This is a genomic window from Amycolatopsis sp. NPDC004747 (assembly GCF_053601335.1).
Map to the genome: position 1 here is coordinate 115,344 of NZ_JBSGBQ010000009.1, position 53,835 is coordinate 169,178.

The 53,835-nt window shown below is 72.3% G+C and carries 59 protein-coding genes (2 of these 59 running past the window's edge); 32 read left to right on the forward strand and 27 right to left on the reverse strand.

The window, feature by feature from the left end:
- A protein-coding gene (locus ACWEGE_RS16430) for a GMC oxidoreductase (protein ID WP_449661278.1) crosses the window boundary here: on the forward strand, positions 1-1,040 show its 3' portion. It extends 523 nt beyond the left edge of the window; only the last 1,040 of its 1,563 coding nucleotides appear in the window; the start codon falls outside the window, past its left edge; the stop codon is at positions 1,038-1,040.
- Positions 1,041-1,066: 26 nt separating this feature from the next.
- A complete protein-coding gene (locus tag ACWEGE_RS16435; RefSeq protein WP_449661279.1) occupies positions 1,067-2,236 on the forward strand; it encodes a lipase family protein in 1,170 nt (389 codons plus the stop codon).
- 107 nt (positions 2,237-2,343) lie between these two features.
- On the opposite strand, the gene ACWEGE_RS16440 is transcribed toward ACWEGE_RS16435, so the two are convergent.
- The 5 genes from ACWEGE_RS16440 to ACWEGE_RS16460 all read right to left on the reverse strand — a co-directional run bounded on the left by ACWEGE_RS16440 (position 2,344) and on the right by ACWEGE_RS16460 (position 7,426).
- A complete protein-coding gene (locus ACWEGE_RS16440) occupies positions 2,344-3,018 on the reverse strand; it encodes a response regulator (protein WP_449661280.1) in 675 nt (224 codons plus the stop codon).
- Positions 3,015-4,175 (reverse strand): sensor histidine kinase, encoded by a 1,161-nt coding sequence (locus tag ACWEGE_RS16445; RefSeq protein ID WP_449661281.1) that lies wholly within the window; start codon positions 4,173-4,175, stop codon positions 3,015-3,017. Before ACWEGE_RS16445 ends, ACWEGE_RS16440 begins: the two co-directional genes overlap by 4 nt.
- Before the next feature lie 118 nt (positions 4,176-4,293).
- Positions 4,294-5,850, reverse strand: a complete 1,557-nt coding sequence (locus tag ACWEGE_RS16450) for an alpha/beta fold hydrolase (RefSeq protein ID WP_449661282.1) — start codon at positions 5,848-5,850, stop codon at positions 4,294-4,296.
- A gap of 259 nt (positions 5,851-6,109) precedes the next feature.
- Entirely contained in the window at positions 6,110-6,595 is a 486-nt protein-coding gene (locus ACWEGE_RS16455; RefSeq protein WP_449661283.1) for a MarR family winged helix-turn-helix transcriptional regulator, read from the reverse strand.
- A 78-nt stretch (positions 6,596-6,673) separates the two neighbouring features.
- The gene (locus tag ACWEGE_RS16460) at positions 6,674-7,426 is read right to left on the reverse strand and encodes an alpha/beta hydrolase fold domain-containing protein (RefSeq protein ID WP_449661284.1); all 753 of its coding nucleotides are present in this window, start codon (positions 7,424-7,426) and stop codon (positions 6,674-6,676) included.
- Between the two features lie 11 nt (positions 7,427-7,437).
- Between ACWEGE_RS16460 and ACWEGE_RS16465 the strand changes: the two genes are divergently transcribed.
- The gene (locus ACWEGE_RS16465; protein ID WP_449661285.1) at positions 7,438-7,734 is read left to right on the forward strand and encodes a hypothetical protein; all 297 of its coding nucleotides are present in this window, start codon (positions 7,438-7,440) and stop codon (positions 7,732-7,734) included.
- Positions 7,735-7,810: 76 nt separating this feature from the next.
- On the opposite strand, the gene ACWEGE_RS16470 is transcribed toward ACWEGE_RS16465, so the two are convergent.
- Positions 7,811-9,784 carry an NPCBM/NEW2 domain-containing protein gene (locus ACWEGE_RS16470; RefSeq protein WP_449661286.1) on the reverse strand — a complete coding sequence of 658 codons (1,974 nt, stop codon included), beginning with the start codon at positions 9,782-9,784 and terminating at the stop codon, positions 7,811-7,813.
- Between the two features lie 270 nt (positions 9,785-10,054).
- Here ACWEGE_RS16470 and ACWEGE_RS16475 point away from each other — a divergent pair, with 270 nt between their 5' ends.
- The 3 genes from ACWEGE_RS16475 (at position 10,055) to ACWEGE_RS16485 (ending at position 12,787) form a co-directional block, all read left to right on the forward strand.
- Positions 10,055-10,957: an endo-beta-N-acetylglucosaminidase H gene (locus ACWEGE_RS16475; RefSeq protein WP_449661287.1), complete on the forward strand. Its 903-nt coding sequence runs from the start codon at positions 10,055-10,057 to the stop codon at positions 10,955-10,957.
- A gap of 151 nt (positions 10,958-11,108) precedes the next feature.
- Positions 11,109-11,702, forward strand: a complete 594-nt coding sequence (locus ACWEGE_RS16480) for a DUF4190 domain-containing protein (protein ID WP_449661288.1) — start codon at positions 11,109-11,111, stop codon at positions 11,700-11,702.
- Between the two features lie 110 nt (positions 11,703-11,812).
- Positions 11,813-12,787 carry a DUF4034 domain-containing protein gene (locus ACWEGE_RS16485; RefSeq protein ID WP_449661289.1) on the forward strand — a complete coding sequence of 325 codons (975 nt, stop codon included), beginning with the start codon at positions 11,813-11,815 and terminating at the stop codon, positions 12,785-12,787.
- 16 nt (positions 12,788-12,803) lie between these two features.
- Here ACWEGE_RS16485 and ACWEGE_RS16490 read toward each other — a convergent pair whose 3' ends face one another.
- Positions 12,804-13,640: a helix-turn-helix transcriptional regulator gene (locus tag ACWEGE_RS16490; RefSeq protein WP_449661290.1), complete on the reverse strand. Its 837-nt coding sequence runs from the start codon at positions 13,638-13,640 to the stop codon at positions 12,804-12,806.
- Between the two features lie 101 nt (positions 13,641-13,741).
- Here ACWEGE_RS16490 and ACWEGE_RS16495 point away from each other — a divergent pair, with 101 nt between their 5' ends.
- Entirely contained in the window at positions 13,742-14,596 is an 855-nt protein-coding gene (locus ACWEGE_RS16495; RefSeq protein ID WP_449661291.1) for an SDR family oxidoreductase, read from the forward strand.
- A gap of 11 nt (positions 14,597-14,607) precedes the next feature.
- Here ACWEGE_RS16495 and ACWEGE_RS16500 read toward each other — a convergent pair whose 3' ends face one another.
- From ACWEGE_RS16500 to ACWEGE_RS16515, 4 genes are all read right to left on the reverse strand, one after another.
- Positions 14,608-15,261 (reverse strand): hypothetical protein, encoded by a 654-nt coding sequence (locus ACWEGE_RS16500; protein WP_449661292.1) that lies wholly within the window; start codon positions 15,259-15,261, stop codon positions 14,608-14,610.
- 41 nt (positions 15,262-15,302) lie between these two features.
- Entirely contained in the window at positions 15,303-16,289 is a 987-nt protein-coding gene (locus ACWEGE_RS16505) for an MBL fold metallo-hydrolase (protein WP_449661293.1), read from the reverse strand.
- Between the two features lie 74 nt (positions 16,290-16,363).
- The gene (locus tag ACWEGE_RS16510; protein WP_449661294.1) at positions 16,364-17,218 is read right to left on the reverse strand and encodes an SDR family NAD(P)-dependent oxidoreductase; all 855 of its coding nucleotides are present in this window, start codon (positions 17,216-17,218) and stop codon (positions 16,364-16,366) included.
- A 64-nt stretch (positions 17,219-17,282) separates the two neighbouring features.
- Positions 17,283-17,723, reverse strand: coding sequence for a MarR family winged helix-turn-helix transcriptional regulator (locus ACWEGE_RS16515; RefSeq protein WP_449661295.1), 441 nt, complete (start codon positions 17,721-17,723; stop codon positions 17,283-17,285).
- A gap of 96 nt (positions 17,724-17,819) precedes the next feature.
- On the opposite strand from ACWEGE_RS16515, the gene ACWEGE_RS16520 reads away from it, so the two are divergent.
- The gene (locus tag ACWEGE_RS16520; protein WP_449661296.1) at positions 17,820-17,978 is read left to right on the forward strand and encodes a ferritin-like domain-containing protein; all 159 of its coding nucleotides are present in this window, start codon (positions 17,820-17,822) and stop codon (positions 17,976-17,978) included.
- A gap of 144 nt (positions 17,979-18,122) precedes the next feature.
- On the opposite strand, the gene ACWEGE_RS16525 is transcribed toward ACWEGE_RS16520, so the two are convergent.
- Positions 18,123-18,683, reverse strand: coding sequence for an MOSC domain-containing protein (locus ACWEGE_RS16525; protein ID WP_449661297.1), 561 nt, complete (start codon positions 18,681-18,683; stop codon positions 18,123-18,125).
- A gap of 54 nt (positions 18,684-18,737) precedes the next feature.
- On the reverse strand, positions 18,738-19,199 hold the full coding sequence (gene msrB / locus ACWEGE_RS16530) for a peptide-methionine (R)-S-oxide reductase MsrB (RefSeq protein ID WP_449661298.1): 462 nt from the start codon (positions 19,197-19,199) through the stop codon (positions 18,738-18,740).
- 543 nt (positions 19,200-19,742) lie between these two features.
- Between msrB and ACWEGE_RS16535 the strand changes: the two genes are divergently transcribed.
- Genes ACWEGE_RS16535 through ACWEGE_RS16550 form a run of 4 tightly spaced genes read left to right on the forward strand, consistent with a single transcriptional unit; the run spans position 19,743 to position 23,257 of the window.
- The gene (locus ACWEGE_RS16535; protein WP_449661299.1) at positions 19,743-21,188 is read left to right on the forward strand and encodes a phenylacetate--CoA ligase family protein; all 1,446 of its coding nucleotides are present in this window, start codon (positions 19,743-19,745) and stop codon (positions 21,186-21,188) included.
- Positions 21,185-21,673, forward strand: a complete 489-nt coding sequence (locus tag ACWEGE_RS16540) for a hypothetical protein (RefSeq protein WP_449661300.1) — start codon at positions 21,185-21,187, stop codon at positions 21,671-21,673. Before ACWEGE_RS16535 ends, ACWEGE_RS16540 begins: the two co-directional genes overlap by 4 nt.
- Positions 21,670-22,881 carry a cytochrome P450 gene (locus ACWEGE_RS16545; protein ID WP_449661301.1) on the forward strand — a complete coding sequence of 404 codons (1,212 nt, stop codon included), beginning with the start codon at positions 21,670-21,672 and terminating at the stop codon, positions 22,879-22,881. The genes ACWEGE_RS16540 and ACWEGE_RS16545 overlap by 4 nt, the downstream gene beginning before the upstream one ends.
- A gap of 25 nt (positions 22,882-22,906) precedes the next feature.
- A complete protein-coding gene (locus tag ACWEGE_RS16550) occupies positions 22,907-23,257 on the forward strand; it encodes a VOC family protein (protein WP_449661302.1) in 351 nt (116 codons plus the stop codon).
- A gap of 21 nt (positions 23,258-23,278) precedes the next feature.
- Here the strand turns inward: ACWEGE_RS16550 and ACWEGE_RS16555 are convergent, their stop codons facing one another.
- Together ACWEGE_RS16555 and ACWEGE_RS16560 are read right to left on the reverse strand one after the other, a co-directional pair.
- Positions 23,279-23,602 carry a hypothetical protein gene (locus ACWEGE_RS16555; protein ID WP_449661303.1) on the reverse strand — a complete coding sequence of 108 codons (324 nt, stop codon included), beginning with the start codon at positions 23,600-23,602 and terminating at the stop codon, positions 23,279-23,281.
- 30 nt (positions 23,603-23,632) lie between these two features.
- Positions 23,633-23,857 (reverse strand): hypothetical protein, encoded by a 225-nt coding sequence (locus ACWEGE_RS16560; RefSeq protein ID WP_449661304.1) that lies wholly within the window; start codon positions 23,855-23,857, stop codon positions 23,633-23,635.
- A gap of 294 nt (positions 23,858-24,151) precedes the next feature.
- On the opposite strand from ACWEGE_RS16560, the gene ACWEGE_RS16565 reads away from it, so the two are divergent.
- The 6 genes from ACWEGE_RS16565 to ACWEGE_RS16590 are packed head-to-tail and all read left to right on the forward strand — an operon-like array spanning position 24,152 to position 28,805.
- Positions 24,152-24,322, forward strand: coding sequence for a hypothetical protein (locus ACWEGE_RS16565; RefSeq protein ID WP_449661305.1), 171 nt, complete (start codon positions 24,152-24,154; stop codon positions 24,320-24,322).
- Positions 24,323-24,381: 59 nt separating this feature from the next.
- Entirely contained in the window at positions 24,382-25,491 is a 1,110-nt protein-coding gene (locus ACWEGE_RS16570) for a 4Fe-4S dicluster domain-containing protein (RefSeq protein ID WP_449661306.1), read from the forward strand.
- Positions 25,488-26,300, forward strand: coding sequence for an FAD/NAD(P)-binding protein (locus ACWEGE_RS16575; RefSeq protein WP_449661307.1), 813 nt, complete (start codon positions 25,488-25,490; stop codon positions 26,298-26,300). The genes ACWEGE_RS16570 and ACWEGE_RS16575 overlap by 4 nt, the downstream gene beginning before the upstream one ends.
- Positions 26,300-27,058, forward strand: coding sequence for an NADH-quinone oxidoreductase subunit B family protein (locus ACWEGE_RS16580; RefSeq protein ID WP_449661308.1), 759 nt, complete (start codon positions 26,300-26,302; stop codon positions 27,056-27,058). The genes ACWEGE_RS16575 and ACWEGE_RS16580 overlap by 1 nt, the downstream gene beginning before the upstream one ends.
- Positions 27,055-28,347 carry a Ni/Fe hydrogenase subunit alpha gene (locus ACWEGE_RS16585; RefSeq protein ID WP_449661309.1) on the forward strand — a complete coding sequence of 431 codons (1,293 nt, stop codon included), beginning with the start codon at positions 27,055-27,057 and terminating at the stop codon, positions 28,345-28,347. Before ACWEGE_RS16580 ends, ACWEGE_RS16585 begins: the two co-directional genes overlap by 4 nt.
- Positions 28,344-28,805 carry a hydrogenase maturation protease gene (locus ACWEGE_RS16590; protein ID WP_449661310.1) on the forward strand — a complete coding sequence of 154 codons (462 nt, stop codon included), beginning with the start codon at positions 28,344-28,346 and terminating at the stop codon, positions 28,803-28,805. Before ACWEGE_RS16585 ends, ACWEGE_RS16590 begins: the two co-directional genes overlap by 4 nt.
- Here ACWEGE_RS16590 and ACWEGE_RS16595 read toward each other — a convergent pair.
- From ACWEGE_RS16595 to ACWEGE_RS16625, 7 genes are all read right to left on the reverse strand, one after another.
- Positions 28,795-29,274, reverse strand: coding sequence for a hypothetical protein (locus ACWEGE_RS16595; protein ID WP_449661311.1), 480 nt, complete (start codon positions 29,272-29,274; stop codon positions 28,795-28,797). The genes ACWEGE_RS16590 and ACWEGE_RS16595 overlap by 11 nt on opposite strands.
- Before the next feature lie 109 nt (positions 29,275-29,383).
- On the reverse strand, positions 29,384-29,890 hold the full coding sequence (locus tag ACWEGE_RS16600; protein WP_449661312.1) for a DUF2231 domain-containing protein: 507 nt from the start codon (positions 29,888-29,890) through the stop codon (positions 29,384-29,386).
- A gap of 86 nt (positions 29,891-29,976) precedes the next feature.
- Positions 29,977-30,399, reverse strand: coding sequence for an FMN-binding protein (locus ACWEGE_RS16605; RefSeq protein WP_449661313.1), 423 nt, complete (start codon positions 30,397-30,399; stop codon positions 29,977-29,979).
- 14 nt (positions 30,400-30,413) lie between these two features.
- Positions 30,414-31,799 (reverse strand): ferredoxin reductase family protein, encoded by a 1,386-nt coding sequence (locus ACWEGE_RS16610; RefSeq protein ID WP_449661314.1) that lies wholly within the window; start codon positions 31,797-31,799, stop codon positions 30,414-30,416.
- A 44-nt stretch (positions 31,800-31,843) separates the two neighbouring features.
- Complete coding sequence (locus ACWEGE_RS16615; RefSeq protein ID WP_449661315.1) at positions 31,844-33,223, reverse strand: ATP-binding protein; 1,380 nt, start codon at positions 33,221-33,223, stop codon at positions 31,844-31,846.
- Entirely contained in the window at positions 33,220-33,912 is a 693-nt protein-coding gene (locus tag ACWEGE_RS16620; protein WP_449661470.1) for a response regulator transcription factor, read from the reverse strand. The genes ACWEGE_RS16615 and ACWEGE_RS16620 overlap by 4 nt, the downstream gene beginning before the upstream one ends.
- A 25-nt stretch (positions 33,913-33,937) precedes the next feature.
- Positions 33,938-34,297: a spore germination protein GerW family protein gene (locus ACWEGE_RS16625; protein WP_449661316.1), complete on the reverse strand. Its 360-nt coding sequence runs from the start codon at positions 34,295-34,297 to the stop codon at positions 33,938-33,940.
- A gap of 159 nt (positions 34,298-34,456) precedes the next feature.
- Here ACWEGE_RS16625 and ACWEGE_RS16630 point away from each other — a divergent pair, with 159 nt between their 5' ends.
- The 7 genes from ACWEGE_RS16630 (at position 34,457) to ACWEGE_RS16660 (ending at position 41,866) form a co-directional block, all read left to right on the forward strand.
- Complete coding sequence (locus ACWEGE_RS16630) at positions 34,457-35,350, forward strand: class I fructose-bisphosphate aldolase (RefSeq protein ID WP_449661317.1); 894 nt, start codon at positions 34,457-34,459, stop codon at positions 35,348-35,350.
- Positions 35,347-35,943: a 2-oxoacid:acceptor oxidoreductase family protein gene (locus tag ACWEGE_RS16635; protein ID WP_449661318.1), complete on the forward strand. Its 597-nt coding sequence runs from the start codon at positions 35,347-35,349 to the stop codon at positions 35,941-35,943. The genes ACWEGE_RS16630 and ACWEGE_RS16635 overlap by 4 nt, the downstream gene beginning before the upstream one ends.
- Positions 35,927-37,168: a transketolase C-terminal domain-containing protein gene (locus ACWEGE_RS16640; protein ID WP_449661319.1), complete on the forward strand. Its 1,242-nt coding sequence runs from the start codon at positions 35,927-35,929 to the stop codon at positions 37,166-37,168. Before ACWEGE_RS16635 ends, ACWEGE_RS16640 begins: the two co-directional genes overlap by 17 nt.
- 112 nt (positions 37,169-37,280) lie before the next feature.
- Positions 37,281-38,270, forward strand: a complete 990-nt coding sequence (locus ACWEGE_RS16645) for a thiamine pyrophosphate-dependent enzyme (RefSeq protein ID WP_449661320.1) — start codon at positions 37,281-37,283, stop codon at positions 38,268-38,270.
- 1 nt (position 38,271) lies between these two features.
- Positions 38,272-39,894, forward strand: coding sequence for an NAD(P)-binding protein (locus tag ACWEGE_RS16650; RefSeq protein ID WP_449661321.1), 1,623 nt, complete (start codon positions 38,272-38,274; stop codon positions 39,892-39,894).
- A gap of 9 nt (positions 39,895-39,903) precedes the next feature.
- Positions 39,904-40,491, forward strand: coding sequence for a flavodoxin family protein (locus tag ACWEGE_RS16655; protein ID WP_449661322.1), 588 nt, complete (start codon positions 39,904-39,906; stop codon positions 40,489-40,491).
- A gap of 4 nt (positions 40,492-40,495) precedes the next feature.
- A complete protein-coding gene (locus ACWEGE_RS16660; protein ID WP_449661323.1) occupies positions 40,496-41,866 on the forward strand; it encodes a YbdK family carboxylate-amine ligase in 1,371 nt (456 codons plus the stop codon).
- Between the two features lie 320 nt (positions 41,867-42,186).
- Here ACWEGE_RS16660 and ACWEGE_RS16665 read toward each other — a convergent pair whose 3' ends face one another.
- From ACWEGE_RS16665 to ACWEGE_RS16675, 3 genes are all read right to left on the reverse strand, one after another.
- Positions 42,187-43,125, reverse strand: coding sequence for a magnesium transporter CorA family protein (locus ACWEGE_RS16665; RefSeq protein WP_449661471.1), 939 nt, complete (start codon positions 43,123-43,125; stop codon positions 42,187-42,189).
- A 185-nt stretch (positions 43,126-43,310) separates the two neighbouring features.
- Entirely contained in the window at positions 43,311-44,210 is a 900-nt protein-coding gene (locus tag ACWEGE_RS16670; protein WP_449661324.1) for a universal stress protein, read from the reverse strand.
- 240 nt (positions 44,211-44,450) lie between these two features.
- Positions 44,451-45,467, reverse strand: coding sequence for an Acg family FMN-binding oxidoreductase (locus tag ACWEGE_RS16675; RefSeq protein WP_449661325.1), 1,017 nt, complete (start codon positions 45,465-45,467; stop codon positions 44,451-44,453).
- Positions 45,468-46,001: 534 nt separating this feature from the next.
- On the opposite strand from ACWEGE_RS16675, the gene ppk2 reads away from it, so the two are divergent.
- The 5 genes from ppk2 to ACWEGE_RS16700 all read left to right on the forward strand — a co-directional run bounded on the left by ppk2 (position 46,002) and on the right by ACWEGE_RS16700 (position 50,677).
- Entirely contained in the window at positions 46,002-46,808 is an 807-nt protein-coding gene (gene ppk2, locus ACWEGE_RS16680) for a polyphosphate kinase 2 (RefSeq protein WP_449661326.1), read from the forward strand.
- A 16-nt stretch (positions 46,809-46,824) separates the two neighbouring features.
- A complete protein-coding gene (locus ACWEGE_RS16685) occupies positions 46,825-47,013 on the forward strand; it encodes a hypothetical protein (protein ID WP_449661327.1) in 189 nt (62 codons plus the stop codon).
- 291 nt (positions 47,014-47,304) lie between these two features.
- Positions 47,305-47,886 (forward strand): CBS domain-containing protein, encoded by a 582-nt coding sequence (locus tag ACWEGE_RS16690; RefSeq protein ID WP_449661328.1) that lies wholly within the window; start codon positions 47,305-47,307, stop codon positions 47,884-47,886.
- On the forward strand, positions 47,883-48,065 hold the full coding sequence (locus ACWEGE_RS16695; protein WP_449661329.1) for a hypothetical protein: 183 nt from the start codon (positions 47,883-47,885) through the stop codon (positions 48,063-48,065). The genes ACWEGE_RS16690 and ACWEGE_RS16695 overlap by 4 nt, the downstream gene beginning before the upstream one ends.
- The gene (locus tag ACWEGE_RS16700) at positions 48,062-50,677 is read left to right on the forward strand and encodes a cation-translocating P-type ATPase (RefSeq protein WP_449661330.1); all 2,616 of its coding nucleotides are present in this window, start codon (positions 48,062-48,064) and stop codon (positions 50,675-50,677) included. Before ACWEGE_RS16695 ends, ACWEGE_RS16700 begins: the two co-directional genes overlap by 4 nt.
- A gap of 4 nt (positions 50,678-50,681) precedes the next feature.
- On the opposite strand, the gene ACWEGE_RS16705 is transcribed toward ACWEGE_RS16700, so the two are convergent.
- A complete protein-coding gene (locus tag ACWEGE_RS16705; protein ID WP_449661331.1) occupies positions 50,682-52,292 on the reverse strand; it encodes a glycoside hydrolase family 27 protein in 1,611 nt (536 codons plus the stop codon).
- Positions 52,293-52,500: 208 nt separating this feature from the next.
- Positions 52,501-52,950 carry a universal stress protein gene (locus ACWEGE_RS16710; protein WP_449661332.1) on the reverse strand — a complete coding sequence of 150 codons (450 nt, stop codon included), beginning with the start codon at positions 52,948-52,950 and terminating at the stop codon, positions 52,501-52,503.
- 240 nt (positions 52,951-53,190) lie between these two features.
- Here ACWEGE_RS16710 and ACWEGE_RS16715 point away from each other — a divergent pair, with 240 nt between their 5' ends.
- Positions 53,191-53,469 (forward strand): hypothetical protein, encoded by a 279-nt coding sequence (locus ACWEGE_RS16715; RefSeq protein ID WP_449661333.1) that lies wholly within the window; start codon positions 53,191-53,193, stop codon positions 53,467-53,469.
- A gap of 9 nt (positions 53,470-53,478) precedes the next feature.
- Positions 53,479-53,835 carry the 5' end (the start) of an MBL fold metallo-hydrolase gene (locus tag ACWEGE_RS16720; protein WP_449661334.1) on the forward strand. It continues 666 nt past the right edge of the window, so the window shows 357 of its 1,023 coding nt (coding positions 1-357); it begins with the start codon at positions 53,479-53,481; the stop codon falls past the right edge of the window.

Sequence of the window (53,835 nt, forward strand, 5' to 3'; positions counted from 1 at the left end):
TCGCGACCGCGCCGGACGCCGTCATCGCGAGCAAGCCGTACCAGGCGTCCCGGATCTTCGCCCGCAACGCGCGCAACGCCGGCTACGCGGTCGAGAAGATCCCGATGCCGATCGACTGGGACTATGCCCTGCGCGAACTGAACGGCGAGATGAAACCCTCCTACACCAACGGCGACTGCGCGCTCGGCGTCAACAACGGCGGCAAGCACTCGGTCGACGTCACCTACCTCGCCGCCGCCGAAGCCACCGGCCGCTGCACTGTCGCGACCCTGCACAACGTCACCGACGTCGCGCTCGCGAAGGACGGCCGCTGGGAGATCCGCGTCGATCGCATCGACACCTCCGGGACCGTGCTCGAGAAGAAGGTCCTCACGGCGAAGGCACTGGTCATGGCGGCCGGTACCGCGAACACGACGCGGCTGCTGATGCGGGCGGGCGCGAAGGGCGACCTCCCCGACCTGCCCGACGCGCTCGGCAGCGGCTGGGGCTCCAACGGCGATCGCATCTACACGTGGACGAACCTCGCCGACGACTTCGGCGTGCCGCAGGGCGGTCCGGTCGTCTACGGCAGCAAGGAGTGGGCCGACCCCGCGACGGCCAACACCGTCATCCAGGCGTCGCTGCCGCCGCTGCCGGACCTGCGGACCACGATGCTCGTCGGGTACGGGATCAGCGCGGGGCGCGGCCGGTTCGTCTACGACGCGGCGAAGGACGACGCCGTGCTGCACTGGCCGTCCGGCGCCGACGCGAAGCTGAGCGCCCGCATCCACGAGCGCATCTCCCGCGTCGCCGGTCCGCTCGGCGTGCTGCTCGACACCACCGCCGTCGTGCCCAGCACCTGGCACCCGCTCGGCGGCGCCGCGATGGGCGCGGTCTGCGACCTCGAAGGCCGCGTGCTCGGGCACCGCGGCCTCTACGTCCTCGACGGTGCGCTGATGCCCGGGACGACCGCCGCCTGCAATCCGTCGATGACCATCGCCGCGCTCGCCGAACGAGCCCTGGACCACCTGATCGCCGAAGACGTCGACCGCGTCTTCTGAACCGCCGAACTCAACGAGGAGTTCTCATGCGTCGCTTGTGGACGGTCCTGTCGGCCGTCGTCCTGCTGGTCACCACGGCCGGGCCGGTGAGCGCGGCCGCCGATCCGCCGCGCGGCCCCGACGGCGACGCTTTCTACACGCCGCCGAGCCCGCTGCCACCGGGTGCGGACGGCGACGTCGTCCGGTGGCGGCCGCTCCCGGACTCCGGCGGCGCCAGGGGGTATCTGGTGCTGTACCGGTCGCGGTCCGCGACGGACACCCCGATCGCGGTGTCGGGCCGGGTCCTGGTGCCGGCGGCGCCGTGGACCGGCGCCGGCCCCCGCCCGATCGTCTCGGTGGCCGGCGGCACCCGCGGCCTCGGCGACCGCTGCGCGCCGTCGAAGTTCCAGCCGGACTACGAGAAACCGCTGTTCGTCGACGCGATGCTGAGCCGCGGCTGGGCCGTCGCGATCACCGACTACGAGGGGCTCGGCACGCCGGGCACGCACACCTACGTGGTCGGCCGCTCGGAGGGCCACGCCGTCATCGACGCGGCCCGCGCGGCCACCCGGCTCCCGGTCGCGGGCCTGACCGCGGGCGGGCCGGTCGCGTTCTCCGGCTACTCCCAAGGCGGCGGCGGAGCGGCGTGGGCGGGTGAGCTGGCGCCGTCGTACGCGCCGGAACTCGACGTCGCGGGCATCACGGCCGGCGGGACGCCGGCGGACCTGAACGTCGTGGCGAAGAACCTCGACGGCAGTGCCGGGTTCGGCTTCCTGCTGTTCGCGGCGCTGGGCCTGGACGCGGCGTACCCCGAGCTGGACCTGCCCGCCTACCTCAACGACCGTGGCCGCACGCTGTACGAGACGCAGCGGGACGCGTGCGTCGACGCGGTCTTCGGGTACGCCTTCGGGCACATCGCCGACTACACGACGTCGAACCCGCTCACGACGGCGAAGTGGCAGGCCCGGCTGGCGGAGAACGAGCTGGGTGCCCGCCCGCCGCGCGCGCCGGTCTTCCTGTTCCACGGCAGCCTCGACGAGATCATCCCGCTGTCGCAGGCACAGACGCTGCGGCGCGAGTACTGCGCGGCCGGCGTGGACGTCACGTGGGGCACCTACGTCGGCGAGCACGTGACGACGCTGGCGTTCTCCGCGGGCGACGTCGTGAACTACCTCGGTGACCGGTTCGCGGGCAGGCCCGCACGGTCCGGCTGTTGAGCGATTTCGTCGACGCGAGGTTCGCCGATGCCGGGCGCAAGCCGACCGAGGCCGGGACCCTCGCCGAGGGGCTGCCGGTGGCTGCGGATCGGCCTGCCCTGGACCTCTCACCCCGCGGCGCTGACGAGCCCGCTCCGGTACGCCAGCACCACGGCTTGGACCCGGTCCCGCAGGTCGAGCTTGGTGAGAATCCGCGAGACGTAGGTCTTCACCGTCTCCACACCCAGCACCAGCTCGGCCGCGATCTCGGCGTTGGACAGGCCGCCGGCGATCAGTTTCAGCACCTCCAGCTCCCGGGGTGCGAGCCGGTCCAGGGGACCGCCGGCGGGCGCGACCGGCTGGATGCGGTCGGCGTAGCGGCCGATCAGCGTCCGGGTCACGGCGGGGGAGAGCAGCGACTCGCCGCGTGCGACCGTGCGCACGCCCGCGGCGAGCTCGTCCAGCGGCGCGTCTTTGAGCAGGAATCCGCTCGCCCCGGCTCGCAGTGCGTCGTAGACGTACTGATCGACGTTGAACGTCGTGACGATGAGGACCTTCGCCGGCGTCGGCGCGCCGACGCCGGCGACGCGGCGGGTCACCTCGATCCCGTCCAGCAGCGGCATCTGGATGTCCATCACGACGACGTCCGGGCGCAGCCTGCCGATTTCGGTGAGTGCCTCGTGGCCGTTCGCGGCCTGGCCCACCACTTCCAGGTCCGGCTGGGCGCCGAGCACGGCCACGTACCCGGCGCGGATGAGCTGCTGGTCTTCGCAGATCAGCACCCGGATCGGGGCGTCGGTCATCGGGCGCTCCCCGGTCGGACCGCCGCGGCGGGAATTCCTGCGGTGGGGAACTCGGCGCGGACGCGGAACCCGTCCGCCGACGGCCCGGCGGTGAACCGGCCGCCGAGCGCGTCCACCCGGTCGCGCAGCCCGGTCAGCCCGCGTCCGCCGGAGCCGAGTGCCCCGGGAGCGGTCGCCGGCCCCTGGGTGCTCACCTCGATTTCGAGGAGGTCCGCGCGATAGCCGACGTGCACCGTCGCGGGGTGGCCGGCGGCGTACTTGGCCGCATTGGTCAGCGCTTCCTGCACGACCCGGTACGCGGTGAGTTCGGTTTCGGGTGGCAACGCCGGGCGTTCGCCTTCCTCGACCAGTTCGACGGTCCGGCCCGGCTGCTCGACGAGGCCGCGCAGCGCGCTCAGCCCCGGTGTGCGCGCGCCGGTCGCTTCGAGGACGCCGAGCAGGAACCGCAGTTCGGTGAGGGCATTGCGGCCCGAGCCGGTGATGGCCTTGAGCACCTCGGGAAATCCGGCGGGTGGGAGGTACTGGGCGGCGTCGGCCTGGACCACCATGGCCGTCACGTGGTGGGTGACGACGTCGTGCAGCTCGCGAGCCAGCCGTGCCCGCTCGTCCGCCGCCGCGGCCAGCGCGGTGAGCCGCCGCCGCTCGGCCTCTTGGCGCCGTCGTTGCCGCACCAGGGCACCCAGCAGCCAGAACGGGACCAGAACTCCGTAGTAGACGAGGAAAACCAGCGGACTCGACGGGGATCCGCGCAAGACGGCCAGTACCGCGAAGGCCACATACTCCGCCGACAACACCGCGGGCAGCGCCCGGCGGAACCGTTCTTCGCGCGCTCCGGCCGAATAGAGCGCGAAGTACAGCGCGAGACTGCCGATCGTGGGGGCATACGCGAGGACTTCGTGTGCGGCGAAGCAGGTTGCGATGATCAGGAGGGTCGCCGCCGGCCACCGGCTGCGCACCGCGAGCGGGAGCGTCAGCCCGAGCACCAGCGCGACCGCGAGCACCCCGCCGTCGTGCCTCGGCAGGTCGCCGAACTGGGCGCCGATCATGTCGAGGCCCGGTACGAACGCGGCAACCGTGACGGCCGCTGCGAGTGCCGCGTCCCGGACCCGCGGGGTGACGTCCGCCCAGCGGTCCCGCAGACGTCGCAGCTTCGGCATGGCGGGGAGCCTAGCGAGGCCGGGCCGGCCCCGGGCGCCGCGGCGGGAACAAGAAGGCGGGCGGCCTGCCGAGTGGGAGGGCCGCCCGCACCGATCCGTTCAGCCGGACCGGTTCCGATCAGTTCTTTGTGACATCGGTGCAGTCGATGTCCTTTTCCGGCAACCGGCCGGATTCCAGGAAACCGACGGTTGCGTTGTCGGCGCACGCCGAGCCTTCGTGGAAGACGTAGTGACCGCCGTTGTCGACGCCGACGAAGGCGGCGCGGTTGCCCAGGACACGGCGCAGACCGAGGCCGGCGTCCCACGGGGTGGCGTTGTCGCGGCGGTTCTGCAGGATCAGCGTGGTGCGCGCGCCCTGATCCCTCACGGCGACGGGCTTTTCGATCGGCTGTGGCCAGAAGGCGCACGGCCAGATGTTCGCCGGCATGCCGGCGGTCAGGGGCCACGCCTTGCGGTCGGCGGCGCTCCGGCGGGCGTAGTCGTCGGTGTTGCGGGACCACTCCGCGTCACCGCAGGTGAGGGCCAGGAACATGGTCGCCTGGTTGTCCGCGGGCACGCCCGGGGTGCCCGGCGTGTCGGCGAACACCTGCTGCAGCACCTTGCCGTCGGCTTCGGTGACGTGCCCGTCGGCCAGGTCGGCCGCGGCCTTCCACACCTGCGCGAGCACCGGCAGCGTGTTGTTGTGGAGGAGCAGCGCGTAGGTGACGCTGCGCAGCAGTGCCCCGCTCAATGCCTGCGGGGAGCCCGGGACCGGCGCCGGCCGGTGGTCGAGCCGGTCGGCGAGCGCGAGGAAAGTGCGGGTGACCGCGTCGGGCGTGGCGCCGAGTCCGAGGGTGGCGTTCTGCCCGGCGGCGACGGCGGCCGCGTCGGGGAAGCGTTCGGCCATGCCCTTGCCCCAGCGCTCGGCTTCCCCGGCCCAGACGTGCGCGGGGTCGACGTTGCCTTCGAGGATCATGCGGTCGGTCCGCTCGGGGTACAGCGAGCTGTAGACGGTGCCGAGGTAGGTGCCGTAGGACTGACCCCAGTAGGAGACCTTCGCCTCGCCGAGCGCTTCGCGGATGCGGTCGAGGTCGCGGGCGGTGTTGGCGGTGGTGAAGTACCGCAGGTTCTCCCCGGCCTTGGCGGCGCACTGCTGGGCGGTGGCGCGGGCGGCTTGGATGTTCGCGTCGATCGAGCCGTCGGCGGCGGGGAACGGGAAGAGCCCGGCCAAGCTGGGGTTTTGGAGGCCGCAGCTCTGCGGGGTGCTGGTGCCGACGCCGCGCGGGTCGAAGCCGATCAGGTCGTAGCCGTCCAGGACGGACTTCGGCAGTGACGGCGCCATCGCACTGGGCGTGTCGAGACCGGCCAGCGCCGGCCCGCCGGGGTTCAGCACCAGGACGCCGTGGCGCTTCGCGGGGTCCGTGCCGGCCAGCCGGGAGACGGCGATTTCGATCGACGTTCCGCCGGGGTGGCCGTAGTCGAGCGGCACCTTCACCTTCGTGCAGGTGAGCCGGGGATCCCGCGGTGCGCCCGGCGCCGCGGCCGGGCACGGTCCCCAGTCGAGGGCCGCGGCCGCCGGGGTGCCTTCGTCGTCCGCGCTGTCGCAGGCGGTCAGCCCGAGAACGGCCAGTGTGGTGACCGCCAGCGCCGCGGCGAACCGGTGGCCCGGTCGCCCGGACCTGCCTGTCGTGATCATCTCTGCTTCCCCTCCGATTTTCCGGCCCCGGCGGGTGTTTCCGGTCCGCCGGTCGTATCGACGGCGCCGAAGGTAGCGGGAAGGGGACGGTGGAAAAGTCACCCCGGAGTAAGCAGCTGCGGTAGCTCGCGCGAGGGACAACCGTCCGCCGGGCCGACGTCCCGATCGAGTTCCGAGCGGGCCGGCCGGTGCCGCGAGGGCGTTCCGGAGCGCATTTCGTCCCAGCCGGGCCGGCGCCGGCCCGGCTGCGGGGCAGACCTCAAGTCCGGGCGCTCGTCCCGGCCGGGGCGGGCGCTTGGGCGCGCTGGTGCTCGGTGATATCGATGAGCCTGCGCTTGAACCGCTGGTATTCGTCGTCTCCGAGGCGTTCGGCGTGGCGCTGCTGGATGGTGGCCATGATCTCGTCGGCCGTGCGCATCTGGGTGAGGCCGCGCTCGGTGGGGCGGATGAGCTTCGCTCGCCGGTCGCTCGGATCGGGGAGCCGCTCGACGTAGCCGAGTGACTCCAGCTCGTCGATGAGGATGCCGATGTTCTGCTTGTGCTGGCCGGAGAGCTTCGACAGGTCGGTCGCCCGGACACCGTCCGGGTCGAGGTAGGCCAGCACCGCGCCGTGGCGGGGCTTCAGGTCGGCGAAGCCCCGCTCGGCGAGCGTCGCGAACAGCTCCCGCTGCACGGCGAACAGCAGCCGGCCGGCGAGGACACCCAGGTCGGGATCCGTCGCGTTGCGTTCCGCCCGGGTGACCATCCGCCGCTCCTCGTTTCCGCTTGCCGCCGACAGCGTATCGATGCGAAGCGGGTGCGCCGGTGAAGAACGCGCGCCGGTTCACCCCTCCTGACCGGTGACGATCCGGTGGAGCCAGCCGGTGAGCTCCGGCCAGACCGGGTGGTCCGGGTGGACGACGGCGTCCGCAACCGCGGGCCACACATCGGGGCGGGCCGGCTCCGGCGCGTCCTTCGGCGGTTCGGCTTCCGGATCGGCCAGCACCTTCCCGAAGCCCGCCGCGTCCGCCGCGCGCAGGTCGAGCGCGCCGGCCGGCTCGGCCACGCCGACCGGCGTGACCTTCGGGTGGGCGCCGGGAGCCTCGGGCGGCAGGACACCGCGATGAGCCGCCCAGGTGGCCAGGTGCCCGCCCGCGGAGTGGCCGAGCAGCACCACGCGCCCGGTGTCGAGCGCCGGGTCCATGCCGTCCAGGGCATCGACCGCCGCGGCGACGTCGAGAAAAGTGCCCGGCCAGCCGCCGCCGGGCTCGCCGACCCGGCGGTACTCGACGTTCCACACCGCGTCGCCGCGCCCGACGAGGTCGTCGACGACGTCGGTGATCTGGCGGCGGTCCCACATGGCCGACCAGTAGCCGCTGTGGAAGACCGCCACGACGGGGAACCGGCCGTCGCCTTCCGGCAGGTACAGCTCCCCGACCTGCGACGGTTCGGGGCCGTAGGCAATGGTCGCCGGGGACGTCTCGCCGGGCATGTCGGCGATGGCGACGTAAAGACCGAGATGCCGGATCCAGTCCCGCTCCGGACCGAACACGAGCCGCCGCACCGCCGAGGACGAGGTCGAAGCTTTCCGAAGCACCGGAAGCGAACTTGACGTTCACCCGGTCGTCGCGCTCGGCGATCGAGTTCACCGGCTCGCTCAGGCGCAGGTCCACGACCTCGGGCAGCGCGTCGGCAAGGATCCCGGACAGGTCTTCGCGGGCGATCTCGATGTCGTCGGGCGAATCGCCGATGTCGGCGGCCAACCGGCCGACGGCCACGCCGTTTGCGTCGACGAAGTGCACCTGCGACTCCGGCGACCTCCGCCGCGACCTGGTCGACTTCTTGATGCTGTTGTCCGAGATCGTCGCCGTCGTCTTGGCCGGCATCCACGCCGTCACGCCGTAGAGGCCGAGCGCAAGACAACGGTCCCCGGAGTGCTCGGGGGTGGAGGCTGGGCAAGGACGGTTGCGGCTGCCCGTTCTCAGCAGGTGATCGTGGCGTTCGCCCAGTCGGCGTGGTCGTTGGTGTTGCCGTCGCCGGCGTCGGTCACCACCAGTTCCAGCACCTGGACGCCGGTCAGCTGCGCGGACAGCGCCTGTGCCTTGTCGCCGGGGTGCATGACGCCCGTCGCGGCGAGTTCCTTGCCGTCACCGAGGATGCGGAACGCCACGCTGCCGCCGGAATTCTCGTCGTCCATCCCGACCAGTGCGCCCACGGACGTGCAGGACGCGCCGACGTAGACCCGCACGCTCGATGGGGCGTGGGCGCCGATGCCGTCGTCGTAGCCGACCCCGGCGATGGTGATCCGGTGGCCGTCACCGGGCCGGCTCTCGCCGTTGCTCGTGCCGCGTTCGGCCGGGCCCCAGCCGTTGTCGGCCGACAGCCACGGGGCCTTCGACAACGCCGTCGTGCCGGACGGCGGGCGGGAGACGAGCGGTGACGTGCCCTCCGCGCCCAAGGCGCGCTTGCCCCACGCGGTGGAGTAGTCGGCTTTGGCGGCCAGCCTGACGCGCTCGCCACTGGGCGCCACCGGCTTGAACGTGACCTGCTGCTGCCACGCCGTTCCCGGGGGTACGGCCGGAACCGTGAACGTGCCGGGGCCGTCGAGCTGCCAGCCGACGGGCGTCGCGACGGTGGCCCGGAGCTGGGTGAGCGGCGTGCTGCCGTCGTTGGTGACCTGGAGGGTGGTGGTCAGCGGGCGGTCGGCGGGCACGTAGTCCGGCGCCGGCAGGGCCAGCGTCGTCATCGGCGCGGCCGACGGGTGCGTCGACGGCCAGACCCGGAAGACGGACGAGTCGTGGGACGCGACGGTGTCGCGGAGGGTGCCCGCGGTTTCGGTTTCCGTGCCGGTCCAGAGGTCGCGGACGCGGAAGGTGTGGCCGTCGAGACCGAGTTCCGCCGCCGTGGTGCCGATGGTCGTGCTCGCCGGCCCGCGGTTGAAGAGCACCACCGCGGCCGATCCATCGGACATCGGCTTCGTCCAGACTTCGGTGTCGCCGTCGTCGCGGAGCTTGTGGCCCTGGGTGCCGGCCCAGTCCTGGTCCAGTGCGATGACGTCCTTGTTCTCGAGGATCGCCTTGGTGGCGGGCGACATCGCGGGCAGGTCGTTCCCGGCCAGCAGCGGCGCGTTCAGGAGCGCCCACAGCGCGAAGTGCGACCGGTATTCGGTGTCGGTCATGCCGCCGTTGCCGACTTCGAGCATGTCCGGGTCGTTCCAGCCGCCGGGGCCCGCGAACTCTTCCAGGCCGACCTGCTGGTCGAGGATGCCGGTCATGCTGCCCCAGTTGTCGCTGATGTCGCCGGTGGTGCGCCACAGCTGCGCGCCGGCGTCCCGCCCCCAGGTCCACGGCTTGTTCTCGCCCCATTCGCAGAGGGCGTAGATCATCGGGCGGCCGGTCTTCTTGATCGCGTCGCCCATCTTCGTGTAGCGCTCGATCGCGGGACGGCCCTGGTTGTTGCAGTTGTCGTACTTGAGGTAGTCGACGCCCCAGTCGGAGAAGGACTGCGCGTCCGCTTCCTCGTGGTCGAGCGCGCCGGGCATGGTCTTCTGGCAGGTCTGTGTGCCGGCGCTGGTGTAGATGCCGAGCTTCAGGCCGAGCCCGTGGACGTAGTCGGCGAGGGTCTTGATGCCGTGGGGGAAGCGTTCGTGGCTGGGTTCGAGCTTGCCCTCGGCTGTGCGATTCTGTTCCGCCCAGCAGTCGTCGATGTTGACGTACTGGTAGCCCGCGTCCTTCATGCCGGACGACACCAGTGTGTCGGCGGCACCGCGGATGAGGTCCTCGTTGATGTCGCAGCCGAACCTGTTCCAGCTGTTCCAGCCCATCGGCGGCCGTTCGCCGACGCGCTGGGCAGCGAAGTAACCCGGTTCCGCGGCGGCGGCGGGGACGGCTTCGGCGACCGTGACCACCGAGGTGCAGGCGGCTATCGCGACGGCAATTCCAACAAGACGACGCACGAGTACCTCCAGGAGTGCGCAACTTTGCGCAGACTCACTCAACAATCAACACGACCGGGCGGGCGGGCGTCTACGTCCGTTAGTAGGTAATCCGTCCGTGCCTCCGGTGGCGGCCGGTGGCGGTTGGCGCGCCGTGTCGGCCCGAGCCCGACGAACGGCGTGGGCCGATCGAGGTACCGGGCGCGTTGCTTGATCACCTCTCTTGACAAGGTGCCGGAAAAGCACCTACATGGACAATGGTTCAAACCACTTGTCAGGAGTTGGTCTACCGTGGTCAAGCTTGGCCGGATCACCGCGTTGCTGGCAGGCGCCGCCCTCTTGGCGGCCATGACGACAGGCACGAGTGCGGCGAGCACGTCCGCCGCGCCGCGCAAGACCGGGCCGATCACCGTGGCCTACGTCGAGGTGAACAACAACAGCATGCTGAACGTGGGCAAGTACGCACTCGCCCAGGACGGCGGCAACGTGTTCGACGTCGGCGTCATCTTCGCCGCCAACATCAACTACGACACGGCGACGAAGTCGGCGTACCTGTACTTCAACCCGAACGTGCAGAGCGTCCTCGACAACGTGAGCACCCAGGTCCGCCCGTTGCAGGCCAAGGGCATCAAGGTCATGTTGTCGATCCTCGGCAACCACCAGGGTGCCGGGTTCGCCAACTTCCCGTCCCAGCAAGCGGCCGCGGCCTTCGCCAAACAGCTGTCCGACACCGTGACCAAGTACGGCCTCGACGGCATCGACTTCGACGACGAATACGCCGAGTACGGCAACAACGGCACCGGCCAGCCCAACGCCAGTTCCTTCGTCCACCTCGTCACGGCCCTGCGCGCGGCGATGCCCACCAAGCTGATCTCGCTGTACAACATCGGCCCGGCGGCATCGAGGTTGTCCTACGGCGGCACCGACATCACCTCGAAGTTCAACTACGCCTGGAACCCGTACTACGGCACCTGGGGCGTACCGAACATCGCCCTCCCCAAATCCGGGCTTTCCCCCGCGGCGGTCCAGATCGCGGCGACGTCCACCAGTACTGCCGCCAGCCTCGCTCAGCGAACCGTGAACGAGGGATATGGCGTGTACCTGACCTACAACCTCGGCGCCGGCGACTCGCATGCCTACATCTCCAGCTTCACCAAACCGCTGTACGGCAAGGACGCCGTGTACAAGCTCTAGCCTCGGTTGCCGGGCGCTGACCAACTGGTTCGCGGCCTGTGGGCCGGGTCGGTCGTCGAGGCCGCCTGCGCCGGCGGTCCACGCGTCGTGCCGCTTGCTCTGATGGGAGCTGTTGCATGCGTGGTCCGGAACGCGACGGCTGCCTCATGGCGTGGCACGTTCGATCGGTCTGATCTTCGCGTTCATCCCGATCATCGGGATCGTCGCGTGGCCGCTGACGATCCTCGGCTTGGTCTTCGGCATCGTCGGGACGTTGCGTGCCAACCGGGGCCAGGCGAGCAACAAGGGGCTCGCCATCACCGCTGTCGTGCTGTCGGCGATCGGGCTGGTGATCTGCGTGATCTGGACGGTGGCCTTCGGCAAGGTCGTCAACGACGCCGCGAACGGCCTGCCGACCGCCGCCGCGCCGCCGGCCGTCGCGGACGTCGGGTCGCAGCCCGCCGCGGCAGCGCCGACCGCGGCGGCAGCGGCCAAGCACACCGTGGTCCTGGAGGTCACGACGGCGGCGAAGTCGAACCTGCAGTGGAGCAGCGGGTTCACCACGAACTCCCAGGACGTGCTGGAGAAGGGCAAGACCTGGAGCCAGACCCTGACGATGGAGGACCTGGCGTTCACCTCGGTCAGCGCCACTCCGGTCGAGTTCAAGCTGGGCAGCAAGGACAACACCTGCAAGATCACCGTCGACGGCAAGGTCGTCGTCGAACAGCACAACAGCATCGGCGCCATCTGCACCTACCAGCCCTGAACCGCGAGCCGTCCGCCGCCGCGTCGGACCCCGTCGATCGATTATCCCGCCGACCGCTCGCACGAGGTGTTCGGGGAGAATCGGCAGTCCGTCACCGAGGGGGTTTCGTCATGCGCCTGCTGCCCGGTCCGGGGCCGGCCGCTCGGGGGATGGTTCCCGACGCCGAACTCACGGCCGACCCGGACTACGCCGATTCCGAGCTGGCCGCCGCCGTCGCTGCGGCCCTCGCCGGTGATTGGCGCCCTGCCGCCGGTCTGGTCGCGGCCCGGCACGGTGACTGGGACCGGCGTACCGCTGTTGTCGACGCCCTCGCCACCGTCGCCACCACCGAACGGCAATGGCTGCGGGATTGGCTCGCCGAGCTGGAGGGCGATCCGGATGCCACCGTCGTGCAGGCGCAGACGTTCGTCGCGCTGGCTTGGCAGCGGCGGGGCGCCGCGGGGGCCCGGTACACCAGCCGCCGGCAGCTGGGGCCGTTCTTCCAGTTTCTGGAATACGCTCAGGAGACCGCCTGGAAGGCAGCTGAACTTGCCGAAGCGGATCCGACGCCGTGGGCGACCCTGGTCACCGTCGCGATGGGGCTCGGGATTCGATACCAGCCTTTCGACGGCATCTGGTCGGGTCTGATCGTCCGCGCGCCCACCCATCGGCCGGGGCATGACCGCGCCTTGAGCTACTGGTGCCCGAAGTGGCACGGCACCGAAGAGCGGCTGCTCGACTTCGCGGCCGGGGCTGCGGCTCTTGCGCCGTCGCTGACGCCGCTGCCGCTGCGGGCGGCGTTCGAGATGGCGCTGGAGGGCAATCCGATCTGGCGGAGCCGCTATGTCCAGGACGCTCTCGACGCGGCTTTGCCCTGGCTGGACGGCGCAGGCGCCCAGCACCCCGCGACCAGGGCAGACCGCGCATACGCCATCTACGCGCTGCACCACACTGGCCGCCACGACGAAGCCGTCGCGCAGTTCCGGAAGCTCGGCGGCCACGCTGACGGGTACGTCTGGAACTTCACCACCGACGTCCGGCGCGGCGCGGACCCGGTGAAGCAGTTCGCGGCCCTGCGCGCGCTGACGTGCCGGAAAGCAAACTGAAGGTCCCCGGCACCGGTCAGCCGCGGCCGGGGGCCAGGTTCTGCGTGCCCACCGCCGCGAGGAGGTCGAGCTTGTCCCGGGCGTCGGTGCCCGGCCGGGGTGTGTAGACGACGACCCGCAGGTTCGAGCCCTGGGTGGTGAGAACGTCGGAGTCCAGTTCGACCGGGCCGACCTCCGGGTGGTCGATCACCTTGTGCCCGCTCTGGTGCTCGGCGACCGCTGCGGCCGACCACAGCTCGCGGAAGCGCGGTGCGCGCTGCAGCCGGGTGATCAACGCCTTGAGGTCCGGATCGGCCGGGTAGCGGCTGGTCGTCGCGCGCAGGTCGGCCACGATCGACTCCTCGAACGCGGCCCGTTCCGCCGGGCCGAACCGGACGGGGTTCGGCATGTCTTCGAACTGCATGAGCAGCAGGTTGCGGTGCTCCTCGCCGATCGTCGTGGGATCGCCGAAGGTCGCGGCGAACAGCGGGTTCCAGTGCAGCAGCTGCCAGGTTGCGTCGTAGACCGCGAGCGGGTGGCCGTCGAGCCGCTCCAGCAGCCGGCGGACGCTGCCGGGGATCAGCCGGGGGACGCGGTGGGGGTCGGCCGCGTGCCCGGCCAGGCGCAGGAGGTGGGACTGCTCCGGGTCGGACAGCTGGAGGGCGCGGCCGAGCGCCGCGCAGACCTGCGCGGACGGTTTCGCGGCGCGCCCCTGCTCGAGGCGCACGACGTATTCGATCGAGATTCCCGCGAGCACGGCCAGTTCCTCGCGACGCAGCCCCGGGGCACGCCGAGGCGCCCGGTGCGGGATACCCACGCTCGCGGGCTCGAGGCGATCGCGCCACGTCCGCAGGGCCCGGCCGAGTTCCTCCATGCGTCCATTGTGCGAGCAGCGCAACCGGCGCGGGTGGTACTGCCGTTACCAGGACATGCCGTGGCTGTCTGCCGCGTGGGGGAGCGGCGCACGGTGGACCCATGAATGCGACGAACCCCCGCACCCCGTCCGAGCTCGTGGTCGTCACCGGTGCAAGCACCGGCATCGGCCGGGCCACCGCACTGCGGCTGGCCGCCGACGGCTTCCATGTCCTCGCCGGGGTCCGGACCGAGACCGCCGCCGCGGAGGTGAAGGCCGAGCGCATCGAGCCGGTGTTGCTCGACATCACCGATGTGGACCAGGTGGCCGTGCTCGGCGAGCGGGTCCGCGGTGCCGGGCGGCCGTTGCGCGCCGTGGTCAACAACGCCGGGATCGCGGTGAACGCCCCGGTCGAAACCCTGCCGCCGGCCGACTGGCGCCGGCAGTTCGACGTCTCCGTGTTCGGTCAGGTGGCGGTCATCCAGGCGGTCATGCCCGCACTCCTGCGGAGCAAGGGGCGGGTCGTCAACATCGGGTCCACCGGTGGGAAGGTCGCGATGCCGGGCTTCGGCGCGTACTCGGGCGCGAAATTCGCCATGGAGGCCATCAGCGACGCGTTGCGGCGCGAGGTGGAGCCGTTCGGTGTCTCGGTCGCGGTGATCGTCCCGGGAGCGGTGCGCACGAAGCTGACCGAGCGCGGGGGAGCGACGGCGGACCGGCTGGTCGAGGCCATGACTCCGGAGCAGCGCACCCGCTACGCGGGACTCATGAAAGCCTTCCGGGCGACCACGCAGTCCTGGGACGCGGACGGCCTCGACGCGAGTGTCGTCGCCGACGCGGTTTCGAAAGCGATCCGGGTGCGCAAGCCCCGCACCCGCTACCCGGTCGGCCGGGACGCCGCGGTGATGACCCGGCTCACCCATCTCGTCTCGGATCGCTTGCTGGACCGGATGGTGCGTGGCGCGATGGGTCTGTGATCCGACCTGGGTCAGAGCCGAGGTGCCGGCAGTTCGATGCCGCTCAGTCCGGAGTAGAGGATGAACGGGAACGGGCCGGTGTCGCGATTGCGCTCGACCAACCGCTCCAGGGTTTCCTGGCGCAGCGCGGACAACGCCGGGTGGCCGGCGTGGCGCAGCAGCGCGTGGTCGACCAGGCGCAGGGCGACTGGCAGGTGGTCACGGTCGAGCAGCTCGCGGACCACCTGAGCGTGCCGGCCCGGGTCACCGGCGGCCAGCAGGTCCAGCGCCAGCGCCCATTCCTCGGGGAAGATGTGCTCCACGCCCTCGCCGTCAGGCTGCCAGTTCCCGGTGTACTGCCGGTGCGCCCGTTTGATCAGGCCCTCCCGCACGAGCAGGTAGGGCAGCACGGCGTCGGGGTGGTCGCGCAGCAGTTCGGGCAGGTGGTTGCGGCGCAGGAGCCGGCCGAGGGTGTGCCAGTCACGCAGGTCGGCGTGCACGGTGTCCAGTAGCGACTCGATTGCGGCGCGCACGTGGGGGATGGTGGCGGCGGTGAAGTTGTCGGTCAGCGGCGGGTGCCCGTGGATCACCACTTCCGGTGCGAGCCGTTCCACCGCCCGCATCCCCTCGATCAAGCCTGCCGGAGAACCTTCGCCGAAGAACGGTGCACCCAGGTAGGGCATCATGATGTCACCGGCGAACAGCACGCCCCGGGCCGGAAGGTGGATCAGCAGTGCGTCCGCGGTTTCCCGCCGGTGACCGGAATCAGCTCGACGTCCAGGTCGCCGATGCGCAACGTGGTCGGCGCGTCGATCAGCTGGTCGGGCGCACCGTCCAGGCCACGCGGAGTCTCGCCGGCGGGCAGGAATCGCGGCCAGGGCGGGCGAACGCCGTCCCGGTGCCGGATGTCGGACCGGGCCACGACCCGGGTGTCCGGTCCGCGCAACGCGGACAAGCCGCCCACGTGGTCCCAGTGCCCGTGGGTGATGAGCACGTGGGTGACGGGATCGGTGGTGACGGCGCGGTAGGCGGCGAGCGCGGCGGCGGCGCCGCCCGGAGTGCCACCCGCGTCGACGGCGATCACGCCGGTGCCGGTCTGGACGAACGCGATGTCGGAGAAGTCGTAGCCCTGGGCGACGTGCACGCCCGCGGCGACCTCGACGAGGCGTGGCGGGACGAACCGGAAGCCGGCGTCGTCGGTGACCCAGTAGTCGGCGGCCAGCAGCGCCGGGTGCCGGTCGGTGCCGACCTTGTCCCGGGCGCGCGCAGCGTCGTCGTCCCGCCCGGCCGCCGCGTACAACACGGCCAAGCCGTGGTAGGCGGAGCGGCGTAGCCCGGAGGGGAACCGGTCGGGCAGCGCGACCACCAGTTCGAGGTCGGCGATGCCGGTGGTGAGGCCGGCCTGGGCGCGGACGATACCGCGCAGGTAGTTCGGCAGGCCGATCTGCTTGGCGACGGCCGCGTCGAGCGCCGCCGGCGCCTCGTCGAGTCGTCCGTCCATCTTGGACAGCACCACCCCGAGGACGGCCTGCGGCAGGGCCTGGTCCGGGTGCTCCAGGACGAGCTTGCCGAAGAACTCGTGTGCCTCGTCGTACCGGCGGGCGGCGAGCAGCTGGTTCATCAGCACGAGCAGCACCCGTGGTGAGGGGTTCGGCCAGCCGGCGGCGATGCGCAGGCCGTCGATGTCGGTTCTGGTGGCGAAGGGTTCGGACACGGTGATCCTCCGGATTGGGTGATAACGGCAGCGCGGCCTCGGCGAAGGGGATCAGGCGCCGATCACCTGCGTCCTCATCGGCTCAGGATCGTTTCGTGGTAGGTCTTTCCCCGGCTCAGCCCGAGCGCCCGGGCGATGGGCCGCCGGGTCAGCGCGGTGGCGATCAGGTCGCCGATGCGTGGTGACACCGCCTCGCCGAGCAGCAGCATGTTGGCCGTTCGCGGCAACACGACGCGTCGTTTCCCGCGCCGGACCGCGGTGACCACGGCGCGGGCCACGTCGTCGGCCGCCAGCGGGGTCATGTGCCGGAACGGGGGAGGCATCTCGGCTTCCGCCGCGTCCCTCAGCAGGTCGGTCGCGGTGAGGGCGGGGTGGATCACCGAGACCTGGATGCCGCTGCCGGCCACCTCTTGGCGAAGGCTGTCCGAGAACGCGGAGACCGCGTGCATCACGATCGCGTACGAGCCGAAGCGGGCGAAGGCTTTGCGGCCCATCACCGACGACATGTTGACGATCGCGCCCGACCGCTGCCGCCGGAACACCGGGAGGACGCGTTGCGTCACGTCGATCGCCCCGAACAGGCTCGCGCGCAGTGTGTGCCCGACGTTGTCGGCGAAGTCCGTCGAGCCGATCGCGCCGACCTTGCCTGTGCCCGCGTTGTTCACCAGCACGTCGATCCGGCCGAACCGCGTGATCGCGGTGGCGACCAGGGCGGTCACGGCGTCGGGGTCGGTGACATCTGTCGGGACCGGCACCGCTTCCGAGCCGAGTTGGCGGACCTCCTTCGCCACCAGGGCGAGGTGCTCGGCCGACCGGGCCGCGAGAACCAGCCGCGCTCCTTCCCGGGCGAACGCCAGTGCGACGGCCCTGCCGATTCCTCGCGAGGCCCCCGTCACCAGTACGACCTTGTCCGCGAAGTGAGTACTCAAACCATCCTCCTTGATGTATATACAACAAGCGGTCGTTCGAACACGGTCGCGCCGACCGTGCTTTCTACGTGCCGGGCGGGTATCCGATGTTGCTCGCAATCGCCTGGACGGCGTTCACGCCGGTCGCTCCGAGCAGCTGCGTGGCCTGCTGCTGAGCCTGCCGCCACTGCGGCATCACGGACTCGATCTTGGCTCGGCCGGCGCGGGTGAGCGCCACCTCCCGGATCCCTTTCGCGTCGGACGAGACGGCCTCGATCCAGCCGTGGTTCAGCAGGAGGTTCATGTTCCGGCTGACCGTGGACCTCTCCAGTTGCAGCACCTCGCCCAGCTTCGACGGTGGACACGGGCCAACCCTGCCCAGCGCGGCCAGCAGGTTGACCTGGGCGATCGTCACACCGTGGCCACCGAGGGCGCCGTCGTAGAGGCTCGTGAGGGCGCGGCTGATCAGCCGGGCGCGCACGGCCAGGCAGTCGTTCGCGATCTCCTCGATGGAGGAACTGCTCATGCCGCTACTGTTGTATATACATCAAATCTTGTCAACGGGACCGCACGGACGGATGACTCAGCCTTGGTGGTCACAAACCGCGCGGCTGTCCCGTCCTTGCGGTGTACCCGTTCGGCCGAGGAGGTCTTCCCAATCGAGCACTCGACGATCCCGCCGTACCTGTGCGCGCTGTACTCGCTGGACCCGGCGCGCAACCCCGAAGCCACCCAGGTCGTGGGCACGGTCCTCGCCGACGCGAGCAGGCACTGGCGCTGATGAAGATGCCCACCGGCGACGGGAAGACGACCGCGGGCCCGACGTTCGAGTACGTGCCACCCGAGCGGCGGAACTGAAGCACAGGCCGCCCGAGGATCGCGCCTTCACGTGATGGGCGGCGCAACGGGGCCGCCGCGGTGGGAGCTACGTCACGCCCGCGGGGGAGCGGACCACGGTGAGCGTTGCCGGACCGACCCGCAGGATTCCGTCGTCGAGCGGAGTGCAGCGGACGCCGCCGTGTCCGCGGAGCGCGCGGAACGCGCCGGGTGCCAGTACCGCGTCCATCCAGGCGCACGGGTGGGCTGGGCGGTAGACCTGGAACCGGACTTCGCTCGCTCCGGAGTCGAGGCCGAAGACAGCTCCGGTCCCGCCGCGCGGCGCGGCCAGCTCGTCGACGGGGAACCCTCGCACGACGATGTTGCGTCGCGGCAGGTGCGGGTCCGGCACGGCGGCGAGGTCGAGGTCCCGCGCGAGAACGTCGAGTGATTCGGCGGCGAAGAGGGTGACGGCGGCCCGGCGGTGGGCGGGCTGGTTGAAGTACCGGTCACCGACGAGCCCGAGCCCGGCGCGCACGGTCACCTCGTCGCGCTCGCCGGGTTCCGGATCGGGGCGCGGGCCGTCCGCGGGACGGCCTTCGAAGGCGTGTGCGGAGGAGACCAGCAGCGCGACGATCTCCACCGGGACCGTGTCGGACGGGTCTGGCATTGCTCTCCTCTATCGGGCCGGCGCGCGAACCCGGAGTTCGCGCGCCGGCGTCTTTCACCGGCGGTCGCCGGTGAACAGGGTGCGGTAGTCGCCGTAGCCCGCGCCCTCCAGGTCGTCGAGGTGGATGAACCGCAACGACGCGGAGTTGATGCAGTAGCGCATCCCGCCCTTGTCGAGCGGGCCGTCGTCGAAGACGTGGCCGAGGTGGCTGTCCCCGTGCAGGGAGCGGACCTCCGCCCGGATCATCCCGTGGCTGAAGTCTTCCCGCTCGACGACGTTCGCCTTGACGATCGGCTTGGTGAAGCTCGGCCACCCGGACCGGCTGTCGTACTTGTCGACCGACGCGAACAGCGGCTCGCCGGACACGACGTCGACGTAGATGCCCGGCTCGTGGTTGTCCCAGTACGCGTTCGCGAACGGACGTTCCGTGCCGTCCTGCTGGGTCACGCGGTACTGCTCCGGATCCAGCCGCGACACCGCTTCCGGATTCTTGTGGTACTCGGCCTGCTGAGGCACAGCTCTCCCTTCCCCGCCTTGCGGCGCGAAGCTGGGGCACCAGGTGAAACGCACCTGGACGTGCAGCTGTACAGACGTTCGGCACACCCGGGCTATTCCGCAGGACGGCGGGCGGCGCGGGCGCGTTCTTCTTCCGTAAGGATTGGGTCCTGGCCACTGACCGCCGAGGCTGCGTTGACCAACGCTGACCTGCGGGTACTGACGAGCAGTGCCCCCGACCTGCACCTGTGGCCCGCGACACGGGGTGTTGCGCGCCGAAGTCCGGACGGGCAAGCCGGCGAGAAAAACGGGCAGTCCTGGTCGGTCGCCGGTCCTTTCCGGTGCGTCGCGGCCGCGACCGGCGATACAGTGCAATATCCGCGCAAGTGGAGTTCATCTTGGGTTGGGTGCAGCTTTTTTCTGGACGTGCCAACTGCTCGACAATGACGTGCACGTATTCGAAAGACTCGGGAAACGGCAATGGGTTGCGCGTTTCCGTCGGTGACAAATGGAGTTCTTTTGCTGTTCAGTGACGGGAAAGTGCGCGCCGGCTACGCGGATTTCGTGGACCGTCAGATCGCGGCTGTCCGCCGGGTCCACGCGGGCGAAGAGGACCTTCCGGCCCTGCACGCGGGCAAACTCGTCCGGACGCTCGTCGCCGCCGCGGATTCCCGGCAGTACGGGAGCGTGCTCGCCGGTTGGCGCGACGAAGAAACCGTGGCGCGGGCGCGGGCCGACGAGCCGGCCGCCTTCGTCGAGAAGGTGCTGGCCGAACTCGCCGTCCTCGGTCAGGCGGAGTTCCGGTCCGGCTCGAGTGCGGTCTTCACCCGCCCGGTCGGCGAGTTCCTGCACTACTACGAATCCTCGGGAACCACCGGCGACCCGGTGGCCGCGCCCAAGGCGCTGGACGACCTCACCGCGAACACGATCAACATCGGCGAGATGTGGGGCCGGGTGCTCACCCCGGCGGACTCCGCGCTGGTCCTGATCAACGGCCCCTTCGCGCCGGCCGGGTACCAGTTCGAAAAGGTGATGGAGTACCTGGGCGTGCTCTCGGTCCGCTTGTGGGTCGACAACGTCACCGGCGACTACACCCGGATCCTCCGGTTGCTGCGCGAACTCTCGATCAGCACCTATGTGGGTTCCCCTTCGCGGCTGCTGGAGATGCTGCATTTCGCGTACCGCCACGGCGAGCCGCTGCCCCGGTTCCGCCGGCTGCTGCTCATGGCCGAGCAGGCCGGCCCGGCGCTGTTGCGGCACCTGGAGCGGCTGACCGGGGCGAAAGCCTTCGTGGGCAGCTTCGGCTCGTCGGAGACGGGCACGACCGCCGCCACCTGTGAGCGGGGCAGGCTGCACCTCCAGGTGCAGAGCTACCTGTTCGAGCTGGCCGACGCCGGTGGGATCCGGCCGGTCCACGGCGATCACGACGACCAAGGCGAGCTGGTGGTCACCTGTCTCGACCTGCGCGCACGTCCCCTGCTGCGCTACCGGACCGGCGACCTGGTCGAGGTGAGCGGGACGCCCTGCCCGTGCGGGGTGGCCCTCCCGGTGGTGCGGACACTGGGGCGCGTGCAGGACGTCATGCGCCTCGGCGGTGACGGTGTCCGCCAGCAGGACGTGGAATCGGTGCTGTGGGCCGAAAACAGCGTCGAAGCAGGGCACTTCACCGTCCTCAACTACATGCTCGTGCTCCGCGGCTCCGATGTCGTGTGCCTGCTCACCACCGATCGCGAACCGGAGGCACCCGGCCTCGACGCGGTACGACGGCGGCTGGCCGCCCTGTTCGACGGCCGCCACCTTTCCGTGCGGACGGTCCCGGCGCTGCCGCCGCTGGCTTCCCTCGGTTCGTACCTCGGCTGGAAGCTCTCCCGGCTGGTCGACCTGGACGACCCCGCGATGACCGACCGGCTGCCTCCGCCCATCGCGGAAGTCGTCCGCGTTTCCCTCGCCGAGATCGAAGCCACCACCGGCTTGCGGCCGGCCTCCGCCCTGACAGAAGGACTCCGATGAGCGCACCCGAACCCGCCATGACCGATGCGGAGAAAGCCCAGTTCGTCCTGGGCGTCTACTTCCGGACGCAGGCGGCGATCGAGAAGTACCTCGGTGCCGACGGCCTGCCCGCGTGGACCGCGCACGTGGCCACCATCAACTCCGCGGCCATGCTCAACCGCATCGAAGACCCGGCCGACCGCGCCCGTGACCTGCTGACCGGGCTGGCCACCATGCTCGACGTCTACGGCTCCGACACGGTCCGCACCGACGAGCCGCACCGCACGTCACTCGCCGTCCGCCGCTGCGGTATCTACGACTACCGCGAGCGCGCGCAGGCACAGGGCGTCGAGCTGACCCTGCGGCGCCCGTGTGAGTACTGCGTCGACCTGCATCACCGGACGGCGGACAAGCTCGGCGTCACGGTGGCGCACGAGCTGGGCGAGCGCAGCTGCCACTGGACCGTGCAGGTGCCCGAAGCCGGCGCCGGGAAGGACCTCCCGTGACCGCGGCCGACACCCTGCCGCTGCCGTACCGGCGTGCCGCGGACTGCCCGTTCGACCCGGATCCCGAATTCGCCGAGCTCCGCGCCACGCGGCCGGTGTCCCGGGTGTCGATCAACGGCGGCGACGAGGTCTGGCTCATCACCCGGTTCGACGACGCTCGCCAGGTGCTCGGCGACGCCCGGTTCAGCAGTGAGCTGACTCCGCTGGGGATCGTGCTCCCGGAGCCGGAGGACCGGACGCTGGCCGACGAGCTGCGGTCGCAGCAGCCGGGGACGTTCATCGAGTGCGACCCGCCGGAGCACACCCGGCTCCGGCAGATGATCGCGGGCGAGTTCACCGAACAGCGCGTCCGCGCCCTGCGGCCGCGCTTCACCGAGATCGTCGAGGAGCGGCTCGACGCGATGGCCGCCGCCGGGCCGCCGGTCGACCTGGTCGGCCTGTTCGCCCTTCCCGTGCCTTCGATGCTCATCTGCGAACTGCTCGGCCTGGACGCGGACGGGTTCGACTTCGCCGGCTTGACCAGGATCATGACCGACGTGATGTCCGGTCTCGAGACGCTGATCCCGGCGCGGGACGCGCTGCGCGCCGGGATGCGCGCGCACGTGGTGGCCACCAGAGCCGATCCCGGCGACAACCTGCTGGGCAGGGTGATTCGGCGGTATGGCTCGGAAGTGACCGACGAAGAGCTCGTGGGGATCGGCAACCTGCTGCTGGTCGCCGGCCACGAGACCACCGCCAACATGCTCGGCATCGGCACGTTGGCGCTGCTGCGCCACCCCGCGCGGCTCGCCCGGCTCCGCGACGACCCGGCGATCGTCGGGTCCGCAGTGGACGAGCTGGTCCGGTACGTCTGCATCCCGCACCACGGCGAGATCCGCACGGCCACCGACGACGTGCTGGTGAACGGGACGTGGATCCGCCGCGGCGAGCAGGTGCTCGTGTCGCTGCCCTCGGCGAACCGCGACCCGGCCAGGTTCGAGCGCCCGGACGAGCTGGACTTCGACCGGCCGCCACGGACCCACCTCGCCTACGGGTACGGCATCCACCACTGCGTAGGCCTGCCGCTCGCCAGGATGGAGATGCACGTCGCGTTTCCCGCCCTGCTGAAGCGGTTCCCGTCGCTGAGGCTGGCGATCGGCTTCGACGAAGTGTCCTACCGCCGGTCCAACGTGACCTACGGCGTCCATTCGCTGCCGGTCACCTGGTAGCGCGTCCACGACGACAGGAGCAGCAGTGCCCAACATCGCGAAGGTGCTGGCGAGGGTCGTGGTGGACGACCTGGACCAGGCCATCCCGCTCTACCAGGCGCTTTCCGGCGCCGAACAGGTGCAGAAGTTCGGTCACGGGCCCGTGGAACTGGCCAGTGTCGGCCCGTTCCTGCTGCTGGCGGCGGACGGCGCCGAGGGCTACACCGACCGGACCGCGACCATCCTCGTGTTCGACGTCGCCCCCGTCGTCCGGGAAATCGAACAGGCCGGTGGCGAGATCATCGAGGGCCCGTCGGCCGGGCCCAACGGGGAACGGCTGGTGGCCAGGCATCCGGATGGTGCCGTCTTCGAATACATCGCCGTCCCGAACGGCTGAGCGGTGGGGCGGTGGGGAGCCTCACCTTTGCTGCTCGTCGGCGGTACCGGCGCCGCGTAGCGCGGAAAGCCCCTGCTCGGCAGGGACGACGTCGTCCGGTGCACCGTGCTGCGGTGGCCGGTGCGCCGGGTCGGCGAACGGGGCGAGCAGTTCGCGCAGCTCGTCGGCCGTCAACCGGCTGTTCGCCGGGCGGGCTTCGGCCGGCGGCGGATCGGGGTGGTCCAGCCCGAGCATCGCCAGCAGCTCCGCTTCGTCGTCACCGTCGCGTGCGTGCCGCTGCACCGTGCGGGTGGCACGCCTTCGTTCCTCGGGCGACGGCCGGCCGGCCGCGGTGGTCCCGAGCATCGTGCTCCCTCCTCGGTCGTCGCGGGCGGTTCACACTTCCGGTTCGGAGACGTCGAGCCGGTACCCGGGGACGAGCCGCGGGTGGCCCGGGGTGAACTCGACCCAGACCGAGCCCGGGCGGAGGTCGGGGGTCCGGCCGACCACGACGCCGGTCCGCCCGTCGAACCGGCCGCCGTGGGCCCGCACGTGCACGCCGTTGGGGAACCCGCCCGCACGGGCGGGCCCGGGGCCGTGATCGTGGTGGAGATAGCCCATGTCAGTTCCCCTTCCGCTCGTTGACCGGCACCTTCAGGCAGCGGGCGATGCCGAAAGCCTGATCCCTCGCCGGGCGACGCGGGCGTGTCCCGGGTATTTGGTCCTTTGCGGACATTTCAGTCCTTCTGCGTGGCAGGCGGTGGCGGTGTCCGGAATTCGTCGGTCCATCGGTTCGCCTCCGGTTCCCACCGTGGCACCGGACCGCGGGGTGCCGGGAGAGGCGGAGGGCCTCGCCTCCCGGGACTTCGGGTTACTACCGCCGCCGCGGGGCGTCCCGCCGGGCGGCCACCTGTCGTGGTCACCAACGAACCGGGCTCGGTGCTCGAAGCGTGCCAAGAGGCCGCGCGCAAGCTGGAAAGCGCGCTCGAGAGCAAGTACGGCCGCGGACCGAAGGGGCCGAGGTCGCCGGGCGGCGGGACCGAAGTCCACCGGACCCGCCGGCCGGGCGAGAACCACCCGTGGTGATGACCTTCGGCCCTAGGCCCGTCCGCGGCGCCGCCGGTTCACTGGGTCCGGGAGGTCCGATGACCAGCGACGGCACGGTGACGATCGATCTCGCAGGACTCGGCGGGCTGGTGGACGCCCTGATCCGCGACGGCTACCGGGTGATCGGGCCGACCGTGCGCGACGACGCGGTCGTGCTCGCCGAGCTGGATTCGGCCGGGCAGCTCCCGGCGGGGTGGGGCGTCACCACCGGGCCGGGGCACTACCGGCTCCGGCGGCGCGACGACGGTGCTGTTTTCGGGCACTCGGCCGGCCCCCAGGGCTGGAAACGCTTTCTCCACCCCCCGCGACGCAAGCTTTTCGAAGCCACCGCGGACGGGGGGTTCACCGCCGAAGAACCCGAGCCGGCGCGCTACGCCTTCCTCGGCGTGCGCGGCTGCGACCTCGCCGCGATCGCCGTCCTCGACCGGGTGCTCGGCGGCGCCGCGCACCCCGACGGTTCGTACCGGCGCCGCCGTGCGGAGCTGTTCATCGTCGCCGCCAACTGCACGGAGCCGGGCGAAGTGTGCTTCTGCGCGTCCATGGGCACCGGCCCGGCGGCCGGGCCCGGGTACGACCTGGCGCTGACCGAGCGCATCGACGAAGACGGGCACCGGTTCGTCGTCGACGTCGGCAGCCCGGACGGCGACCGCCTGCTGGCGCAGGTCGCCACGCTGCCGGCGCGCGGTGCCGAGGTCCGTGCGGCCCGGGAAGCCGTCGCCGCCGCCGCGGACCGGATGGGCCGGGCCATGCCGGCCGTCGATCTGCCCTCGGTGATCCGGGAAAGCCGGGAGTCCCCGCTGTGGGCCGAGGTGGCGAGCCGCTGCCTGACCTGCGCCAACTGCACCATGGTGTGCCCGACGTGCTTCTGCACCACCACCGAGGACGTCACCGACCTGACGGGCGAGCACGCCGAACGCCACCAGCGCTGGGCGTCCTGCTTCGAGCTCGATTTCTCCTACGTGCACGGCGGCAGCGTCCGGACGTCCGGGGCGAGCCGCTACCGCCAGTGGTTCAGCCACAAGCTCGGTACCTGGCACGAGCAGTTCGGGACGTCCGGCTGCGTCGGCTGCGGTCGGTGCATCGCCTGGTGCCCGGCGGGGATCGACATCACCGAGGAAGCGGCGAAGCTGGCCGGAGGTTGCTCGTGACGGCCGAACCGATGGTGCCGGTGCCGTACCGGGTCTCCGGCCGGGTGGTGGAGAACGCCGACTCGGTCACGGTCCGGTTGGAGCCGGTCGGCGAACCGGTGCCGGAAGCCCGGCTCGGGCAGTTCATGATGCTGTACGCCCCGGGGATCGGCGAGGTGGCGATCTCGGTCAGCGGACCCGGGCCGATGCACACCATCCGCGCCGTCGGCGCGGTGAGCCGGTCGCTGCACGACCTCGCGCCGGGCCGGATCGTCGGCGTGCGCGGCCCGTACGGCACGAGCTGGGACGTCGAGGACGCGGCCGGGCACGACGTCGTGATCGTCGCCGGCGGCGCCGGGCTGTGCCCGCTGCGGCCGGTGCTCGCCGCGGTGCTCGCCGAGCGGGCCCGGTACCGTCGGCTGGTCGTCGTGGCCGGCGCCCGGACCCCGGCGGAATTCCTCTTCCCGCACGAGCTGGCCGCCTGGGAGCGGCGGCACGACGTCGAAGTGCTGCGGACCGTCGACCGCCCGGCCGAGGGCTGGACCGGACCGGTCGGCTTCGTGACCGAACCGCTCTCGGGGCTGGCGCTCGACCCGGCGGCCACGCGCGCGTTCCTCTGCGGCCCGGAGCCGATGATGCGCGCGTGCGCGGAAGTCCTGCTGGCGAAGGAAGTTCCCGCCGCGGCGATCCGGGTCTCCCTGGAACGCGCGATGAAGTGCGGCATCGGGCTGTGCGGCCACTGCCAGCTCGGGCCGCTGCTGGTCTGCCGGGACGGCCCGGTCGTCGACTACACCGTCGCGGGTCCCCTGCTCGCCGTGAAGGAGCTGTGATGACGACACCGACGCTGGCCGTCTGGAAGTTCGCCTCCTGCGACGGCTGCCAGCTGACCCTGCTCGACTGCGAAGACGAACTGCTGGAACTGGCCGGCAAGGTGCGGATCGCGCACTTCCTCGAAGCGTCCAGCACCGTGCTCCCCGGCCCGTACGACGTGTCGCTCGTGGAGGGGTCGATCACCACCCCGGCCGACCTGCGCCGCATCCACGAGGTGCGGGCCGCGTCGAAAACACTCGTCACGATCGGGGCGTGCGCCACGGCCGGTGGCGTCCAGGCGCTGCGGAACTTCGCCGACGTCCGGGAGTTCGCCTCGATCGTCTACGCGCACCCGCAGTACATCGACACCCTGGCGACGTCGACGCCGGTGGCCGCGCACGTCCCGGTGGACCACGAGCTGCACGGCTGCCCGATCGACCGCGGGCAGCTGCTCGGCACGCTCACCGCGCTGCTCGCCGGGCGCGCGCCCGACCTGCCGGACACCAGCGTCTGCACCGACTGCAAGCGCCGCGGGCTCACCTGCCTGCTGGTCGCCGGCGACACGCCGTGCCTCGGACCGGTCACCCGCGCCGGCTGCGGAGCGCTCTGCCCGGGCGTCCACCGCGGGTGTTTCGGCTGTTTCGGGCCGATGGCCAAGCCCAACACCCCGGTGCTGATCCCGTTGCTGCGTTCGCGCGGGATGAGCGAGGACGACGTCGACCGCGTCTTCAGCACCTTCACCGTGGCCGAAACGCGCCGCGAACGGGAGGAACCGTGAGCCACCGCAGCCGGCAGCTCAAGGTCAGCTCGCTGGCCCGCGTCGAGGGCGAAGGCGCGCTGCGCGTGCGCGTCGCCGACGGGCGGGTCGAGGCGGCCGAGCTGAACATCTACGAGCCGCCGCGGTTCTTCGAGGCGTTCCTGCGCGGCCGGGCGCACACCGAACCGCCGGACATCACCGCGCGGATCTGCGGCATCTGCCCGGTGGCCTACCAGACGAGCGCGTGCAACGCGATCGAAGACGCCTGCGGCGTCACCCTCGACCCGGGGATCGCCGAGGCGCGCCGGCTGCTCTACTGCGGCGAGTGGATTTCCAGCCACGCCCTGCACATCCACCTGCTCCACGCCCCGGACTTCCTCGGCCACCCGGACGCGATCAGCCTCGCCACCGAGCACCGGGACGTCGTCGAACGCGGCCTGGCGCTGAAGAAGGCCGGGAACACCCTGCTGGAGACCCTCGGTGGCCGGGCGATCCACCCGGTCAACGTCCGGGTCGGCGGGTTCTACTCGCTGCCCGCCCGGGCAGACCTGCGTCCGCTGGCCGAAACACTGCGGCGGGCGCTCGACCACGCCCTCGCGACCGTGCGGTGGACGGCGGGGTTCGAGTTCCCGGACGTCGAACTCGGCCACGACCTGCTCGCCGCGTACGAGCCGGGCCGCTACGCCATCGCGGACGGCGGTCTGCGCACCGCCTCGGGCCTGGAGTTCGCCGCCCGGGAGTTCCCGGAGCACGTCGTCGAACGGCAGGTCCCGCACTCGACGGCGCTGCACGCGGCACTCGACGGCCACCGCTACCTGACGGGGCCGCTCGCGCGCTACACCCTCAACTCGGCGCAGCTGTCGGAAACCGCGCGCCAGGCCGCGGCGGAGGCGGGACTGGGCCCGGTGTGCCGCAACCCGTTCCGCAGCATTCTCGTCCGCGGGGTCGAAATCGTGTACGCGATCGAGGAAGCCCTGCGGATCATCGACGCGTGGGAACGGCCGCCGCGGGCCTTCGTCGAGGTGCCGCCGCGCGCCGGGACCGGCCACGGGATCAGCGAAGCACCACGCGGCACGCTGTACCACCGCTACGAGCTCGGCGCGGACGGGCTGATCCGCGCCGCGACCATCATCCCGCCGACGTCGCAGAACCAGGCCGCGATCGAGGCCGACCTGCGACAGGTCGTCGAGGACCACCTCGACCTCGAAGACGCCGAGCTGACCACGCTGGCCGAACGCACGATCCGGAACTACGACCCCTGTATTTCGTGCGCCGCGCACTTCCTGGACATCACCTGGGAGGGCCGGTGACGCGGGCGGTGGTGATCGGCGTCGGCAACGAATACCGGCGTGACGACGGCGTTGCGGTGGCGGTGCTGGCCGCGCTGGACGCGGACCCGATCCCCGGTGTCCGCACGGTGCTCTGCGACGGCGAACCGGCCGCCCTCCTCGACGCCTGGTCCGCTGTGGACACCGCGGTGGTGGTCGACGCGGTGCTCTGCGAACCCGCCACCCCGGGTCGCGTGTGGACGTCCACTGTGGACGGCTGGCCGCCGCGGGCGGTGCCGGCCAGCTCGCACGCGCTCGGCATCCCGGACGCGGTCCGGCTCGGCGCGGCCCTCGGCCGGGTGCCGAAGGAGCTGGTGGTTTACGCGGTCGAAGCGGCGGAGCTCGGCCTCGGTACCGGCCTGAGCCCGGCGGTGCGGGCCGCGGTGCCGGAGGTCGTCCGCGCGGTGCGGGACCGGCTGAGCCCACCCTTCACCGGGTAGCCGGCGGGCGGAACGAACCGTCACCGGTCGCGACGCCGCCCCGGGGCACCCGCGGGACCTGGGGCTTCTTCGGCGGCGTCGGCGGTGGGGCGGCCTCCGGGACGACGGTGAAGGTCGCGACGAGCGTCCGGTACGCGATCAGGCCGTTGCCGCCCCGGCCTTCGCAGCGCACCGACACCGAGTACCGGCCCGGCGCCACGGCCCGCACGGCCGCGGACAGCTCGGCGGTCGAGGGGAGGGGATCCACGGCTCCCGAGACGGCCAGCGCCGCCGACTCGACCGGCAGCAGCGGCCGGAAGGAGAACGGCTCCTCCACCGGGCACTCGATCCGCACCCCGACCCGGCTGCCGGCGACGCCTCGGCCCGGTTGCACGGCCAGCCTGCCTTCCGGGCCGGCGGTCGCGGCCGGGCCGAGGCCGAGCAGCAGCGCGGTCGTCGTCAGCACGATGGCTCCGGAATGGCGGGACATGGCCCTCCCTCGCTCGTCCGTACCCGCTCACCGTGGTCCGGCGGCCTGCGCGCGGGTAGGGAAGAAAGACCCCGGCCGTGGTGTCCGAGGTCCATCGCCACCGCGGGGGTCAGCGGCCCGGGCCGTCTGCGGCCGGTGCGGTGCCGAACTGGCCCTGCCAGGTGGCCTGGGCGCCGGAGTCGCCGATGCGGTAGACGTCGAAGACCGCCGCCCCGGCGGCCGCGATCGACAGCGCCGACACCACCACCGTGACGGCCTTCGACGCCGGGGCCAGGAAGGTGCGGCCCGGCCGTCCCGTTTCGCGGTGGCGCCACCACACCAGCAGCGCCAGCACGGCCACCGGGATCGCCACCCAGATCGCGGTGTCGCCGAGTTCGGTGTGGGTGCGCACGAGCGGCGTCCGCGCGACCCGCCGTTCGAGCCATTCGCCCGCTTCGGTGGTGATCGGGACCAGGATGACGACGAGGACCGACAGGATCGCGTTCGGGACGGCGAGCTTGGCGCGCGCGGCCGGCCAAACGGCGCTGAGGAGCAGGAGCAGGGCGGACAGCGGCAGCAGCACGACGATCGCGTGCACGAGCAGGATGTGGGCGGGCAGGCCGTTGACGGTGGTCATGGTGTCCTTCGCGGAGGGAGGTGACGGGGTCGGGTGGTGCGGTCTTCACGGAGCGCGGGCGAGCGCGGCGCCCCGGTGCCCGGTCGTCACCGGTGGGCCTGGTCGATCGCCGACTGCAGGGACTGCTGGTAGCCCTCGGAGGTGTAGGTGGCGCCGCTGACGGTGTCGATCTGCGCGCTCTGGGCCTGCAGTGTCTCCTGGTTCAGCTCCGGGATCGCCGCGGAGTTGATCCGGACGTCGCGGCCGCTCTCCCGCGGGTAGTCGACGGCGTCCGCCGCGGTGATGCGGCCCCCGGTGACGGTGATCCGGACCTGCACCGGGCCGTAGCGCGTGTCGGCGGCGTCGCCGGTGAACGTCCCGTCGCCGCCGGCGGAACTCCCGGACGGGGGCGGGCTCGCGGTGCGCGACGGCCGGGTCGCGACCGGCGTGGCGTCCGTGCTGGTGCGGTAGCTGAACAGCAGCACGACCACGGACACGGTCGCCGCGGCGGCGATGGCGATCCGGCGCATCGGAGTCTCCTCTCCTACCAGGCGAACCGTTCGTGGTGGACGCGGTCGGCGGGGACGCCGGCGCGGCGGGCGTCGGCGAGCACGGACTCGGTCCACGCGTCGGGCCCGCAGACGTAGACGTCGTGGTCGGCGATGTCGGGCACCAGGCGGCGCAGCACCTGCTCGCCGGGTACCGGGGCGTACCCGGCGGGCAGCCAGGACGCGCGGTCGCGGGAACGGCGGCCGAGCAGGTGGTGGATCCGGATGCCGCGGCGGGCGGCGAGGTCGTCGAGTTCCCGGCGGAACAGCAGGTCCGCCGGGCGGCCGGCGCGGTGGAACAGCACGGCTTCCCCGGGCTGGTAGGGCAGTTCTTCCAGCAGCGCGCGCAACGGGGTGATCCCGATGCCGGAGCCGAACAGGGCGATCTTACGTCCTTTTCGGACGGTCGCGGTCAGCCGGCCGTACGGGCCTTCGAAGAACGCTCGCGTCCCGGGCCGGAGGGTGGCGAGGCGGCGGCTGCCCGGGCCGAGGTCCTTCGCGGTGATCCGCAGCCGGCGCCCGTCCGGGGCGGCGGAGAGGGAGAACGGCTTGCCGCGCGTCCAGCCGGGGCCGGCGGGGAACCGCCAGACGCAGAACTGGCCCGCGGCGGTGGGCAGCCGGTCGAGGTCGCGGCCGCGCAGGTACACCGAGACGACCCCGCGGCCTTCGGGCACGACCTCGTCGACGACCAGCCGGTGCCGCGCGTTGAGCCACACCGGCCGGCCGGCCCGGAACACCAGCACGGCACCCGCGGCCGCGGCGTAGGCGGTCCACCAGAACGCGGTCGCGACCGGGGAGGCGGTGAAGTCGGCGCCGGTCCACAGCTGGTGGGGGAGGGCGAGCCCGGCGCCGAGGTAGGCGTAGAGGTGCAGCAGGTGCCAGGACTCGTAGCGCAGCCGCCGCCGCGCCGCGCGCACCGACGTCACGGCGACCATCCCCAGCGCGGCGGTGCCGGCGGCGGCGAGCAGCATGCCGGGATAGGTGGTCACCAGGTCCCACGCCTCGGCGAGGACGCCGGTGCGGTCGGTCGCCGCGTAGCCGAGGGTGACGAGCACCAGGTGCGCGGCCAGCAGCGTGATCGAGGCGAAGCCGGCGAGCCGGTGCCGCCGGGCGAGTTCGTCTTGGCCGTAGCTGCGTTCCACCCACGGGATCCGCGCCATGAGCAGCAGCTGCAGCAGGAGGAGCTCGGCCGACAGCAGCCCGGTGAGCCGCCCGGCCGAGGTGAAGAAGTCCGAACCGAGGTCCTGCACGCCGCGGCCGGACACCCAGAGCGCGACCACGAACAGCACGCCGGCCCAGGCCGTCAGCCCGGCCGCGTCACGCCGCCACGCGTGGTCCACCGGCCGCGCGAGGCGGCGGACGGGCAGCGTGGTGGTGGACATCGGGCTCCTCGGGGGTGATCACCGTCCACCCTTCCGGAGACCGGTTAGCCGTCGACGTGATCAGGGTGAGAGTTCGGTAAGAGCCGATCCGCCGCGACGGTGAACCCGATCGCCGCGCCGCCGCCGGGGCGGGGCCCGGCGAAGACGGATCCGCCGTGGGCGAGGGCGATCTCGCGCACGATGGCGAGCCCGAGGCCGGATCCGGGCAGGCCGCGGGCGCCGTCGGCGCGGTGGAACCGGTCGAACACGCGGGCCGCGTCGTCGTCGCCGAGGCCGGGGCCGCGGTCGAGCACCGTCACCCGGCCGTTGCGCACGACGACCTCGATCGGGCCTTCCGGGGCGAACTTGACGGCGTTTTCGAGCAGGTTCGTCACCGCGCGTTCCAGGGCCTTCGCCTGCCCGGTCAGCGCGGAGGCGTCGGTTTCGACGGTGACGGCGCGCCCCGACCGCCGCCGGACGCGCCCGGCGGCGCGGCCGGCGATCTCGCCCAGCTCGACCGGCGCCGGCTCCTCGGCCTCGTAGCGGCGGGTGGCCAGGTCGACGAGCTCGTCGACCAGGTGGGTCAGCTCGCGGGTCTCGCCGTCGACGTCGTCGAGCAGGCGGGCGCGGGAGTCCGGGGTGAGCTCGGCGAACCGGCGCAGGACGCTGGCGTTGGTGCGCAGGCTGGTCAGCGGTGTCCGCAGCTCGTGCGCGGCGTCCTGCACCAGGCGCTCCTGGTCGGCGCGGGCGTCGGCGAGGCGGCCCAGCATCCGGTCGAACGACGTCGCGAGCCGCCCGACCTCGTCGCGTCCGCCGGTGGGGACGGTGACGTCGTCGAGGCGCCCGTCGCTGACCTGCTCGGTGACGTCGGTCAGCCGGACCAGCCGGCGGGTGATCTGCCGGGCCAGCAGCCACCCGGCCAGGGCCGCGACGGCCAGCACGAGGGCGCTCACGCCGGTGATCCGGGCGGCCAGGCCCTTGAGGACGTGCCGGGACTCGTCGACGTCGATGCCGAGCTGGATCGCGCCGCGGCCGGGCCCCAGCGCCACGGTGATCACCCGGTAGTCGTCGCGCCCGGCGGTGAAGTTCGTGTAGCGGTGGTCGCCGGGCGCGCCGGTGGCGGCCAGCGCCCGGTCGTCGTCGCCGGCTTCGAGGCGCACCGGCCGCCCGCCGAGGGGCCGGGTGGTGCCGTCCGGGGCGATCGCCTGGGCCGCCATGGGCTGGGCCTCGTCGTGGTCGTCGTCATCGGGGCCGCGGGTGACCGGGCTGGGCGCGAGCACCTGCGTCGCCCCGGCGGCGATTTCCGCCGACGTGGTCAGCAGCGACCGGTCGAGTTCGGCGTTGATGCGCTGGGAGGCGGCCTGGTAGCTGAAGACGCCGACGAGGATCGCCGCCGCCGCGCCGACCCCGGCGAAGGCGATCGCGAGCTTGCTGCGCAGGTTCACGACGGCCGCACCGAGTAGCCCACGCCGCGGACGGTGTGGATCAGCCCGGTGGCCCCGGCCTGCTCCAGCTTGCGGCGCAGGTAGCCGATGTAGACGGCGAGGTTCTTGGAGTCCGCGCCGAACTCGTAGCCCCAGATCCGCCGGTAGATCGTCGAGCGGTCCAGGACGATCCCGGCGTTGCGCACCAGCAGTTCCAGCAGGTCGAACTCGGTCTTCGACAGCGTGATCTCGGTGCCCTGCCACCACACCCGCCGCGCGGCCGGGTCGACCGCGAGTTCGCCCAGCCGCAGCGTGCGCCGCGCGTCCGGTTCGGGCGACGTGCGGCGCAGCAGGGCCCGCAGCCGCGCCAGCAGCTCGTCGAGCTCGAACGGCTTGGGCAGGTAGTCGTCGGCCCCGGCGTCCAGCCCGGCCACCCGGTCGGGGGTCTCCACGCGCGCGGTGAGCATGAGGATCGGCGTGGGGTCGCCTTCGGCGCGCAGCACCCGGCACACGCCGAGGCCGTCGACACCGGGCATCATCACGTCGAGCACGATCACGTCGAACTCGTCCCGCCGGGCCGTGGCCAGCGCGCTGACGCCGTCGCTCACCTCGGTGACGTGGTAGCCCTCGAGGTCGAGCGCGCGGACCAGCGACTCACGGATCGCGCGGTCGTCGTCGGCGAGCAGGACGCGGTGCGGCATGGCCGCCATCATGCCCGCGGCCGCACGGAGCCGCTCAGGGGGCGACGTCGGCCGGGGTGGTGCGGTACCGCGGCTTCGCCAGCCGGGTGGCCGCGAACAGGGCCGCGACCGCCACCGCGCCGAGGGTGACCAGCAGGCGGTTCACGTCGACCGCCGGTTCCCAGCGGAGCTTGCCGTCCTTGATGACGTACGCCCCGACCGGCTTGGCCGTCAGCCCGAACCCGGCGCCCTCGCCGGAGCGGCCCTTCTCGTCGCGGCTGTCGCCGCCGCCACCGCCGGTGCCGACGGCCGACGCCACGATCACCGTGACGCCGTCGACCTGGTACGGCTCGCCGTAGACCAGCTTGGTCTCCAGCCCGTCCTTCGCCTTCGCGAGCAGTTCGTCGACCTTCATGCGGCGAAGTCTCACCGCCGGGCGCGCCGGCCGCCCAGAGCCGATGGTCCCCCGTGCGGGTGACCGAGGACCCCGGCGCCGGTGGCGTTCGCCCGCTGTGGCGGCCGCCCTTCCGCGGTTGTCTTGGCGCACACGAAATCAGCGACCCCGGAGGCCGTCATGGCGCACCGTCACCCGCTGGCCGAGCTCGGGCTGAACACCGGCAAGAAGACCCGGCTGCACCGCATCCTGCACGAGCACGGCCTCCGCAACGGAACCGCGTTCTTCCTGCCGTACGACCAGGGCCTCGAGCACGGCCCGCGCGACTTCTTCGCCAACCCGGCCGCGAGCGACCCGAAGTACGTCCTCAAGCTCGCGATCGAGGGCGGCTTCAACGGCATCGCCCTCCAGATCGGGCTGGCCGAGAAGTTCTACTGGGACTACGCGGGCGAGCTGCCGCTGGTCCTGAAGCTCAACGGCAAGACCGAGATCCCGTCCGACGCCGAAGCGCTGTCCCCGCTGCACGGCAGCGTCGAGGACGCCGTCCGGCTGGGCGCGGACGCGGTCGGCTACACCCTCTACGTCGGGACACCCGCGCAGGAGCAGGACTTCGAGCAGCTCCGGCGGGTCCGGGCCGACGCGCACCGGTTCGGCATGCCGCTCATCGTCTGGGCCTACCCGCGTGGCTCGGCGATCGAGGCCAAGGGCGGCCGTGACTCGTTCTACGCGGTCGACTACGCCGCCCGGACCGCGTCCGAGCTCGGCGCCGACGTCGTCAAGGTCAACTTCCCGCACCCGGCGAAGATCGACAACGTGCCCGGTGTCTACGCGCGGGAGATCGGCAGCCAGGAAGCCATCGACGCGGTCGTGCGGTCGGCCGGGCGGACGCTGCTGCTGGTGTCGGGCGGCAGCCGGGCCGGTGACGACGCGATGCTGGAGAAGGCGCGCGAGTCGATGGAGGCCGGCGCGACCGGGCTGATCTTCGGCCGCAACGTCTGGCAGCGCGACCACGACGAGTCGCTGCGGTTCGTCTCGGCGCTGCGTGACGTCCTCGCCAAGTACCCGAGCACATGAGCACCACCGAAATCCGCATCCACGGCCGCGGCGGCCAGGGCGTGGTGACCGCGGCCGAGCTGCTGTCGGTCGCCGCGTTCACCGAAGGCCGGCACGCGCAGGCGTTCCCCAGCTTCGGTTCCGAGCGCACCGGTGCGCCGGTCGTGTCCTTCTGCCGGATCGCCGACCGGGCGATCCGCACGCGGGAGCCGATCGTCCGGCCGGACGCGCTGATCATCCAGGACGCCACCCTGCTGCACCAGGTGAACGTCTTCGAGGGCCTCGCCCCCGAGGGCTACCTGCTGGTGAACTCCGGGCACGGCTTCGACGAGCTGGGGCTGGGGGAGTTCGTCCGCGGGTTCCGGCGGGAGCGGCTGCTCGTGGTGCCCGCGACCGAGCTGGCGAAGAAGCACCTGGGCCGGGCGCTCCCGAACGCCGCGCTGCTCGGCGGGTTCGCCGCGCTGACCGGCGTGGTCGAGCTGCGGTCGGTGATCGCCGCGATCGCCGGCCGGTTCAGCGGGCCGAAGGCCGACGGCAACATCGCCGCCGCGACCGCGGCCTACGGATTCGTGCGCGCCGAGCGGGAGGAGCTGACCGGTGCTCAGGCAGATTGAGGGGTCACGGGCGGTCGCCGAGGCGGTGGCGCTGTGCCGCCCGGAAGTGGTGTGCGCGTACCCGATCTCGCCGCAGACGCACATCGTCGAAGGCCTGGCGGAGCTGGTGAAGTCCGGCGCGCTCGCGCCGTGCGAGTTCGTCAACGTCGAGTCGGAGTTCGCGGCGATGTCGGTCGCCATCGGCGCCTCCGCCGCCGGGGCGCGGGCCTACACCGCGACGGCCAGCCAGGGCCTGCTGTACATGACCGAGGCCGTTTTCAACGCGTCCGGGCTCGGCCTGCCGATCGTGATGACGGTGGCCAACCGGGCGATCGGGGCGCCGATCAACATCTGGAACGACCAGAGCGACAGCATGGCCCTGCGCGACGCCGGCTGGATCCAGCTCTACGCCGAGACCAACCAGGAAGCCGCGGACCTGCACGTCCAGGCGTTCCGGATCGCCGAACAGCTGTCGACGCCGGTGATGGTGTGCATGGACGGTTTCGTGCTCACCCACGCCTGGGAGCCGGTGGACACGCCCGCACAGGACGAGGTCGATGCGTTCCTGCCGCCGTACGAGCCACGCCAGGTCCTGGACCCCGACGAGCCGTCGTCGATCGGCGCGATGGTGGGGCCGGAGGCGTTCACCGAGGTGAAGTACCTCGCCCACGCCCGGCTGCTGGAGGCGCTCGACACCGTCCCCGACGTCGCCGACCGCTTCGCCGAGGCGTTCGGCCGCAACTCCGGCGGCCTGACCCGGTCCTACCGCACGGAGGACGCGGAAACGATCGTGATCGCGCTCGGCTCGGTGCTGGGCACGCTCAAGGACACCGCCGACGAACTGCGCCGGGACGGCCTGCGCGTCGGCGTGCTCGGGCTGACCTGCTTCCGGCCGTTCCCGGCCGAGGCCGTCCGTGCGGCCATCGGGCACGCCCGGCGCGTGATCGTGCTGGAACGCGCCTTCGAACCGGGTGTCGGCGGGATCGTCACGCAGAACGTGGTGGCGGCGGCTCCGGCGGCCGAAGTGCGCGCCGTCATCGCGGGCCTGGGTGGGCGCGCGATCACGAAGGCCTCCCTGAACCGGCTGCTGCGAGCCGCGGACCGGTTGCCACCGCTGACCTTCCTCGACCTCGACCGCACGCTGATCGACCGGGAGCTGGGCCGCTTGGCGGCGAGCCGCCGGTCGGGTCCGACGGCCGAAAACCTCCTGCGCGACCTGGGTGCGGTCGCCTCGCGAATCGGGTGATGCTGTGCCGAACGCCACCAATCCGACCGGCAGTCACGGCGGAAAGCCCCACCTCGCACAGACCGGCCGCGGACCGTATCCGCCTGCTTCCGGCCGGATCGGCAGCGCGGCGGTGACACCGATCAAGTTCTACCAGACCGGCAGCTTCGCGGTCGGCGGCCGGCTGCTCGGGGAGGACCAGCGCAGCGTCCAGTCCGACCGGCAGCGGATCAACTCCATCGACTGCGGGCACCGGGCGTGCCAGGGCTGCGGCGAGGCACTGGGCGCTCGGTACGCCCTCGACGCGGCCATGCGCGCCACCGGCAACCGGATGGTCGCCGTCAACGCCACCGGCTGCCTGGAGGTCTTCTCGACGCCGTACCCCGAGACGTCGTGGCGGATCCCTTGGCTGCACTCGCTGTTCGGCAACGCCCCGGCCGTGGCCACCGGCGTCGCCGCGGCGATGAAGGCCAAAGGCCGCGACGACGTCCGCGTGGTCGGCCAGGGCGGGGACGGCGGCACCGTCGACATCGGGTTGGCCTGCCTGTCCGGGATGTTCGAGCGCAACGACGACGTGCTCTACATCTGCTACGACAACGAGGCGTACATGAACACCGGTGTCCAGCGGTCCGGAGCCACCCCGGCCGCCGCGCGCACGGCGACGACCCCCGCCGTCGGCCCCGAGCCCGGTGCGGTGTTCGGCCAGGGCAAGAACCTGCCGATGATCGCGATGGCGCACGAGCTCCCGTACGTGGCGACCGCGACCGTCGCGGACCTGCGCGACCTGGAGGCGAAGGTGACGCGGGCGATGGAGTTCCACGGGGCCCGCTACCTCCACGTCCTCGTGCCGTGCCCGCTGGGCTGGGGCAGCGCGTCCCACGACACCATCCGGATCGCGCGGCTGGCCAAGGAAAGCGGGCTCTTCCCGGTGTTCGAGGCCGAGTACGGCGAGGTCGTCACGGTTTCGAAGATCCGGCACCGGGTGCCGGTCGAGGACTACCTGCGGCTGCAGTCGCGGTACGCGCACCTGTTCGGCGACCCGCCGCGCACCGGCGTGCTCACCGGCATCCAGGCGCAGGCCGACCGGAACATCCGCCGGTTCGGCCTGCTCGGGGAGGTTTGAGATGGCGCACGAGAAGCCGTTCGCGATCACGCTCGACGTCGGCTCGAGCCGGGCGAACAAGACCGGCGCCTGGCGCACCGAGCGGCCGGTGTACGTCGACCTGCTGCCGCCGTGCAACCAGGCGTGTCCCTCGGGACAGGACATCCAGAAGTGGCTCTACCACGCCGAATCCGGTGACTACGAGACCGCGTGGCGGCAGATCATGGCCGACAACCCGCTGCCCGCCGTGCTCGGCCGGATCTGCTACCGGCCGTGCGAGAGCGCCTGCAACCGCGGCCAGCTGGACGAGGCCGTCGGGATCAACTCGGTCGAGCGGTTCCTCGGCGACGAGGGCAACAAGCGGGGCTGGACGGTCCCGGTCGCCGAGCCGTCCGGCAAGCGGGTGCTCGTCGTCGGCGCCGGCCCGGCGGGCCTGTCCGCCGCCTACCACCTGGCCCGGCTCGGCCACGCCGTCACCGTCCGCGACGCCGAAGCCGCCGCCGGCGGGATGCTGCGCTACGGCATCCCGCGCTACCGGCTGCCGCGCGAGGTCCTCGACGCCGAGATCCGCCGGATCGCCGACCTGGGGGTGACCTTCGAGCAGAACAGCCGGGTCACCGACGTCGTGGCCGCCAAGGCCGGGTTCGACGCGGTCTTCCTGGCCGTCGGGGCCCAGGTCGGCAAACGGGCCTACATCCCGGCCGGCGACTCGGCCCGGGTGCTCGACGCGGTTTCGCTGCTGCACGGCGTGGAAAGCGGGGAACGGCCGCTGCTGGGCCGCCGGGTCGCGGTCTACGGCGGCGGCAACACCGCGATGGACGCCGCCCGCACCGCGAAGCGGCTCGGCGCCACCGACGCGGTCGTCGTCTACCGCCGCACTCGTGACCGGATGCCCGCCCACGAGTCCGAAGTGACCGAGGCGGTCGAAGAGGGCGTGGCGATGCGCTGGCTGTCGACGATCAGCGAGATCGACGGCGACGGCATCACCATCGAGAAGATGCGCCTCGACGAGTCGGGCTTCCCGCAGCCGACCGGCGAGTTCGAACGGCTTTCGGCCGACACCGTCGTGCTGGCGCTCGGCCAGGACGCCGATCTGTCCCTTGTGGACGAACTACCGGACGTCGACCGCGACGGCGGCGTCGTGCGCGTGGGGCCCGGGATGATGACCGGGCACGCGGGGATCTTCGCCGGCGGGGACATGGTGCCCTCGGGCCGGACCGCGACCGTCGCCGTGGGGCACGGCGCGAAGGCGGCCCGGGAGATCGACGCGTGGCTGCGCGAGGTCGTCACGCCGGAACCGCCGGCCCGGCGCGAAGCGACGTTCGAGAACCTGAACACCTGGTACTACAGCGACGCCGACCGGAAGGTCCGCCCGCACCTCGACCTGTCCCGGCGGGTGTCCACCTTCGACGAGATCCAGGGCGGGCTGACCGAGTCGACCGCGTTGTTCGAAGCGCGCCGCTGCCTGTCCTGCGGCAACTGCTTCGAATGCGACAACTGCTACGGCGTCTGCCCCGACAACGCGGTGCTCAAGCTCGGACCGGGGGAGAAGTACGCGATCGACCTCGACTACTGCAAGGGCTGCGGGATCTGCGTCGCGGAATGCCCGTGCGGCGCCATCGAAATGGTGCCCGAGGAAACCTGAGGACAAACCATGCAGGAGAAACGCCGGCACGGCTCCGGGACCGGCGTCGCGCGGCTCGACCCCGAAGGAGCGGAAATGCGAATCCTCGTCGTCTTCGAATCGATGTTCGGCGCCACCGAAGAGGTGGCCAAAGCGATCGGCAAGGGGCTGGCGGTGTCCGCCCCGGTGGAAGTGGTCAATGTCGACAAAGCGCCCCGGGACCTGACCGGCGTCGACCTGCTCGTCGTCGGCGGCCCCACCCACGTGCACGGGATGAGCCGTCCGTCGACGCGGAAGTCCGCCGCGGACCAGGTGGACTACCCGACGCGGTCGCGGACCGGCGTGCGGGACTGGCTGGACGCGCTCGACGTGGTGCCGGCCGGGTTGGCCGCCGCGGCCTTCGACACCCGGATCGACAAGCCGCGCGTGTTCACCGGGGCCGCGTCGCTCGGGGTGGCCAAGCGGCTGCGCAAGCGCGAGTGCCGGCTCGTCCTTCCGGCGGAGAGCTTCTTCGTCGGGACGGAATCGATCGACACCGGCCCGGAGCCCGGCGAACCGGAACGGGCGGAGGCGTGGGGCGCGGCACTCGGGGCGGCGCTGGTCCGCGCCGCCACCTGAAGCCGTGGCGGACGCCCCGACGGTCGGCGTGGAGGAGGAGTTCGTCCTGCTGGACCCGCGGACCGGTGCGGCGGTCCCGGCGGCGCCCCGCATCCTGGCGGCGCTGCCCGGTGAGCCCGGCGTGGTCCCGGAGTTCCTGCGCTGCCAGCTCGAAACCGTGACGGGCGTGTGCCGCTCGCTCGCCGAGGTCCGCGCGGACCTGACGCGGCTGCGCCGCCGGGTGGGCGAGGCGGCGGCGGACGCGGGGTGCCTGGCCGTGGCCACCGCCGTCGCGCCGTTCGGCACCGCGCCGTTCGGTACCGCGCCGTTCGGTACCGCACCGCTGGTCACCGCCGACGCGCGGTACGAACGGCTGGCCGCCCGCTTCCCCGGCCTGGTCGCCGGCGCGGGCACCTGCGCCTGCCACGTCCACGTCGGCGTCCCGTCGCGGGCGGCGGGGTTGCGTGCGCTCGCCGGCTTGCGGCCGTGGCTGGGTGTCCTGCTGGGCCTCACCGCGAACTCGCCGTACGTCGACGGCGCCGACTCCGGGTGGGCGAGCACGCGGTACCCGCTCTGGTCCCGCTGGCCGACGGCCCGGCCGCCCGCCGCGTGGCGCGACGTCGCCGAGTACGACGCGGCCGTCGCCGAGGCGATCCGCAGCGGAGCCGCGCCGGACGCCCGCGCGGTGTACTTCTACGCCCGCCTGTCGCCGCGGCACCCGACCGTGGAGGTGCGGGTCGCCGACGTCTGCCTCGACGTCGCCGACGCCGTCGTGCTGGCGGGACTCGTGCGGGCGCTGGTGACCACGGCGTTGCGGGACCCGGTGGTGCCGCAGCCGTCCGACGCGGCCCTGGCCGAGGCGCTGCGGACCGCCGCCCGGCACGGCCTCGACCGGGTCGGAGCCGCGCGGCTGCTGACGCACGTCCGGCCCGCACTGGCGGAGGCCGGTGATCTCGAGGTGGTGCACCGGGGGTGGGCTGCGCTCGCGGACCGCGGCGGCGGTGCCGTCCGGCAGCGCGCGCTGCGGGCGGTGTCGGCCACTCCGGCGGAGTTCGCCGCCCGGCTCGCCGCGGCGACCCGCTCACCGCAGCCCGGGCAGCCGCGCGACGGCGAAACCGGTGAACGCCGACGTGGCCGCCGCCATCAGCAGGCCGCCGAAGACACCGATGAGGATGATCGACGCTGTCGGCTGCCCGGGCTGCCAGAGCGGCGTCGTGACGCCGAGGAACACCGCCAGCCCGGCCAACCACGCCCCCGCGGTGGTGCCGATCCACCTGGCCGAGCGGGGGAGGTGGCGCCGCAGCACCAGCCATTGCGCGAAGCCGATGGACAGCAGCAGCGCGCCGCCCAGGACCGCGGCCACCGGCCAGAGCAGCAGCGGCGGCCAGGTCGGTAGCGACGCGGCCCAAGTGGCCGGAGCCATCCCCAGCAGGTAGGCGAAGGAGGCGGCAGCGGCGGTCGCGGACACCCAGTCCCGGACGTTCAGCGCGGGCAGGGCGCGGCGGAGAACGAAGGCCTGGCCGGCGCCGAGCGCGGCGCCTTCGGCCGCGCCGGCCAGCAGCAGCACCGGAAGTTCCGCCGGGGAGTTCGCGGTCAGGGCGCCGGCGACCGCGGGGATCGAGAACCCGAGGAACTCGGCGGCCGTGACGACCGGGAACCAGGTCCGGGCCAGCCTGCGGCCACGCAACGGCGGCGTGCTCTCCGGCGTCACCACGGTCAAAGCCAGTCGCGGCGTTTGAACAGCGCGTACAGCGTGGCGGAGATGACCAGGATGGCCAGCGTCGAGACCCACACGCCCGAAGCCGTCCCGAACCCCGGGTACGGGATGTTCTGGCCGTAGAACCCGGTGATGGCGGTCGGCACCGCGATGATCGCCGCCCAGCTGGTCACCTTCTTCATGATCGCGTTCAGCCGGTTGCCCTGGATGCTCAGCTGGGTCTCGCGGATCGTCGCGATCAGCTCGCGCAGCGACTCCGTCCACTCCGTCACGCGGAGGACGTGGTCGTAGACGTCCTGGAAGTACGGCAGGAGCGTGTCGTCCCGGCGCATCAGGGCGGCGACGATCTCGCGCATCGGCACGGCCAGGTGCCGCAGGCGGCCGAGGCTCCGGCGCAGCGTCAGGGACCGGCGCTGCAGCTCCGTGGGGTCGGCGTGGTCGGCGAACACGAGGTCTTCGAGGGTTTCGACCTGCTCGTCGAGGGCTTGGACGGCGTCGAGGTGGCCGTCGACGACGTAGTCGAGCAGGCCGTGCAGCAGGAACGCGGTGCCGTTCTTGGCCAGGTCGGGGGTGGTGTCCCAGCGTGCGGTGAGCGCGTCGATGTCGGTGGTGTTGTTGCGGTGCACGGTGATCAGCACGCGGTCGGTGACGAACGCGTCCAGCTCCGAAGCGGCCAGGACGCCGTCGGTCACGCGCACCGTGTACGCGGCGAGGAACGAGTGCCGGTCGTAGCGGACGAACTTGGGGCGCTGGTGGTCCTCGTCGAGGACCGATGCCACGGCCAGCGGGTGCAGCCCGAGCTCGGTGGCGAGCGCGGCCAGGTCCTGCGAGGTGGGAGTGTCCAGGTCGAGCCACAGCGTCACCGACGGGTCGGCGAGGTGGCGGGCGGCCTCGGCGGCGGGGAAGCCCTCCCGCTCGAGGACGCCGCTGCGGTACAACCGGCTGCGCGGCGTCGGCTGGGTGGTGCTGTGGCCGGCGGCGGTGGGTGACGCGTTCCGGTGGGCCCGGGCGGTCCTTTTCGGACCGGTCGGTCGTGGTCGGCGTGCGGGCTGGTCGGCGGCGTCGGTGTGGCGGGGGGCGGTGGTCGCTGTGGCGGCTCCGGGGGTGGTGTCCATGGGGTGTTTCACTTCTGTTGGGGTGCGGAGCCGGTTGGGTGGGGGGTGCGTACCAGGTAGACCGGGCAGGCTGCGTTGTGCAGGAGTGCTTGGCTGGTGGAGCCCAGCAGCAGGTCGGGGAAGCCGCCGCGGCCGCGGTTGCCGAGCACGATGAGCTGGGCGTTTGCGCTGCGCTCGATCAGCTCGCGGCGTGGGTGGCCGTGGACGACGATCTGCTCGAGGGTGAGGTTGCCGGTGTCGTGTTCGCCGGTGAGCTCGCTGAGCAGCTGTTGGCCGGCCGCTGTGGCGGCTTGCGGGTTCAGGTGTGGTTCGGTCTCCGGGCGCGGCTCGTCTGCCGGTGCGTGCACCACGATCAGGTGGGTTTTCCGTGCTTGTGCTTCGGCTACGGCTGCCGCGAGGATGCGGGTGCTGGGCTGGCTGCCGTCGATCCCGGCGATGATCGGCTGGTGGGTGGTTTCGGGGTCGTCCCAGGTGTCGCCGCGGACCACTACCACGTCGCAGGCGGCGTGTGCGCTGACGGCTGAGGCGGTCGAGCCGGCGAGCAGGCCGGTCAGCCGGCCGCGGCCGCCGGAGCCGAGGACGATCAGCGCTGCGGTCTGTGATGCTTCGATGAGGGCTGGTGCGGCGCGGTCGGGATCCAGTCGGGTGGTCACCGTCGGCGCGCCCTGTGCTGCGGCGATTTCCTGTGCTGCTCGCAGGTAGCGGTGCCCGTGGGCGCGGAGGGTGTCTTTCAGCTCTTCTGGTGGTGGGACGACTCCGCCGGCGAGCAGTGCCGGGAAGTCGAGGGCGTGCACGATTTCCAGGGGGGCTTCGTGCAGCCGGGCGGTGCGGGCTGCCCAGCGGACGGCGTCGAGTGCCTCGCCTGATCCGTCGGTTCCGGTGACGATCGGTTGGTGCGGCGTGTTCATCGGTGGCTCCCGGTGCGGCTGTCGTGCGCCGACGTTATGGCGGCGGCCGCGCCGTCCGCTGCGGCCGGAAGTCCTCCGGCGAGGGGACTTCCGGCGGTCCTCACCCCGGCCTCGTGCACCGCGTCACGGGTACTCGCTCCCGTTCGCGACGCGCTTCCGGCCGGGCGGGCAGGAGCGGCTTGAGCGCGCTCGCTCTGCCGGCGTGGGCCGTTGCTCCGGCTCGCCCGGCACCTCCCGGTTTCACTCGCCGCGCAGCGGTTCCGGGATCGGGAGCCCCGCGCCGTACCGGCGGGGGAGTGGCCGCAGGACTTCGCGGACGGGCCGGCGCGGCGTCGCCGGAAGAGGTGCCGTGCCATCCGGGGCGTGGCCGACGCGCACCACCAGCTGCGGCTCGAGCCGGCCGCCGAGGACGCAGTCGCGGACCAGGCCGCGGGTGCTCGTCAGCTCGAACGGTTCGGTGTACACGCAGGACGCCAGGTTCAGCAGGGTCGCCGTGAGCAGGACCGCGCCGGCGGCTTCACCCGCGCGGAGGCGGTCCAGCTCGGTGTCGCCCGGGGTGGCGAGCACGGTGAGGACCGCGCCGTCCGGGCCGGCCGAGTCCGGGATGCCTCCGCCCGCGAACTCGCGGACCCGCAGCTCGCGGCGGGGTGCGAGGGCCAGGACGGCGTTCCGGGCCGGCACGCCGTCCGGGGCGTGGTCGCGGCCGCTCCACGCGGACAGCTCGAACCCGTAGTCCGGGTCGGCCCGGTGCAGGCCGGCGGCCTCCGCGGCGGCCCACGCGAGGACCGTCCGGTGCGGCGCCGCCGTCACCACGTGCAGGGCCGCGCCCTGGCCGGCCGCGCTCTTCCGCAGCAGCTCCTCGTCCCGCGCCGGCAGCGGCCGCTCGGCGAACCGGCGCCGGTCCGATCGGCGGCGGGGGATGGCCGCGGCGAGGGCGATGTCGGCGTCACACGTGTCGTGGGGCACCAGGTCGATCCTCGCGAGCAGGCCGGGTTCGGGCAGCCGGTGGACGCGCGCGGCCCACCCCATCGCCGCCGCGGCGGCGGCGAAGTGGTGCAGGGCGCAGCCGCAGCTGACGAGCAGGTCGCGGCCGTCGGGGTCGGTGTGGCGCAGCCGTCGGCCCGGATCGGCGCGCAGCTCGGCCGTGCGGCCGCCGAAGTGCCACTGCCACGGCTGCGAGTTGTGCACCGAGGGGGCACGGACCGCGAGCGCGACGGCCGCCCGCACGGTGGAGGCGTCGGGCATCGTGGGGTCCATCGTTCCTCCTCGGATCGAATGGCTCCATGCTCGCCGCGGCGGTGCGCCGGCCACAGGGTCCAAGGGCTTCGCGGAGGTGACCGGCGCGAGGCCCTTCGGCCCTTTCCGGCGCCCGGCGGGCAGCCCAACCTGGGCACGAACCCGGGAGGAGCCACGAATCCTGACCATCCCTTCGCCCACGCGGACGCCGGCGCGCGGAAACGGCAGGCGGCGGTGCCCGCCGCGCTCGACCGGCCGGCCGGGACACGTCGGGAAACCGCTGCCGAACCGCCTCGCCGAGCCGCCGACCGGAAACGGCCGTGCGAGCTGAACCCGCCGGGAAGCCGGCCTGCCGGCCCTCGTCCTCCTGAGCGGCTCGTACGCCGGCGGGCGGGACGTACGCGATCACGATGCCGGCCACCCGGCACCGCCGGTTCCGGCGTCCGGGCGGGATCACGGAAGGGCCGCACCGTCCTGGGGTGAAGGACCAAAGACCCCGGGGCCGGCGACGTCCGGCCGCAGCCCGGAGGGCGGCCGGGTTCGTAGCGTCGGGGCATGCCCGGAACCAAGAAGCTGCCGCGCGCGGTCTACGAGCGTGAGCTGCTGCGCCTGCAGGCCGAGCTGGTGAAGCTCCAAGAATGGGTCCGTGCCGAAGGCGCGCGCCTGGTCGTGGTGTTCGAGGGCCGGGACGCGGCCGGCAAGGGCAGCACGATCAAGCGCGTCACCGAGCACCTCAACCCCCGCGTGGTGCGGATCGCGGCGCTGCCCGGCCCGACCGAACGCGAGCGGACGCAGTGGTACTTCCAGCGCTACATCGAGCACCTGCCCGCCGCGGGCGAGATCGTGCTGTTCGACCGCAGCTGGTACAACCGGGCCGGCGTCGAGCGGGTGATGGGGTTCTGCAGCCCCGAGGAGCACCGGCGGTTCCTGCAGCAGTGCCCGATCTTCGAGCGGCTGCTCGTCGACGACGGCATCCTGCTGCGCAAGTACTGGTTCTCCGTCAGCGTCGAGGAGCAGGAACGCCGGTTCCGCGCCCGCATCGGCGACCCGATGCGCCGCTGGAAGCTCTCGACCATCGACCTGCAGTCGGTGACGCACTGGGAGGACTACTCGCGGGCGAAGGACGACATGTTCGTGCACACCGACACCGCCGAATCCCCTTGGCACGTGGTGGAAAGCGAGGAGAAGCGGCGCGGGCGGCTGAACATGATCGCGCACCTGCTTTCGAGCGTCCCGTACTTCGAGGTGCCCCGCCAGGCGGTGTCGCTGCCGCCGCGGCCGGAGCCGACCGGCTACTTCCGGCCCGACCGGCGGCTGCAGAACTACGTCCCCGACCACGCGGCGACCCTGCTGCCGCACTGAACAGGAGGAGCTGACCATGGACGACAAGGAGAAGGCGGCCATCGAAGCCGAGGCGCGCCGCGGCGTCGCCGAGCGCGGCCGGCACGGCCCGAAGGTGGGCCGGTACCTGCACGTGGTCGAACAGCACGCGATCAAGGAGAACGACGAGGACCTTCCGCCGGCCGCGGAGGAACCGCGGCAGCCGGCGGCCGGGCGTCAGGCCTGATCGGTGCGCACGTAGGCCGCGAGGCGCCGCCGCGTAGGTGTCCTTCACCGGGCGCGTCCACGATCGTCGTGCGCACCAGCTCGAAGTGCGGGTGCGGCAGGAAGTGGTCGATGAACAGAGCGGGTGCGGTCATGGTCCCGGCGTCGGCGACGACAGCCGCGCGGACAGGCGGATTTGGTCCCCGGGGAAAGGGACTTCGGGCCCTGACCGGCGAGTACCCGGCCCGCCCATGCTGAACCTCCCGGCCCGCAGGAGGACCGTGCACCCGAACGTCCGAGGAAGGGAGCCGTCGTGAAGGCACGCGACATCATGACGAGGCCGGTGGTGCGGGTCGGGCCCGCGACGCCGGTCCGGGAAGCCATCGTGCTGCTCACCGAGCACTGCGTCGCGGCGCTGCCGGTGGTGGGCGAGGACGACGCGGTGCTCGGTGTGTTCACCGAAGCCGACGCGCTCCGCAGCGGCATCACCGGTGCGGCACCCGACGTGCTGGTGGCCACGATGATGACCACGCCGGCGGAGACCGTGCGGCTGGACACGGACATCACCGAGATCGCCCGGCGCATGCTGGGCGACCGGCGGCGCAGCATCCCGGTGGTCGACGACGAGGGCGTCCTCGCCGGCATCGTCAGCCGCCGCGACCTGCTCAGCCCGCTGGTGCGCCAGGACGACTCGATCGCCTCGCACCTCAACTCGCTGCTCACGGACTACAGCGGCCATCGCGACCGGTGGGCGGTTTCGGTCACCGGCGGCATGGTGACCGTCCGCGGCGCCTTCACCGACGAGGCCGAACGGCGGGTCGTGACGGCGCTGGCGAAGACCGTCTTCGGGGTCGTGGGCGTGGAGCTGTGGGAAGAAGCGTCGGTGCGGACGTGAAGATCCTCACGATCGCGGCGTTCTTCGCGATCATCGTCACCGGCCGGGATCCGCGGCCGTTGTTCGAGTTCACCTCCGGCGTGCTGCGCTGGAGGTCGGCCGCACGGACCCCGTGTTCGGCCTCGGCTGCGTCGACGCCGGCCTATCGCGCCACCCCGAAGCGAAGGAAGCCACGATGACCACGCACCTGAAGACCAAGCCGGCCGAGGCGCCGCCGGTCGACGCCCGGGCGCCGGCCGCCCGGTTGCTGCGGGACCTGCGGACCACGCCGGGCGGCCTGACCGCCCGGGAAGCCGCCCGCCGGCTGCAGGTGAGCGGCCCGAACGCCCTGCCGTCGCACGGTGGCCGGCGGTGGCCCCTCGAGCTGGTGCGGCAGCTGGTCCACCCGCTGGCGTTGCTGCTGTGGGTCGCGGGCGGGCTGGCGTGGGTGGCCGGGACGACGAACCTGGCGATCGCGATCGCCGGTGTCATCCTGCTCAACGGCCTGCTGGCGTTCGTCCAGGAGCAGCAGGCGGAAAAGGCGGTCGAGGCGCTCGGGAAGTACCTGCCCGACCGGGCGCCGGTGCTGCGCGACGGCCAGGTGTGGCACGTGCCCGCGGCCGAGCTGGTCCCCGGTGACGTCCTCGTCCTCGAGGAGGGCAACCGGATCCCGGCCGACGCCCGGTTGATCGACGGCACGGTGGACGTCGACGCGTCGATGCTGACGGGGGAGTCGGTGCCGGTGACCCGGATGGCCGACGCCCACGACGACGCCGGCCGCGCGCTCGATTCGCCGGTCCTCGTCTTCAGCGGCACGGTGTGCGTCGCCGGGGCCGCGCACGCCGTCGTCCACGCCACCGGGCGGCACACCGAGATCGGCCGGATCGCGTCGCTTTCCTCGCGCGTCGGCCGCGAGGAAAGCCCGCTCGAACGCCAGGTGCGGCGGGTCGCGTGGCTGATCGCGCTGGTCGCCGTGGTGGTCGGGATCGGCTTCCTGCCGCTGGGCTGGCTGGCCGGGCTGTCGTGGTCGGCGGCGTTCGTGTTCGCGATCGGCCTGCTGGTGGCCAACGTCCCCGAGGGCCTGCTGCCGACGATCACCCTGGCCCTCGCCGCGGGCGTCCGGTCGATGGCCAAGGCCGGGGCGCTGGTCAAGCGGCTCTCCGCGGTGGAGACGCTCGGGTCGACGACGGTGATCTGCACCGACAAGACCGGGACGTTGACGCGGAACGAGATGAGCGTCGAGGAGGCGCACCCGGCCGGGGAGTCGTTCGTCGAGGCGTTGGCCCGGTGCAGCACCGCCGACGTCACCGCGTCGAGCGGTGACCCGACCGAACTGGCGTTGCTGCGGTACGCGAGCGCGAACGGCGCCGATCTGTCCCTTCGCGACGCCGGCCGGAAGGCGCTGTACCCGTTCGACCCGCGGCTCAAGCGGATGTCCACTGTAGACACAGTCGGCGATGACCTGTGGGTCTCGACCAAGGGGGCGCCGGAGCAGGTCCTGCCCCGCTGCGTGATGCCTGCCGAAGAACGTGCGCGTCTCCTGGCCCTCGTCGACGAGATGGCGGGCCGGGCCCTGCGGGTGCTGGCGGTCGCCGCCCGCCGCGTGTCCGCGCTGCCGGGCAGCCGTGAAGAAGCCGAGACGGAGCTGACCCTGCTCGGCCTGGTGGGCCTGGTCGACCCGCCCCGCCCCGAGGTCGCCGCGGCGGTCGCGGACTGCCATTCGGCGGGCATCCGGGTGCACGTGGTGACCGGTGACAACGGCCGCACGGCCGCGGAGATCGCCCGCCGCGTCGGGATCGGCGCGGACCGCGTGATCAGCGGCGAGGAGCTGGCCGGGCTGCCGGAGCCGGCTCTGGACGAAGCGTTGACGGCGAACGGCGAGATCGTGTTCTCCCGCGCGGCGCCGGAGGACAAGCTGCGCATCGCGGACGCGTTGCGCGACTGCGGCGAAGTGGTGGCGATGACGGGCGACGGCGTCAACGACGCGCCGGCGTTGCGCCGCGCGGACATCGGCGTGGCGATGGGCATCGGCGGCACGGACGTGGCCAAGGAAGCGGCGACGGTGGTGCTGACGGACGACAACTTCGCCACGATCGTCGCCGGCGTCCGGGAGGGGCGCCGGGTGTTCGACAACGTCCGGAAGTTCGTGCTCTACATCTTCGCGCACGCGGTGCCGGAGGTGCTGCCGTTCCTGCTGTTCGCGGTGTCGGGCGGGATGATCCCGTTGCCGTTGACGGTGTTGCAGATCCTGGCGATCGACCTCGGCACGGAAACCCTGCCCGCGTTGGCGCTGGGGCGTGAACCCGCCGAGCCCGGCCTGATGTCCCGCCGCCCGCGGCGGCGGTCCGAAGGCGTGGTCACCGGCCGGATGCTGCTGCGGGCCTGGGGGATCATGGGCCTGGTGTCGGGGGTGCTGGTGCTGGGAGCGTTTTTCGCGGTGCTGTACGCGGCGGGCTGGCACCCGGGCGCGGACGTCTCGTCGGGCGCACTGCACACGGCGTACCTGCAGGCCACGACGGCGAGCTTCGCGGCGATCGTGTTCTGCCAGGTGGGCACGGCGTTCGCGGCCCGCACCGAGCGGGTGTCGCTGCGCTCGGTGGGCCTGACGACGAACCGGCTGCTGCTGGGCGGGATCGTGTTCGAGCTGGTGTTCGCGGCGGCGTTGGTCTACCTGCCCCCGCTGCAGGCACTGTTCGGGACGGCGGCGCTCCCGGCCTGGGTGGTGGCGATGCTGCTCCCGATGCCGGTCATCGTCTGGGGGGTGGACGAGCTGTTCCGGTGGGCCACCCGCCGGGGCGCCGCTCACGAGTGACGCCTCACGCCGAGGGTGCGGTCCACTGCTGGTTCGCTTGGCCGTTGCACGCCCAGAGGAGCACCTTGGTGCCGTTCGCGGTGCCCTGGCCGCTGGCGTCCAGGCAGAGGTTCGACTGGACGCCCGTGATGGTCCCGTTCGCGTTCACCGTCCACTGCTGGTTGGCCTGGCCGTTGCAGTCCCAGATGACCACGGCCGTCCCGTTGGCCGTGCCCTGGCCGGACGCGTCGAGGCACTTGTTCCCGTAGACGGTGAGCTGGCGGCTCGCCGTGCGCGTCCAGGTCTGCCCCGGGCCGCCCTGGCAGTCCAGCAGCTGCACCTGGGTGCCGTTCGCGGTGCTCGCGTTGGGCACGTCGAGGCAGCGGCCGGACTGCTTCCCGGTGATCGGCCCGCCACCGGCCGGGGGAGTGCCGTCGGTGCCGGTGACGGTGAGCAGGACCGCCTCCCCGGCTCCGACCGACGTGGCGTAACTCGAGGTGAAGGTGCCACGGTCGGCGCCCGCCCAGATGTCGCGGACGACCGCCGGGCCCGACAGGCCGAGGGCGGACCACCGGGCGGTGATGGTGGCGGCCGAGCCGGTGCGGTTGAGCAGGACGACCGCCCGGCGTCCGGTGCCGGACAACACCTTCTGGTAGACCTGCAGCCCCGAAGCGTCCTCGGCGACCTTCGTGCCCTGCCGCCCGAGCGAGTCCTGGTCGATGGCGATCATCTCGCGGTTGGTCAGCGTGGCGCGCGTGGCGGCGCTCATGTCGCTGGGCTTGTTGCCCGCGATCAGCGGGGCACCGGAGATGGCCCACAGGCTCAGGTGGGTGCGGTTCTGCGCGTCGGAGAAGCCGGGCAGGCCGGCGATGAGCATGTCGGGATCGTTGTAGTGGCCTGGACTCTGCGCGCTCGGGTGCTGGGCCGCGTCGAAGTTGGCCAGCATCCGCGACATCGACGGCCGCTCGCCCCAGTAGATGATGTCTCCGCTGGTCCGCCACAGGTTGGCGATGGCAGGCGCCCAGTTCCACGGCTGGTTGCCGCCCCATTCGCAGACGGAGAACGCCATCGGGCGGCCGGTCTGGGCGGTGGCACGCGAGATCGAGTCACTGATCGCGGTGTAGGACGTGCGGGCGTTGAGCCCTTCGGCGTTGCCGCCGCACCAGTCGACCTTCACGTAGTCGAAGCCCCAGCGGGAGAACTGGAGGAAGTCCTGGTCGTAGTGGCCTTCCGCGCCGGTGCCCGGGTAGGCGGGGTGCCCGGTGGGGTAGTAGTAGCCGCAGCCGTTGCGGCCGGCGTCGGTGTAGATGCCCGCCTTCAGGCCCTTGCCGTGGATGTAGGCGGCGATGGCGGACATCCCGCCCGGCCACTTCGCGGTGTCGACGGTGATGTTGCCGCTCGCGTCGCGGCTGCCGGTCCACCACCCGTCGTCGATGTTGACGTATTCGTAGCCCGCGTCCTTCATCCCGGAGGCCACGATCGCGTCCGCCTGCTGTTCGATCACGGTGTGGTCGATCGCCCCGGCGAAGGAGTTCCAGGAGTTCCAGCCCATCGGCGGCTTGGTGAGCGGAGCCGGCGCGGCGTCGGCGCTCGGCGTCACCGCAAGGGACAAGCAGGCCGCGATCAGTGCACACAACGTCCACAGAGGACTGAAGAGGCGTCGGGAAGCGGCGGGGCGTGCTGGTGACAACGGAACCCCCATCGGCGTTGACGGCGAGCCGGGCTGCGGCAGGGCTGTGAACGCTAACACGGCCGAGGGCCCGCCTCAATGTCCGATCGGCGCGGGATTCCTTTCTGCTGGCCAGTTCCGTGAAAGAGGCTTTTCACGGCGTAACTTTCACGGGCTACGCCCGGATCAGGCGGCGTGCCGACTCCGGGGTGATGACCACGACCGGGCACCGCGAATACCGCACGCACTCCCGGCCCACGCTGCCCAGCACCAGGTCCGCCACCGCGCCGCCGCGGTGGGCGCCCAGCACCAGCAGGTCCGCGTCCGCCGACGCCGTCACCAGCTCCGTCGCCGGGTCGCCGTGGACCGTCCGGATCTCCAGCGCGGCCGGGGTCTCGATGCCCAGGCCGGCGACGTGCTCCACCAGTGAGTAGCCCGCCTCCGGGACCCGGCCGTGCGGCTGGATGGCGAACGACGTGCCGGGCAGCAGCTCGTCCCGCGGCCGGACGAGGATCGCGCGGACCGTGTCACCCGCGTGGGCGCCGACCTCGAGGGCCCACCGCAGGGCCGCGTCGCCGCGGGGCGAGCCGTCCATGCCGACGATGATGACGCGATCGATGCTCATGACTTCCTTCTTTCTCCGGGACGCGTCATCGTGCGACCGGCGGGCGCCGGCCCGGTAGGGGACGAATTCCGCCGGAGCGGAGGACTTTGTGCTCCGGTGCGGGCGCCGCCGGCCCCGCGACCATGAGTCCGGCGGGGCATCCGGCTCCGTGCCGAGGAGTGACCGCGAACGACCCCGCCCTGACCGGTGACCAGTGCGGTGTTCGTGACGTCGCCGGCTGACACCGCCGAGGGAGACCCGATGTCCGACGTGCCCCACCGCGCGAGCCCGTGGCCGGGTGCGCACGTCCCGGCCCGCCCCGACCCGCTCCTGACGTTCCTGGGCCGGGCCCGGTACCTGCTGGCGGCGGCGGACACCACGCTGCTGGTCGGGTGCGGGCTGTTCGAAGGGCCGGACACGGCGTGGCGCCGCAACTTCTCACCGTGCCCCGGCGAACTGCACGCGGCGGACGCGGTGATCCTGCCGAGCGCCGACCTCGGGCACGCCGGGTTCCTGCCGCAGCTGGCCGCCGAAGGCTAGCGCGGGCCGGTGTTCGCGACCCCCGGCACCGCCGCACTGCTGCCGGTGGTGCTGTCCGATGCCGCGAAGCAGTTCGCCGAAGACGCCGCACAGGCGTGCCCGCCGCCGCCGGGTGTCCCGCCGTTCCGCGCGGAGGACGTCACCCGCGCGCTGGCCCTGGTCCGGCCGGTCGAGTTCGGCTCGCTCCACCGCCTCGGCAACGTGGAGTTCGAGTTCGGCCGCGCCGGCGGCCGGCTGGGCGCGGCCTGGGTGCGCGTGCGGGCCGCCGGCCGTTCGGTGGTGTTCGCGGGCCCGCTGGGCGCGGCGGACCACCCGCTGCTGCGGGCACCGGACCCGCGTCCCCGCTCCGACGTGCTGGTCCTCGCC

Excerpts from the sequence above, each read along its gene's own strand:
- ACWEGE_RS16610 (WP_449661314.1), bottom strand. The coding sequence starts at position 31,799 with ATGTCCACCACCACGCTGCCCGTCCGCCGCCTCGCGCGGCCGGTGGAC.
- ACWEGE_RS16485 (WP_449661289.1), top strand. The coding sequence starts at position 11,813 with ATGCGCCTGCTGCCCGGTCCGGGGCCGGCCGCTCGGGGGATGGTTCCC.
- ACWEGE_RS16635 (WP_449661318.1), top strand. The coding sequence starts at position 35,347 with ATGAGCACCACCGAAATCCGCATCCACGGCCGCGGCGGCCAGGGCGTG.
- ACWEGE_RS16700 (WP_449661330.1), top strand. The coding sequence starts at position 48,062 with ATGACCACGCACCTGAAGACCAAGCCGGCCGAGGCGCCGCCGGTCGAC.
- ACWEGE_RS16675 (WP_449661325.1), bottom strand. The coding sequence starts at position 45,467 with ATGGACCCCACGATGCCCGACGCCTCCACCGTGCGGGCGGCCGTCGCG.
- ACWEGE_RS16500 (WP_449661292.1), bottom strand. The coding sequence starts at position 15,261 with ATGATGCCCTACCTGGGTGCACCGTTCTTCGGCGAAGGTTCTCCGGCA.
- ACWEGE_RS16710 (WP_449661332.1), bottom strand. The coding sequence starts at position 52,950 with ATGAGCATCGATCGCGTCATCATCGTCGGCATGGACGGCTCGCCCCGC.
- ACWEGE_RS16595 (WP_449661311.1), bottom strand. The coding sequence starts at position 29,274 with ATGTCCCGCCATTCCGGAGCCATCGTGCTGACGACGACCGCGCTGCTG.
- ACWEGE_RS16670 (WP_449661324.1), bottom strand. The coding sequence starts at position 44,210 with ATGAACACGCCGCACCAACCGATCGTCACCGGAACCGACGGATCAGGC.
- ACWEGE_RS16440 (WP_449661280.1), bottom strand. The coding sequence starts at position 3,018 with ATGACCGACGCCCCGATCCGGGTGCTGATCTGCGAAGACCAGCAGCTC.
- ACWEGE_RS16600 (WP_449661312.1), bottom strand. The coding sequence starts at position 29,890 with ATGACCACCGTCAACGGCCTGCCCGCCCACATCCTGCTCGTGCACGCG.
- ACWEGE_RS16445 (WP_449661281.1), bottom strand. The coding sequence starts at position 4,175 with ATGCCGAAGCTGCGACGTCTGCGGGACCGCTGGGCGGACGTCACCCCG.
- ACWEGE_RS16540 (WP_449661300.1), top strand. The coding sequence starts at position 21,185 with ATGAGCGCACCCGAACCCGCCATGACCGATGCGGAGAAAGCCCAGTTC.
- ACWEGE_RS16495 (WP_449661291.1), top strand. The coding sequence starts at position 13,742 with ATGAATGCGACGAACCCCCGCACCCCGTCCGAGCTCGTGGTCGTCACC.
- ACWEGE_RS16685 (WP_449661327.1), top strand. The coding sequence starts at position 46,825 with ATGGACGACAAGGAGAAGGCGGCCATCGAAGCCGAGGCGCGCCGCGGC.
- ACWEGE_RS16655 (WP_449661322.1), top strand. The coding sequence starts at position 39,904 with ATGCAGGAGAAACGCCGGCACGGCTCCGGGACCGGCGTCGCGCGGCTC.
- ACWEGE_RS16450 (WP_449661282.1), bottom strand. The coding sequence starts at position 5,850 with ATGATCACGACAGGCAGGTCCGGGCGACCGGGCCACCGGTTCGCCGCG.
- ACWEGE_RS16525 (WP_449661297.1), bottom strand. The coding sequence starts at position 18,683 with ATGCCAGACCCGTCCGACACGGTCCCGGTGGAGATCGTCGCGCTGCTG.
- ACWEGE_RS16715 (WP_449661333.1), top strand. The coding sequence starts at position 53,191 with ATGTCCGACGTGCCCCACCGCGCGAGCCCGTGGCCGGGTGCGCACGTC.
- ACWEGE_RS16625 (WP_449661316.1), bottom strand. The coding sequence starts at position 34,297 with ATGAAGGTCGACGAACTGCTCGCGAAGGCGAAGGACGGGCTGGAGACC.
- ACWEGE_RS16580 (WP_449661308.1), top strand. The coding sequence starts at position 26,300 with ATGACGACACCGACGCTGGCCGTCTGGAAGTTCGCCTCCTGCGACGGC.
- ACWEGE_RS16630 (WP_449661317.1), top strand. The coding sequence starts at position 34,457 with ATGGCGCACCGTCACCCGCTGGCCGAGCTCGGGCTGAACACCGGCAAG.
- ACWEGE_RS16650 (WP_449661321.1), top strand. The coding sequence starts at position 38,272 with ATGGCGCACGAGAAGCCGTTCGCGATCACGCTCGACGTCGGCTCGAGC.
- ACWEGE_RS16455 (WP_449661283.1), bottom strand. The coding sequence starts at position 6,595 with ATGGTCACCCGGGCGGAACGCAACGCGACGGATCCCGACCTGGGTGTC.
- ACWEGE_RS16435 (WP_449661279.1), top strand. The coding sequence starts at position 1,067 with ATGCGTCGCTTGTGGACGGTCCTGTCGGCCGTCGTCCTGCTGGTCACC.
- ppk2 (WP_449661326.1), top strand. The coding sequence starts at position 46,002 with ATGCCCGGAACCAAGAAGCTGCCGCGCGCGGTCTACGAGCGTGAGCTG.
- ACWEGE_RS16620 (WP_449661470.1), bottom strand. The coding sequence starts at position 33,912 with ATGGCGGCCATGCCGCACCGCGTCCTGCTCGCCGACGACGACCGCGCG.
- ACWEGE_RS16605 (WP_449661313.1), bottom strand. The coding sequence starts at position 30,399 with ATGCGCCGGATCGCCATCGCCGCCGCGGCGACCGTGTCCGTGGTCGTG.
- ACWEGE_RS16570 (WP_449661306.1), top strand. The coding sequence starts at position 24,382 with ATGACCAGCGACGGCACGGTGACGATCGATCTCGCAGGACTCGGCGGG.
- ACWEGE_RS16555 (WP_449661303.1), bottom strand. The coding sequence starts at position 23,602 with ATGCTCGGGACCACCGCGGCCGGCCGGCCGTCGCCCGAGGAACGAAGG.
- ACWEGE_RS16515 (WP_449661295.1), bottom strand. The coding sequence starts at position 17,723 with ATGAGCAGTTCCTCCATCGAGGAGATCGCGAACGACTGCCTGGCCGTG.
- ACWEGE_RS16560 (WP_449661304.1), bottom strand. The coding sequence starts at position 23,857 with ATGGGCTATCTCCACCACGATCACGGCCCCGGGCCCGCCCGTGCGGGC.
- ACWEGE_RS16490 (WP_449661290.1), bottom strand. The coding sequence starts at position 13,640 with ATGGAGGAACTCGGCCGGGCCCTGCGGACGTGGCGCGATCGCCTCGAG.